This window comes from Pseudomonas sp. NFACC37-1, assembly GCF_900101575.1.
Classification (GTDB): Bacteria; Pseudomonadota; Gammaproteobacteria; order Pseudomonadales; family Pseudomonadaceae; genus Aquipseudomonas; species Aquipseudomonas fluorescens_AA.
In genome coordinates this window covers 55947-111790 of sequence record NZ_FMUZ01000010.1, presented here as the reverse complement: position 1 = coordinate 111790, position 55844 = coordinate 55947, and the positions used below count along the sequence as shown (strand labels likewise).

The 55844-nt window shown below is 60.1% G+C and carries 57 protein-coding genes, 1 tRNA gene and 1 pseudogene (2 of these 59 cut by a window edge); 12 read left to right on the top strand and 47 right to left on the bottom strand.

The features are described from left to right. Window positions 1–424, bottom strand: the 5' end (the start) of a protein-coding gene (locus BLP82_RS13765; RefSeq protein ID WP_092168617.1) for a PDZ domain-containing protein. 737 nt of this gene lie to the left of the window's left edge; 424 of the gene's 1161 nt are visible here — the first part of the coding sequence; the start codon lies at window positions 422–424; its stop codon lies beyond the left edge, outside the window. Between the two features lie 269 nt (window positions 425–693). Here BLP82_RS13765 and BLP82_RS13760 point away from each other — a divergent pair, with 269 nt between their 5' ends. Then, window positions 694–1749: a S1C family serine protease gene (locus BLP82_RS13760; RefSeq protein WP_092168614.1), complete on the top strand. Its 1056-nt coding sequence runs from the start codon at window positions 694–696 to the stop codon at window positions 1747–1749. A gap of 34 nt (window positions 1750–1783) precedes the next feature. Here the strand turns inward: BLP82_RS13760 and BLP82_RS13755 are convergent, their stop codons facing one another. The 5 genes and pseudogenes from BLP82_RS13755 to BLP82_RS13735 form a co-directional block, all read right to left on the bottom strand. Further along, window positions 1784–2344 carry a GNAT family N-acetyltransferase gene (locus BLP82_RS13755; RefSeq protein WP_092168611.1) on the bottom strand — a complete coding sequence of 187 codons (561 nt, stop codon included), beginning with the start codon at window positions 2342–2344 and terminating at the stop codon, window positions 1784–1786. 62 nt (window positions 2345–2406) lie between these two features. Beyond that, window positions 2407–3177, bottom strand: coding sequence for a class I SAM-dependent methyltransferase (locus BLP82_RS13750; RefSeq protein ID WP_092168608.1), 771 nt, complete (start codon window positions 3175–3177; stop codon window positions 2407–2409). Between the two features lie 69 nt (window positions 3178–3246). Further along, window positions 3247–3885: a helix-turn-helix domain-containing protein gene (locus BLP82_RS13745; RefSeq protein ID WP_092168605.1), complete on the bottom strand. Its 639-nt coding sequence runs from the start codon at window positions 3883–3885 to the stop codon at window positions 3247–3249. After that, window positions 3882–4214: a type II toxin-antitoxin system HigB family toxin gene (locus BLP82_RS13740; protein WP_092168602.1), complete on the bottom strand. Its 333-nt coding sequence runs from the start codon at window positions 4212–4214 to the stop codon at window positions 3882–3884. The genes BLP82_RS13745 and BLP82_RS13740 overlap by 4 nt, the downstream gene beginning before the upstream one ends. A 253-nt stretch (window positions 4215–4467) precedes the next feature. Continuing rightward, a pseudogene (locus tag BLP82_RS13735) lies at window positions 4468–5034 on the bottom strand (NAD(P)-dependent oxidoreductase); the annotation flags it as partial. Between the two features lie 186 nt (window positions 5035–5220). Here BLP82_RS13735 and BLP82_RS13730 point away from each other — a divergent pair. Continuing rightward, the gene (locus BLP82_RS13730) at window positions 5221–6036 is read left to right on the top strand and encodes a DUF1206 domain-containing protein (protein WP_092168599.1); all 816 of its coding nucleotides are present in this window, start codon (window positions 5221–5223) and stop codon (window positions 6034–6036) included. A gap of 3 nt (window positions 6037–6039) precedes the next feature. On the opposite strand, the gene BLP82_RS13725 is transcribed toward BLP82_RS13730, so the two are convergent. Both BLP82_RS13725 and BLP82_RS13720 read right to left on the bottom strand, forming a co-directional pair. Then, a complete protein-coding gene (locus BLP82_RS13725) occupies window positions 6040–6525 on the bottom strand; it encodes a nuclear transport factor 2 family protein (protein WP_092168753.1) in 486 nt (161 codons plus the stop codon). Window positions 6526–6745: 220 nt separating this feature from the next. After that, window positions 6746–6835, bottom strand: a tRNA-Ser gene (locus BLP82_RS13720). Window positions 6836–7143: 308 nt separating this feature from the next. Here BLP82_RS13720 and BLP82_RS13715 point away from each other — a divergent pair. The 3 genes from BLP82_RS13715 to BLP82_RS13705 all read left to right on the top strand — a co-directional run bounded on the left by BLP82_RS13715 (window position 7144) and on the right by BLP82_RS13705 (window position 9987). Beyond that, entirely contained in the window at window positions 7144–7833 is a 690-nt protein-coding gene (locus tag BLP82_RS13715; RefSeq protein ID WP_092168596.1) for a crotonase/enoyl-CoA hydratase family protein, read from the top strand. A 326-nt stretch (window positions 7834–8159) separates the two neighbouring features. Further along, the gene (locus BLP82_RS13710; RefSeq protein WP_092168593.1) at window positions 8160–8882 is read left to right on the top strand and encodes a 1-acylglycerol-3-phosphate O-acyltransferase; all 723 of its coding nucleotides are present in this window, start codon (window positions 8160–8162) and stop codon (window positions 8880–8882) included. A gap of 133 nt (window positions 8883–9015) precedes the next feature. Then, entirely contained in the window at window positions 9016–9987 is a 972-nt protein-coding gene (locus BLP82_RS13705; protein WP_060741271.1) for a magnesium and cobalt transport protein CorA, read from the top strand. 174 nt (window positions 9988–10161) lie between these two features. On the opposite strand, the gene BLP82_RS13700 is transcribed toward BLP82_RS13705, so the two are convergent. The 3 genes from BLP82_RS13700 to BLP82_RS13690 all read right to left on the bottom strand — a co-directional run bounded on the left by BLP82_RS13700 (window position 10162) and on the right by BLP82_RS13690 (window position 14361). Then, window positions 10162–10896, bottom strand: a complete 735-nt coding sequence (locus tag BLP82_RS13700) for an amidotransferase (protein ID WP_092168589.1) — start codon at window positions 10894–10896, stop codon at window positions 10162–10164. A gap of 89 nt (window positions 10897–10985) precedes the next feature. Next, window positions 10986–13130, bottom strand: coding sequence for a 3-hydroxyacyl-CoA dehydrogenase NAD-binding domain-containing protein (locus BLP82_RS13695; RefSeq protein WP_092168586.1), 2145 nt, complete (start codon window positions 13128–13130; stop codon window positions 10986–10988). 25 nt (window positions 13131–13155) lie between these two features. After that, entirely contained in the window at window positions 13156–14361 is a 1206-nt protein-coding gene (locus BLP82_RS13690) for an acetyl-CoA C-acetyltransferase (protein ID WP_092168583.1), read from the bottom strand. A 611-nt stretch (window positions 14362–14972) separates the two neighbouring features. On the opposite strand from BLP82_RS13690, the gene BLP82_RS13685 reads away from it, so the two are divergent. Then, entirely contained in the window at window positions 14973–15785 is an 813-nt protein-coding gene (locus tag BLP82_RS13685) for a c-type cytochrome (protein WP_092168750.1), read from the top strand. A 141-nt stretch (window positions 15786–15926) separates the two neighbouring features. Here the strand turns inward: BLP82_RS13685 and BLP82_RS13680 are convergent, their stop codons facing one another. The 12 genes from BLP82_RS13680 to BLP82_RS13625 all read right to left on the bottom strand — a co-directional run bounded on the left by BLP82_RS13680 (window position 15927) and on the right by BLP82_RS13625 (window position 25679). Beyond that, a complete protein-coding gene (locus BLP82_RS13680) occupies window positions 15927–16730 on the bottom strand; it encodes a transglutaminase family protein (protein WP_092168580.1) in 804 nt (267 codons plus the stop codon). Beyond that, window positions 16727–17677, bottom strand: coding sequence for an alpha-E domain-containing protein (locus BLP82_RS13675; protein ID WP_092168577.1), 951 nt, complete (start codon window positions 17675–17677; stop codon window positions 16727–16729). The genes BLP82_RS13680 and BLP82_RS13675 overlap by 4 nt, the downstream gene beginning before the upstream one ends. Before the next feature lie 9 nt (window positions 17678–17686). Then, window positions 17687–19096, bottom strand: coding sequence for a circularly permuted type 2 ATP-grasp protein (locus tag BLP82_RS13670; RefSeq protein ID WP_060741264.1), 1410 nt, complete (start codon window positions 19094–19096; stop codon window positions 17687–17689). 388 nt (window positions 19097–19484) lie between these two features. Further along, window positions 19485–19826, bottom strand: a complete 342-nt coding sequence (locus BLP82_RS13665) for a ribonuclease E inhibitor RraB (protein ID WP_003179463.1) — start codon at window positions 19824–19826, stop codon at window positions 19485–19487. Window positions 19827–20027: 201 nt separating this feature from the next. Further along, window positions 20028–20264 carry a hypothetical protein gene (locus BLP82_RS13660; RefSeq protein ID WP_072406264.1) on the bottom strand — a complete coding sequence of 79 codons (237 nt, stop codon included), beginning with the start codon at window positions 20262–20264 and terminating at the stop codon, window positions 20028–20030. A 140-nt stretch (window positions 20265–20404) separates the two neighbouring features. Beyond that, entirely contained in the window at window positions 20405–21013 is a 609-nt protein-coding gene (locus BLP82_RS13655) for an START domain-containing protein (protein WP_092168574.1), read from the bottom strand. 53 nt (window positions 21014–21066) lie between these two features. Continuing rightward, on the bottom strand, window positions 21067–21321 hold the full coding sequence (locus BLP82_RS13650; protein WP_060741261.1) for a YkgJ family cysteine cluster protein: 255 nt from the start codon (window positions 21319–21321) through the stop codon (window positions 21067–21069). Window positions 21322–21471: 150 nt separating this feature from the next. Beyond that, window positions 21472–21951: a translation initiation factor 2 gene (locus BLP82_RS13645; protein WP_092168747.1), complete on the bottom strand. Its 480-nt coding sequence runs from the start codon at window positions 21949–21951 to the stop codon at window positions 21472–21474. Window positions 21952–22036: 85 nt separating this feature from the next. After that, window positions 22037–23479, bottom strand: coding sequence for an aminotransferase-like domain-containing protein (locus BLP82_RS13640; protein ID WP_092168571.1), 1443 nt, complete (start codon window positions 23477–23479; stop codon window positions 22037–22039). 200 nt (window positions 23480–23679) lie between these two features. Further along, complete coding sequence (locus BLP82_RS13635) at window positions 23680–24489, bottom strand: OmpA family protein (RefSeq protein WP_014339473.1); 810 nt, start codon at window positions 24487–24489, stop codon at window positions 23680–23682. Next, window positions 24486–24845, bottom strand: a complete 360-nt coding sequence (locus BLP82_RS13630) for a DUF4398 domain-containing protein (RefSeq protein ID WP_072406275.1) — start codon at window positions 24843–24845, stop codon at window positions 24486–24488. The genes BLP82_RS13635 and BLP82_RS13630 overlap by 4 nt, the downstream gene beginning before the upstream one ends. A 9-nt stretch (window positions 24846–24854) precedes the next feature. Then, the gene (locus BLP82_RS13625) at window positions 24855–25679 is read right to left on the bottom strand and encodes a substrate-binding periplasmic protein (protein ID WP_092168568.1); all 825 of its coding nucleotides are present in this window, start codon (window positions 25677–25679) and stop codon (window positions 24855–24857) included. Between the two features lie 308 nt (window positions 25680–25987). Here BLP82_RS13625 and BLP82_RS13620 point away from each other — a divergent pair, with 308 nt between their 5' ends. Further along, window positions 25988–27946 (top strand): hypothetical protein, encoded by a 1959-nt coding sequence (locus BLP82_RS13620; protein ID WP_092168565.1) that lies wholly within the window; start codon window positions 25988–25990, stop codon window positions 27944–27946. 144 nt (window positions 27947–28090) lie between these two features. Here BLP82_RS13620 and BLP82_RS13615 read toward each other — a convergent pair whose 3' ends face one another. Continuing rightward, the gene (locus BLP82_RS13615; protein WP_072406279.1) at window positions 28091–29020 is read right to left on the bottom strand and encodes an electron transfer flavoprotein subunit alpha/FixB family protein; all 930 of its coding nucleotides are present in this window, start codon (window positions 29018–29020) and stop codon (window positions 28091–28093) included. Between the two features lie 2 nt (window positions 29021–29022). Then, on the bottom strand, window positions 29023–29772 hold the full coding sequence (locus BLP82_RS13610; RefSeq protein WP_014339477.1) for an electron transfer flavoprotein subunit beta/FixA family protein: 750 nt from the start codon (window positions 29770–29772) through the stop codon (window positions 29023–29025). Window positions 29773–30315: 543 nt separating this feature from the next. Here BLP82_RS13610 and BLP82_RS13605 point away from each other — a divergent pair. Then, the gene (locus BLP82_RS13605; protein WP_092168562.1) at window positions 30316–31980 is read left to right on the top strand and encodes an electron transfer flavoprotein-ubiquinone oxidoreductase; all 1665 of its coding nucleotides are present in this window, start codon (window positions 30316–30318) and stop codon (window positions 31978–31980) included. A 182-nt stretch (window positions 31981–32162) separates the two neighbouring features. Here the strand turns inward: BLP82_RS13605 and BLP82_RS13600 are convergent, their stop codons facing one another. Then, entirely contained in the window at window positions 32163–33053 is an 891-nt protein-coding gene (locus BLP82_RS13600) for an AraC family transcriptional regulator (protein WP_092168559.1), read from the bottom strand. Window positions 33054–33243: 190 nt separating this feature from the next. Between BLP82_RS13600 and BLP82_RS13595 the strand changes: the two genes are divergently transcribed. Further along, window positions 33244–34296 (top strand): NAD(P)-dependent alcohol dehydrogenase, encoded by a 1053-nt coding sequence (locus BLP82_RS13595; protein WP_092168556.1) that lies wholly within the window; start codon window positions 33244–33246, stop codon window positions 34294–34296. A 6-nt stretch (window positions 34297–34302) separates the two neighbouring features. Here BLP82_RS13595 and BLP82_RS13590 read toward each other — a convergent pair whose 3' ends face one another. From BLP82_RS13590 to BLP82_RS13570, 5 genes are all read right to left on the bottom strand, one after another. Then, window positions 34303–35106, bottom strand: a complete 804-nt coding sequence (locus tag BLP82_RS13590) for an IclR family transcriptional regulator (RefSeq protein ID WP_092168553.1) — start codon at window positions 35104–35106, stop codon at window positions 34303–34305. Between the two features lie 59 nt (window positions 35107–35165). Continuing rightward, the gene (locus BLP82_RS13585; protein ID WP_060741253.1) at window positions 35166–36476 is read right to left on the bottom strand and encodes an MFS transporter; all 1311 of its coding nucleotides are present in this window, start codon (window positions 36474–36476) and stop codon (window positions 35166–35168) included. 177 nt (window positions 36477–36653) lie between these two features. After that, a complete protein-coding gene (dgoD, locus tag BLP82_RS13580) occupies window positions 36654–37802 on the bottom strand; it encodes a galactonate dehydratase (RefSeq protein WP_003179439.1) in 1149 nt (382 codons plus the stop codon). 49 nt (window positions 37803–37851) lie between these two features. Continuing rightward, a complete protein-coding gene (locus BLP82_RS13575; protein ID WP_092168549.1) occupies window positions 37852–38472 on the bottom strand; it encodes a 2-dehydro-3-deoxy-6-phosphogalactonate aldolase in 621 nt (206 codons plus the stop codon). A gap of 19 nt (window positions 38473–38491) precedes the next feature. Then, window positions 38492–39472 carry a 2-dehydro-3-deoxygalactonokinase gene (locus BLP82_RS13570; RefSeq protein WP_092168546.1) on the bottom strand — a complete coding sequence of 327 codons (981 nt, stop codon included), beginning with the start codon at window positions 39470–39472 and terminating at the stop codon, window positions 38492–38494. Between the two features lie 189 nt (window positions 39473–39661). Between BLP82_RS13570 and BLP82_RS13565 the strand changes: the two genes are divergently transcribed. Further along, a complete protein-coding gene (locus tag BLP82_RS13565) occupies window positions 39662–40294 on the top strand; it encodes a glutathione S-transferase family protein (RefSeq protein WP_092168542.1) in 633 nt (210 codons plus the stop codon). Window positions 40295–40299: 5 nt separating this feature from the next. Here the strand turns inward: BLP82_RS13565 and BLP82_RS13560 are convergent, their stop codons facing one another. Then, window positions 40300–40782, bottom strand: a complete 483-nt coding sequence (locus BLP82_RS13560) for a GNAT family N-acetyltransferase (protein ID WP_060741250.1) — start codon at window positions 40780–40782, stop codon at window positions 40300–40302. A 189-nt stretch (window positions 40783–40971) separates the two neighbouring features. Between BLP82_RS13560 and BLP82_RS13555 the strand changes: the two genes are divergently transcribed. Together BLP82_RS13555 and BLP82_RS13550 are read left to right on the top strand one after the other, a co-directional pair. Then, window positions 40972–41316 (top strand): hypothetical protein, encoded by a 345-nt coding sequence (locus BLP82_RS13555; RefSeq protein WP_092168539.1) that lies wholly within the window; start codon window positions 40972–40974, stop codon window positions 41314–41316. Window positions 41317–41353: 37 nt separating this feature from the next. Continuing rightward, a complete protein-coding gene (locus BLP82_RS13550) occupies window positions 41354–41734 on the top strand; it encodes a Rho termination factor N-terminal domain-containing protein (protein ID WP_092168536.1) in 381 nt (126 codons plus the stop codon). A gap of 513 nt (window positions 41735–42247) precedes the next feature. Here the strand turns inward: BLP82_RS13550 and araH are convergent. The 15 genes from araH to mltG all read right to left on the bottom strand — a co-directional run. Further along, window positions 42248–43216: an L-arabinose ABC transporter permease AraH gene (gene araH / locus BLP82_RS13545; RefSeq protein WP_025214842.1), complete on the bottom strand. Its 969-nt coding sequence runs from the start codon at window positions 43214–43216 to the stop codon at window positions 42248–42250. Between the two features lie 10 nt (window positions 43217–43226). Beyond that, a complete protein-coding gene (gene araG, locus BLP82_RS13540) occupies window positions 43227–44771 on the bottom strand; it encodes an L-arabinose ABC transporter ATP-binding protein AraG (RefSeq protein WP_092168533.1) in 1545 nt (514 codons plus the stop codon). 75 nt (window positions 44772–44846) lie between these two features. Next, window positions 44847–45851, bottom strand: a complete 1005-nt coding sequence (locus BLP82_RS13535; RefSeq protein WP_060741245.1) for a substrate-binding domain-containing protein — start codon at window positions 45849–45851, stop codon at window positions 44847–44849. 174 nt (window positions 45852–46025) lie between these two features. Beyond that, complete coding sequence (locus BLP82_RS13530) at window positions 46026–46844, bottom strand: SDR family oxidoreductase (protein WP_092168530.1); 819 nt, start codon at window positions 46842–46844, stop codon at window positions 46026–46028. A gap of 236 nt (window positions 46845–47080) precedes the next feature. Then, window positions 47081–47956, bottom strand: a complete 876-nt coding sequence (locus BLP82_RS13525) for an SMP-30/gluconolactonase/LRE family protein (RefSeq protein ID WP_092168527.1) — start codon at window positions 47954–47956, stop codon at window positions 47081–47083. Further along, on the bottom strand, window positions 47953–48699 hold the full coding sequence (locus BLP82_RS13520) for a FadR/GntR family transcriptional regulator (protein ID WP_092168524.1): 747 nt from the start codon (window positions 48697–48699) through the stop codon (window positions 47953–47955). The genes BLP82_RS13525 and BLP82_RS13520 overlap by 4 nt, the downstream gene beginning before the upstream one ends. Before the next feature lie 292 nt (window positions 48700–48991). Further along, on the bottom strand, window positions 48992–49552 hold the full coding sequence (locus tag BLP82_RS13515; protein WP_092168522.1) for a DUF1285 domain-containing protein: 561 nt from the start codon (window positions 49550–49552) through the stop codon (window positions 48992–48994). A gap of 15 nt (window positions 49553–49567) precedes the next feature. After that, window positions 49568–50173 (bottom strand): DUF4823 domain-containing protein, encoded by a 606-nt coding sequence (locus BLP82_RS13510; RefSeq protein ID WP_072406309.1) that lies wholly within the window; start codon window positions 50171–50173, stop codon window positions 49568–49570. Between the two features lie 230 nt (window positions 50174–50403). Next, window positions 50404–51372, bottom strand: coding sequence for a GTP 3',8-cyclase MoaA (locus BLP82_RS13505; protein ID WP_072406311.1), 969 nt, complete (start codon window positions 51370–51372; stop codon window positions 50404–50406). A gap of 156 nt (window positions 51373–51528) precedes the next feature. After that, window positions 51529–52167 carry a TetR/AcrR family transcriptional regulator gene (locus BLP82_RS13500; RefSeq protein WP_060741238.1) on the bottom strand — a complete coding sequence of 213 codons (639 nt, stop codon included), beginning with the start codon at window positions 52165–52167 and terminating at the stop codon, window positions 51529–51531. Window positions 52168–52551: 384 nt separating this feature from the next. After that, window positions 52552–53346, bottom strand: coding sequence for a TatD family hydrolase (locus tag BLP82_RS13495; RefSeq protein ID WP_060741237.1), 795 nt, complete (start codon window positions 53344–53346; stop codon window positions 52552–52554). A gap of 11 nt (window positions 53347–53357) precedes the next feature. Continuing rightward, a complete protein-coding gene (locus BLP82_RS13490) occupies window positions 53358–53714 on the bottom strand; it encodes a PilZ domain-containing protein (RefSeq protein ID WP_060741236.1) in 357 nt (118 codons plus the stop codon). Between the two features lie 49 nt (window positions 53715–53763). Next, complete coding sequence (locus BLP82_RS13485) at window positions 53764–54750, bottom strand: DNA polymerase III subunit delta' (RefSeq protein WP_092168519.1); 987 nt, start codon at window positions 54748–54750, stop codon at window positions 53764–53766. Further along, a complete protein-coding gene (gene tmk, locus BLP82_RS13480; RefSeq protein WP_092168744.1) occupies window positions 54743–55375 on the bottom strand; it encodes a dTMP kinase in 633 nt (210 codons plus the stop codon). Before tmk ends, BLP82_RS13485 begins: the two co-directional genes overlap by 8 nt. A 20-nt stretch (window positions 55376–55395) precedes the next feature. Next, window positions 55396–55844, bottom strand: the 3' end of a protein-coding gene (gene mltG, locus BLP82_RS13475; protein WP_092168516.1) for an endolytic transglycosylase MltG. Its footprint extends 712 nt past the window's final position; the window shows 449 of its 1161 coding nt (coding positions 713–1161); its start codon lies off the right edge, out of view — the gene reads right to left on this strand; it ends in the stop codon at window positions 55396–55398.

Below are 55844 nucleotides of genomic sequence, written 5' to 3'. Positions count from 1 at the left end.
CCGCTTCTTTTCGAGCCGTGGCGACCTGCTTCATGACCGGCTCCGCGCTCGCCTGGTACATCGGCACTTCGCTGAGGGACATTTCGATGTACTCACAGGACTTGGAGCGATAGCGGTCGGGCGTTTCCCGGGTCACCAGTTTTTGCAGGTCAATGGGCGGCAGGCCTTGGGGCGCGGCAATGGTGGAGGTCGCCGGAGAGACGCTGGCAGAGTCCGCTGTCGCGACCGAGGAGACCACATAGGCGCCGGCCGCCAGGCCTACGGCACTGGTCATTACGCTGGTGTCCACTCCCCCCATGGGAAGCAGCATCGCACCGACTACCGCCGCCTCACCGAGACCACCATCAGAGGCACAGCCAGCCAAGGCAGTGAGCGAAAGTACAACGGCGAGCCTGGTGCTTGATTTGAAGGCAGGAGCAGACATTTCGCTTCTCAGTGATGGATTCGAATGGATCGTGCCGCATCATGGCAAAGTGCCTTTAAGTTGTATATCGAATGCATGTTCGCCCGGATGCCGCCCGTCTCAATCATCACGGCAACGAAGTGCTTGGTTTGAGGTTGGACAGGATGATGGCCAAATAGTACCTTGCCTGGACCCGCCTGAACGCCACGACCCCAGAGAAGCCCATGTCGACAAAATGCCTTGCTGCAATACTGGTGCTCTCCCCGCTCCTGGCGTCTTGCGTCAACCCCATGTACAGCGCCGCCGAGCGAGCCGAAACAGCGGAATACCTGCGCAAGGTCAGAGACCCGGCGACCTACTACGCCATGGATTGTGAAACGTTCCTGGCAACCAAACGGGGTTGGGAACAATACCCCAACATGGCCGCCGACCCCGTTAACCTCGTGATCCAACAGGTCGCCACACAACGCGACTGTTCAGCCGGCAGCGCCCCTGTGCCCAACGCGGCTATGGTGGCTCCGACATCCGTGACGCCAGCGGCAATGCCCGCCCCCGCGTCCAATCAGTCGGGAACCTTGGGCCTGCACATCACCCCTGTTACACCGACGGTGGCTCGGCAATTCGGCTTAGCCGCTGTCAGTGGCGTCTTGGTCTTGGGACCCGTACCAGGAAGTGGCGCTGAAAAGGCAGGCATGTTGGCCGGCGATATCGTTTTGCAAATTGCCGGGACTTCGGTCAATAGCCCGGCCGAGCTGACCGCTGTCGCCAGCCGTATTCGACCTGGTTTCGCGGCGCCGCTGAAGGTGTGGCGTTATCGGGCTCCCATCGATGTGCTGGTGGAAGTAGGCGACTCATCGGGCATGACGCCCTCGGTAGCACCTGCGCCTGCGGCAGTCGTCGCGCCGACGCCGAGCCTCCCCTTGGCCGCCCCCGTTGCATCGTCAGCGAGCAATAACGCGACAAATACTTCGTTCTGCTTTGCCCTGTTCGAGGCCAGGCAAGTCCAGGGGCTGAGCGACTATCCATCAAGGGGCCTTATCACCCCCGTCTGGCAAGGCCCGGCACTGAGCGGCACACCGGCTCGTCTTGCCATGCCGGAGTTCCAGGCATTCACTCGGGCCCAAGGCTACGACGTGAAAATGCAACCGATGTTCTGCCAACCCATCGGCGCCAGCGAGCAGTGCCAGGCGCTAGGGTCGGAGAGTTTCATGCTGACCACTCGCAGCTTTACCGCGATGGTCAATTGCACTGAAACCTTGCAGGGCGTAGAAACAACGCGCGGTCTGCTGCTCAAACAGTGGCCTTATCTGCAGACCACCGCGTGGCGTCCTTTGGCGGGTCAATAACGCGCTCGATGGATTGCTCTGGGCGGCGCGGGAATCAGGTGTTCGATAAAGCTTTCGCTTTAAACCACGCCTCACGCGTCATCTCCCAGACCTCTTTAAGCAGACGTCCACAGACAAAGTCCCCCTGCTGAGTCCCGATCATGCGCATGCCTTCGCGCTCCGAAACCCTGCGCGAAGCCAGGTTGCCCACCGCCTTGGGCACTTGCATGACCGGGCGTCCCAGGGTTTCAAACCAATGGGCGTTGATCGTCTCGCACGCTTCGCGCATGTAGCCCTTTCCCTGCCATTGCGGCGCCAGCCAGAAACCTCGGTTGTTGCCAGGCTGGTCGTACAGGCTGATGCTGCCGATGCGTTGTGGCGGATCGTCGGCAATCCGGATCATCCAGTGCCACTCGCATCCGGCGGCGACAGCGGGGAGCGCATGGTCGCGCACGTACGTCAGCGCGCCGTCATCGGGGTAGGGCCAAGGCACGCGACTGTCCAGGTAACGGACCACTTCCCAGTGTGGGAACAACTGTTGAATCGCCGGTGCGTCCGTCAGCTCAAGGGGTGTGAGGATGAGGCGGCGGGTTTGGAATGTGGGGATGGTTTGCATCATGAAAGTCCTTATTCAAACATCATGGTGTCCTTGAAAAACAACCCACTCCATCGCTGTCCTCAATCCAGACGGCGACACAGATAGGCTTGGGTTTGATAAGGGAAATCAATAGTTTCACGCCCCCTCAAGGAGGGATGCGTGTCGATAAGATGCTGCAACTGATCACTCACCGTGGCCTTTTCGGCGGCAGGCAAGGCGGCGATGAAACTCACCGACAGGAACCGGTCCATGATGACTTCCCTGGCGCTTCCGGAATGTGTGTATCGAAAGCAGGTCAGTTCAGGAGTCGAAAAGTAGTTTCCTGTGAAGGGTAACCGCCACGATCCGGTATGAAAACGCGGGGTATCGCCTTCGTATGGAGTGATGATATCAGTGATAGCAGCCACCCAGTCCACCGACTCATCACGTACGTTCCAGATCAGGCCCAATCGGCCATTCGCCCTGAGCACTCGGTAAATCTCGGCAAGTGCTTTTTCATTTGCAAACCAGTGGAAGGCCTGAGCACACACCACTGCTTGTGCCATTCCAGATTCGAACGGGATACTTTCTGCCGTCCCCTCCACAATCCTGACGTCCGGCAGGCTTTGGGCAAACTCGGCACGCATGGCCTCAACCGGTTCGACTGCAATGACATCGAGCGCCATGGACTTCAACAATCGAGTGAATTTTCCTGTACCGGCCCCTAGATCGATAACTGCCGATCCCGGAAGAAGATCCAATTCTTGTTTAAGCCAGGCACTGAGTTCACTCGGGTAGTTCGGGCGCCCCTTGGCATAAGTGTGGGCTTGCGATGAGTATCCAATCTGGGCGGCCTTCTGAATGTTTGCCATGAGCAACGACCCTCATTGTGAATGTTACATTAGCTGGGCTGCCCCTGGATGGAAGAGGAGAATGATTGCCTAGCCGTTTTCCGGATCTTCAACTGTCTTTCTGCGGCCTTTCGAAACCACCACTTTGTATGCACCGGTACGCACCTCTTTAACCGAATGTGCGGTCAAAGGGTCGCTACGAAAGCGGAAATGAGCTGAGGTTTTCTTGGCGGGAGGACGAACGGTTTGGATAGGCGTAGCCTTTGCCGGGGCTGGCGGCAAGAAAGCACTCGGCTCCATCGCAAAGCGTTCTGCCAGTGCGTACGCCATCTTGTGGCTGATGGGCCGATTCCCACTGAGCACCTTGGACACCGCTGTTTTATCACCGATTTCAGGAAGATCTGAACCGGTGAGCCCGAGCGTCTCCATCAAATCCCTGATCAGTTGCACAGGGGTGCATGTCGCCTCAAAAGCGGCATTCGATTCGCGAAACTGGTCGGAGTCGCGCTGGTAGGCCAGGATTTCATCCTCGAGTTCAATGAGAATTTTCTCCTCGGTCTTGCTCAGCTCACGCCCGTCGGTGAGTTCATCGAGCAAGTCGGTCGCACGCTCATAGTCGGCGGGGGTCTCGATGCCATGCACAAACTCGCCGCGCAAGCGCTCCAGCACCGCATGCAGGTCACCAAGCGTTGCGATCACGGTCTGGCAATCGTTCCGGTCTGCGCTCATCGTTTTACCCCTTTGTTCCTTGCATACCAGGCGTTGGCCACGTCGTAATCAGCATGCGTGTAGATGTGTTTGACGTAGAACTTCTGCCGGGTGTAGTTGACACCCCCTATCACCCTGAGATTATTTCCGCCTACCTCGATCACAACCCAATTCATTGCGGCTCTGGGCTTGAACAAATCGACACCGTGCGTACCGAAAAGCTTTTGCAGGTCCGCGAACGCCTTGGGGCGAGCCATCCTCAAAATGCGCAGGCAACGATCAAGTCCAGCCTTGTCGTTCGGATACAAAATTGCAGCGTCGTCAAAACGTGATGGCGTGAGTATATCCATAGGCTTCCTTGTCTTTGAGCCCATGGTACTCTGGTTGTGTTTTTTCACAACTTCGATGTGTTGGCAGCAGCGGGACTCACACCATGGCAAGTAGGCGACTTAAGCGGCAGCCGTGGGCTAAATGGGGAATCACCTACACATTCCGAGACAAAAGCATGAACCCAGACCATCACACCATCTGAGACCTTACCTGCGCCTCAACACAGCAAGTTCATCAATTTGATCGTCTCGCAACCGCCTTAAGCTCCACATCTCACCCCGTCACACACCCCTGCGGCACCTTCCCGGCAAAACTGTCCACCAGACTCGCCACCACCATCTCCCCCATCCGCGTGCGGGTCTGCAACGTCGCACTCGCCCGGTGCGGTTGCAGCACCACCTGCTCATTGCCAAACAACGCCTCGGGCACGTGCGGCTCATCGACAAACACATCCAGCGCCGCACCGGCGATTTCCCCGGCGGTCAGCGCCGCCACCAGGTCGGGCTCGTTGACCCGTTTGCCGCGGGCCACGTTGATCAGGTAACCGCCCTGGCCCAAGGCGCGCAACACCTCGGCATCGATGATGGCTTCAGCCTTGTCGGCGGCCGCCGCGAGGATCAAGGCGTCGCTGTCGCGAGCCAGTTGCTTGAGGTCGGCAATGAAGGTGTGGTTCACGTCCCTCATCGGTTGCAGATCGGTATAGCTGATCGGACAACCGAACGCGGCGGCGCGGGTTGCCACGGCGCGACCGACCCGGCCCATGCCGACGATGCCGATGCGCATGCCGGACACCTGCCGGGCCGATGACAACGGAGCCAGTGGCGTCGGGCTTTGGGGCCAGGTTATCTGTGTCGCCTTCCTATGAGTGCTTCGCACTCAAGCGGGAGCGAGCTCCCTCGCCACTGATTCACTGCCACTCTAAAAATCAGCGCAGGATCCACACCGCCGCTACCGCTATCACACTGATCGAACCCACTCGCCATGCCAGGGGTCTGCTCCTGTATGACCTCTTTGGAATCTGCTCCTATGTCTCCACACCAAAGCCTCGTTTTCCTGGCACGAGGTGGCTACGCCGCTCGAGGCGTTATTTACCTGATCATGGGCATCTTCGCCCTGCTGGCGGCTCGCGACTCAAGCAACCCGAAAGACAGCCACAGCAGCCTGGAAACGCTATTGAGCCAACCTTTCGGCCACGCCCTGGTGGGTCTGGTGGTGATGGGCCTGCTCGCCTTCGCCGGATGGCGCGTGTTGCAGGCCACTCGCGACGTCGATCATCACGGCAAGGCACTCGAGGGCCTGGTGATCCGCGCAGGCTTGCTGACGGGCGGGCTCATCAACGGCGCGCTCGCATTCTTCGCGTTGAGCCTGCTCGTCAGCGGGCTGAAAAGCTCCGGCGGCTCCGGTGGCGGACAGACCCAGGACCTGCTGGCACGCCTGCTGTCCTGGGACCATTCGAACCTGCTGATCTACCTCATCGCCCTGGTGCCCTTCGGGGTGGGCATCGCTCACATCATCAAGGGGTGGAAGGCGACGTTCGAGAAGTACTTTGAAGCAGACGAAGACGTCATGCGCTATGTGCGCCCGGTATCGCGCTTCGGTCTGATCGCCCGCGGGGTCGTCTTCATTGAAATCGCCCTGCTGCTGATCATCAGCGGCTCGACCTACAAGGCCATGGACCCACCCGGCATGAAAGACGCCCTCGACGCGCTGCAGAACCTGCCGGCTGGCGGTGTGCTCTTGATGGCGATGGCACTGGGTCTGATCGCTTTTTCGGTCTACAGCTTTGCCGAAGCGGCCTGGCGCAAGATCAATATGGATGTGCCCGGCGTTTCGCAAACGTAGCGCTTACTGCCCAGGTTTTATGCGATGCATAAGGTCGTTCAACGCGTAGGTGTCCAGAAAGGCCTGTACCTCGGTGACCTGGCCGTCCTTGAATGTCATATGCCATAAGTAGGTGTTGCGGTAAGGCTTGCGATCCAGGGCCGTTGCCTCACCGTTCCACAGCACCACAACGACATCGCCCTCGGCGATAATGCTTTGGACAGTAGGAGAAATGGGCGTCGCCAGCCGGGCACTGATCGGCCTTACGGCTTGCTCCATTAAATCGGCCTTGCTGTTATACACGCCTGAAACCGGGCTCGATCCGCTGACTGTCCATATGGCACCGGGCGCCAGCAAATCGAATACCGTGCCTTTGCCCTGCTGCCAGTTCATGAACGCTTGGCGCACCAGGTCCGTATTGGCATGAGTCGCTGTTTCCGATGCCCAGGCGGGGCTCGATGAAACGATCCAGGACAAAGCAACAGCCTGAAGGCTCAAAGCCAAACTCATCCGCGTAGTCATGATGTTTTTTCTCCAACAATGCAATCGATGAAGGGGAACCTTAACGGCATGCGCTTGGCGGCTGTTGCTCGATGCTGTTGCAGATTTGCCTGATGCTGTTTGGTGAAGGGACTGGGCGGATATTGTCGATATCGCTGTTTTTGCAGACAGCAGAAACCACAAAACCCCTGGTTTCTTGGGAAACCAGGGGTTTTGTGTATATCGAATGTGGCGGTGAAGGAGAGATTCGAACTCTCGATACAGTTTCCTGTATACACACTTTCCAGGCGTGCTCCTTAAGCCACTCGGACACTTCACCGTATCTCGGCAAACTGTTCAGTCTGTCGAGGCGCGCTAATGTAGTCGAAAGCTTTTCCGATGGCAAAGGTTTTTTTCAGAATTTTCATGCGGTTAAGCTTGGCTGGGCATTCAAAACCCGTCGGGGCAGGGCAAACCGGCCAATCTTCGGGGCTGTATAGGCAATGCTCTATAGATGAAGGCTTGGCGGGATGGGCGGGCCAGGCTGTTTACGGGGCTTGGGGCTGACCGGTGAGTCAGTCACGGTGCTTTACCTGGCCTGCGGCGGTGGGTAACGTCTGCGACACTTCTATTACAAGGAATAGCGTCATGAGCGACTTGATTGCCTACCATCTCGAAGACGGTATCGCGACCCTGACCTTGAACAACGGCAAGGTCAACGCCATCTCGCCGGCTGTGATTGCCGCGTTCAACGCTGCGCTGGACCAGGCGACGGCGGATCGGGCGGTGGTGATCATTACCGGGCAGCCGGGGATTCTGTCGGGTGGCTACGATCTGAAGGTAATGACCGCCGGTCCCAAGGAAGCAGTCAGCTTGGTCACGGCCGGCTCGACGCTGGCCCGTCGCCTGTTGTCGCACCCCTTCCCTGTCGTTGTCGCTTGCCCGGGGCATGCGGTGGCTAAAGGTGCGTTCCTGCTGTTGTCGGCAGATTACCGCATTGGTGTGGAAGGGCCGTTCAGCATTGGCCTGAACGAAGTACAGATCGGCATGACGATGCACCACGCCGGTATCGAGTTGGCTCGTGATCGCCTGCGCAAGTCGGCGTTTCACCGTTCGGTGATCAATGCCGAGATGTTCAATCCCCAGAGCGCTGTGGATGCGGGCTTCCTCGACAAGGTGGTGTCGGCCGAGGAACTGCAAGGCGCAGCTCTGGAAGCAGCGCGTCAGTTGAAGAAAATCAACATGTCCGCCCACAAGAACACCAAGCTGAAAGTTCGCAAGGCCCTGCTGGAGACACTGGACACTGCGATTTTGCTGGATCAGGAACATATGGGCTGACGCTTGTAGGAGCTGTCGAGCGGGGCGAGGCTGCGATCTTTCCATTACCAATTGAGTCCGGAGCGAAAGATCAAAAGATCGCAGCCTCGCTCCGCTCGTCAGCTCCTACGGGAGCAGCTCCCTCGCCACAGATGCCCCCTCCCCTAGAGCGGGGCTTTTTCCTACGCGCGCCGTTTAAAAGTCCACAACCGCTCTAGGCCGCTTCCCTCACGCAATGTGGAAACATGCGCTTAAACATCGTCCATTTCCGACCTCTATAGGGGCAATTGCCGAAAACAGTGCACATCCGTACACTGCGCCACCTTTTGTCCCGATGGGGCCTGTAGATGCTGTTTGTATTGCGTATGTTGTTGATGGGCCTGCACTTTGTCCTGGCGGGTGTGCTCGGGGTGATTCTGGGCCTGTGCAGACCGTTCAATCCGGACAACAGCCGTTTATGCGCAAGGCTGTACGCATTGCCGGCCATGTGCATCTTGCGCCTGCGGGTCCGGACGCAGGTCGACACGCTAGTGGACAAACCCAACGGCTGCGTGATCATCGCCAACCATCAATCCAACTATGACTTGTTCATGTTCGGCAACGTGGTGCCGCGCCGCACCGTGTGCATCGGCAAGAAGAGCCTGAAATGGGTGCCGCTGTTCGGGCAGTTGTTCTGGCTGGCGGGCAATGTGTTGATCGACCGTGGCAACGCGATCAAGGCACGACGGTCAATGCTGACCACCACCCATACGTTGCAGCACGAGGACACCTCGATCTGGGTTTTTCCGGAAGGCTCGCGCAATCTGGGCGAGGATCTGCTGCCTTTCAAGAAAGGCGCATTCCAGATGGCAATCGCCGCCGGAGTCCCGATTATTCCGGTGTGCGTCAGCAGCTACATCAAGCACATGCGCCTCAATCGCTGGCGCAGCGGTGACATCCTCATACGCTCGTTGCCGGCGATTCCGACGGCCGGATTGAGCATGGATGACATGCCCCGGCTCATCGCCCAATGCCGTGAGCAGATGCGCGAATGCATCGCGACAATGGACCAGCAGTTACAAGCCGCGTAATGGAAAACCCGCCCCTCGGCGGGTTTTCTTTTGCCGCCGAACTCCGCAGATTTTGCTGACTCTCATGCTACAGGGCGCGTTAAGCTGAACACTGCCTGCCACTGCCATTTCCAATAAGAAGTGAACCACCATTATGGGTAGAGTCGTTGCTGCTGCGGTTTACAGCGCCGGTAAGAAAATCACCAACATAACCCTCGACGAAGGCAGCGCCTGGGCTGCCAAGCCTGGTCATTTTGTATGGATCGGTCTCGAAGAGCCCAGTGCCCTGGAGCTGACCAACCTGCAGCGTCAATTCAACCTGCACGAATTGGCCATCGAAGACGCCATGGAGAAACACAGCCGGCCCAAGTTGGAGACCTTTGGCGATGCGCTGTTTATCGTCACGTATTCGCCGATACGCAAGGACGGCAAGCTGCAGTTCATCGAAACCCATATCTTTGCCGGCAAGGGCTACATCATCACCGCTCGCAACGGTCATTCAGCCTCCTACGCCCACGTCCGACAGCGCTGTGAGGCTCGTCCTATCCTGCTGGAGCACGGCGAAGATTTCGTGCTCTACGCCATCCTCGATTTCGTGATCGAAAACTACCAACCGGTGGGTGAAGCCATTCACGCCGAGATCGATGAGCTGGAGCGCAACGTGCTGTGCAGCGCCCTGAATGAGCGAGACATCCAGAACCTGCACAGCTTGCGCCGCGATGTATTGCGCCTGCGTCGTTACGCAGCGCCCATGGTAGAGATCAGCGAGGAGCTGCAGCGGCTGGACTTCCCCTTTATCGACAAGAACATGGGACCGTATTTCCGCGACGTGCAGATCCACGTCACGCGGCAAATGGAAGACTTGGCCACCTTGGCGGACATCGCCAGCCAGACCATTGAAATCGGGGTGCTGCTGGAAGCCTCACGCCAGAGCGTGGTGCAGCGAAAATTTGCAGCGTGGGCGGCGATTCTGGCATTCCCCACCGCGGTGGCCGGGATCTATGGGATGAACTTCGAGAACATGCCGGAGTTGACCTGGCACTACGGCTACTTTCTGGTACTCGGATTCATCGGGGTGGGATGTACGGCTTTGTGGGCGAGTTTCAAGCGGTCGGGATGGTTGTAGGCCCGCTCTCCTGGGGAACTGCGCGGCCTGCATCGCGAGCAGGCTCGCTTGCCACCGCTCATCCCCTGTGGGAGCGAGCTTGCTCGCGATGACAGCGGCACATCCGACATCAACGCCAAACTGATCCACCGCTATCGCGAGCAGGCTCGCTCCCACATTGGAGAGGGGTGATCGTTAGCCTTGGGTGGTTTCGGCCTGCGGCTTGTGTGCAACGAAACGCATCATCCACTCCGCCACCGTGGTGCCGTGATGCTCGTGGGCCAGGCTCGCCAAGCCCTGGCTGTAGATCTGCTCGCCGAGGTGTTGCTGACGAATCTCCAGCAAGGCCCGGGAATAATCGTGAATGAACTCCGGGTGGCCCTGGAAGCACAGTACCTGGTCGTTGATATGGTAGGCGGCGAACGGGCAGAAATCGCTGGAGGCGATGACGGTCGCGCTTTCGGGAAGTTCGGTGACCTGGTCCTGATGGCTGATCAGCAAGGTCAGCTCTTCCATCACCGGGCTCATCCACGGCGCCTTGGCGGCGAGTTTGTAGCGATGGGTGCCGACACCCCAGCCTTGGGTGGCGCGTTCGGTCTTGCCGCCCAGCAACAACGCCAAGAGCTGATGGCCAAAGCACACACCGAGCAATTTATCGCCCCGCTGGTAGCGCTCCAGCAGGTAGGTCTTGAGGGTTTGAATCCAAGGGTCGGTGCCGAAGGAGTCAGCCTTGCTGCCAGTCACCAGATAAGCGTCGAACACCTCGTCATCGCTGGGGTAATGCCCCTCCATCACGTTGTACACGATGAATTCGGCCGCGATGGGCTGCTGTGAAAACAGGCGCTGGAACATCTGCCCGTAACCCTGATATTGGTCGACCAGTTCCGGACGCAGGATATCGGTTTCCAGAATGCAGATGCGTAGCGACATAAAAAATACCTGACACGATGATGGGAATATTGCACACCCCAGAGCCTGCCCTGAAACATGGTTCCAAGGCAAGCCCCTTCCCTGGTCTGTCAGAACAGTTCGTGCCGGGCGGCTTTCTCCAACAACAAGGCCGGCGGTGAGAAGCGCTCGCCGTATTGCTCGGCCAGATACTGGGCGCGACCGACAAAGTCCTGCAGGCCGTATTGGTTGATGAACTGCAACGCACCGCCGGTCCAGGCCGCGAAACCAATGCCAAAGATCGAGCCGATGTTGGCGTCGGCCGTGGAAGTTAACACCCCCTCCTCCACGCAACGCACAGTCTCCAAGGCCTGGATGAACAGCAGGCGATCACGGATATCCTGGGGCGAAATCTGCCCATCGGCTTGCTCGAAGCGACTCTTCAGCTGCGGCCACAGGTGCTTTTGCCCGTTGGCCGGGTATTCATAAAAACCGGCGCCGGCGGCCTTTCCCGGCCGCTTGTATTCGTTGAGCAGCAAGTCAATCACGGCGAATGCCGGGTGCTCAATCGGCGTTTTCCCTTCTGCGCGCAGGTCCTTGGCGGTTTGCGCGCGGATATGGCTCATCAGGCTGAGGGAAACTTCGTCAGAGATCGCCAGGGGCCCGACCGGCATCCCGGCCTTGCGCGCTTCGGTCTCGATCATCGGTGCACTCACGCCCTCGCCGAGCATGGCGATGCCCTCCTTGGTAAAGGTACCGAACACCCGCGACGTGAAGAAACCGCGACTATCGTTGACCACAATCGGCGTCTTGTTGATCTGCAGGACAAAATCGAAACCCCGAGCCAGGGTGGCGTCACTGGTGCGCGCGCCCTTGATGATCTCCACCAGGGGCATTTTTTCCACCGGGCTGAAGAAGTGCAGGCCGATGAACTTCGTCGGGTCCGGAACGGCCATGGCCAGGCCGGTGATGGGCAAGGTCGAGGTGTTGGAGGCGATCACCGCATCGTCGCCCGCCACCGCCTGGGCCGCAGCCGACACGCTGGCTTTGAGGGCGCGATCTTCAAACACCGCTTCGATGATCAAGTCGCAACCGGCCAGGTCAGCATTGCTGTCGCTGGCTTGAATCCGCGCCAGCGTGGCGTCGCGCTGCTCAGCCGTGAGTTGGCCACGGACGACCTTTTTATCCAGCAACGCCGCCGAACGGGCCTTGCCCTTCTCGGCCGCCGCCAGATCGACATCCTTGAGTACCACCGCGATGCCGGCCACGGCGCTGACATAGGCGATACCCGCCCCCATCATGCCCGCGCCGAGCACGCCGACTTTTTTCGTCAGATAAGGCGCAAAACCCTGTGGGCGAGAACCACCGGCCTTGATCTCGTTGAGTTGGAACCAGAGGGTGCCGATCAGGTTCTTCGCCACTTGGCCGGTGGTCAGTTCGGTGAAGTAGCGGGTTTCGATCAGGTGCGCGGTATCGAAATCCACTTGGGCCCCCTCCACCGCCGCGCAGAGGATTTTCTCCGGTGCCGGCAGGCAGCCCTGGGTCTTGTTGCGCAGGATCGAGGGGGCGATCGCCAGCATTTGCGCGACTTTCGGGTCGGACGGCGTGCCGCCCGGAAGCCGATAGCCCTTTGCATCCCAGGGTTGCACGACGCTGGGGTTGGCCAGAATCCAGGCCCGGGACTTGGTCAGCAGTTCCTCACGATCCTTGGCCAGCTCATCGATCAATCCTGCCTGCAGCGCTTGTTGTGCACTGACCTTCTTACCTTCGAGCAGATACGGCAGGGCCTTTTCCAAACCGAGCAGGCGCACCATCCGCACCACCCCACCGCCCCCCGGCAGCAGCCCGAGAGTGACCTCCGGCAAGCCGAGCTGCACCGATGGCTGCTCCAGCGCCACGCGATGATGACAAGCCAGACAGATCTCCCAACCACCGCCGAGGGCCGCGCCATTGATGGCCGCCACCACGGGCTTGCCCAGGGTCTCCAAGGCTCGCAGTTGCGCTTTAAGCAGCAGCACCATGTCGTAGAACGCCTTGGCCTCGGGCTTGCCGACCTTGACCAGTTCATTGAGATCACCACCGGCGAAGAAGGTGTGCTTGGCCGAGGTGATGATCACACCGGCAATCGCGTCCTTTTCAGCCTTCAAACGGGTGACGCAAGCGGCCATGGCTTCGCGGTAGCGCGCATTCATGGTGTTGGCGCTCTGGCCCGGCATGTCCAGGGTCAGGACGACGATCCGGTCCTGGCCGGTTTCGTAACGGATGGCAGCGGTCATGAAAAATGTTCCTTGAAGTCTGGGCTCAGAGGCGTTCGATGACGGTGGCAATGCCCATGCCGCCGCCGACACAGAGGGTCGCCAGGCCATAGCGCAGGCGACGCGCCTCCAACTCGTCGAGCAACGTGCCAAGGATTGCGCAGCCGGTAGCCCCCAAGGGATGCCCCAGGGCGATGGAGCCACCGTTGACGTTGACCTTGGCGGGGTCGATGGCCATGTCCCGGATGAACTTGAGCACCACCGAGGCGAAGGCTTCGTTGACTTCGAACAAGTCGATATCCTCCACCCGCAGCCCGGCCTTGCCCAAGGCCTTGCGGGTGGCCGGCGCCGGGCCGGTAAGCATGATGGTCGGTTCGGTACTGGTGACGGCCGTGGCGACGATCCGGGCCCGGGGTTGCAGGCCCATGGCGCGTCCCTTGGCTTCGGAACCGATCAACATCAGCGCCGCGCCGTCGACGATGCCGGAACTGTTGCCCGGCGTGTGCACATGATGGATGCGTTCGACATGGCTGTAGACCCGCAGCGCCGTGCCGTCGAAGCCCATCTGGCCCATGGCTTCGAAGCTCGGCTTGAGCTTGCCCAGGCCTTCGAGGGTGGAGTCGGCGCGGATGAATTCGTCGTGGTCCAGCAACACGATGCCATTCTGGTCCCGCACGGCGACCAGGGATTTATCGAACGAACCGTCGGCCCGGGCACGTGCCGCTTTTTGCTGGGAGTGCAGTGCGTAGCGGTCGACGTCCTCGCGGCTGAAGCCTTCCAGGGTGGCGATCAGGTCGGCGCCGATGCCCTGGGGAATGAAGTGGCCCTGCAGGTTGGATTGCGGGTCCAGCGCCCACGCACCGCCATCGCTGCCCATGGGCACCCGGGACATGGATTCAACGCCGCCGGCCACCACCAGGTCTTCGAACCCGGAGCGCACCTTCATCGCCGCCAGGTTCACCGCTTCCAGTCCCGAGGCGCAAAAACGATTGAGTTGCACCCCGGCCACGCGGACATCCCAATTGGCCACCAACGCAGCAGTCTTGGCGATATCGGCACCCTGCTCACCCACGGGCGTCACGCAACCGAGCACGATGTCGTCGACCTGGCTGGTGTCCAAATCCATGCGCTGGCGCAAGGCACTGAGCAGGCCCCCCATCAGGTTCACCGGCTTGACGCTGTGCAGGGCGCCATCAGCCTTGCCCTTGCCACGAGGCGTGCGTAATGCGTCGAAAATCAAAGCTTGGGTCATGACATCCTCGAAACCACGGGGTAATGCGACGCCTCCAACCATAAGCCCAGCGGCGCCGGATTCAATGACCACAGCGCTCAATGGCGTTGACGGCCACGCTCAGACGAACGGTAGCGAGCTATCGGGTTAACCGATTCAGGAGGGCAAGCTGTCTAGCAAAAGGGCCGGCAGGAAGGTGGCAATAGGCCTCATGCTGTTTTAATAGCGATAAGTACCCAGTTGATACGAATTGGATCTAAGCCAAGGCGGCCGCGGCCCCTAATGTAATCCTTGTACAAGTTAGTCGTCGGGTTTTGCCGAGGCGCTTGTCGGAACAGGAAGTGCAACGCCAGCCATCATGGATATGCAGGCTGGTTTTCAGGACATAACAAAAAAGGCGGATCAGCCATGTTCAAACATTCGAAAGTTCGTCAAGCCGGACTCATTCTCTTTGCCACGACGCTGCTGTTGATTTTGCCGAATATCACCAAGGTGATTGGCTGAATCCTGCGCGGGGGCACCTGCTTCATCCAATACGTTGTGTCGCCAAAAAATGTGATGGGTTCACTGTTCGAGCTGCGATGGCTGTGCCAACCTTTGCGGCCACCCTCTCGACATGGAAGGCGATCGACTTGAAAGCTCTCATTGTGTTCGGGGCGTTGCTGCTCAGCACGCCCCTTTATGCCGCGCAACTGGTGCTGGAGTTGGGCGCGAGCACGCGTACCTGGCAAACCGAAGAACTGCTCAAGCATCCGGACGCTCAAACGGTCGAGATTGCTGAGGACGTTTCCTACAAGAAACCCATGAGTTATCGAGCCGTGCCGCTGACGTCACTGTTGGCGGGCATCCATCCGGACGACCACCTGCAGGCCGTTGCCCTGGACGGCTTCGCTGCCGAGATGCCCGCGGCGCCATTACTCAACAAGAGCGGGGCCCGGGCCTGGCTGGCGATCGAGGACCCGGCCAAGCCGTGGCCGTCGCTGGGGGAAGGCAAGTCCAGTGCCGGGCCTTTCTATCTGGTCTGGACCGACCCGCAGGCGGGTCGCATCAGCCCGGAACAATGGCCCTATGCGGTAGCGAGCATCAAGCGCCTGTCGGCGGTGGCTGAACGCTTCCCGGCCCTGCTGCCGGCGCCCAACCTGGCCAAGGACGACCCGATCAATAAAGGTTTCGCGCTGTTCCAGAAGAACTGCCTGGCGTGTCATCGGCTCAATGGCGCTGGCGATGCACAGTTCGGCCCTGACCTGAACATTCCTTTCAATCCCACCGAATACTTCTCCGGGGATTTCCTCAAGCGCTACATTCGCGACCCGCAAGGCCTGCGACGCTGGCCCCAGGGCAAGATGCCCGGGTTCTCGGCAGCGGTGTTGCCGGATGCGGAGCTGGATTTGCTGGTGGGTTACTTGAAGCATATGGCGGGACGCAAGCAGCCCCCAGCCCAATAATCCGCTACCACTGTGACGAGGTTGTCCCCTCAAGCCGTAGGAGCTGACGAGTACAACGAGGCTGCGATCTTTTCCCCGACGCTTGAGTTTCAAGCAAAAGATCAAAAGATCGCAGCCTTCGGCAGCTCCTACGGGGCAAGGTTATTGTTGTTGCACCGTGATCACCGGCGCCGGAGTCACGACCAGCCTGGCATGCATCTGCTCGCCACCACCGCCGCGGCGCATGCCACGCACAGGGCAGGCGTCCAGGTAATCCAGGCCCACGGCCAGTTTCAGGTGGCGCTCCGGGCGGGCGAGTTGGTTGGTCACGTCGAAGCTGTACCAGGCGTCGTCCAGCCAGGCCTCTGCCCAGGCATGGCTCGCCAGGTGCTCGCTCTCTCCGCTGAACAGATAACCCGACACATACCGTGCCGGCACCCCCAGGCTACGAGCGCAGGCCAGGAAGGCATGGGTATGGTCCTGGCACACCCCGCTACGACCGGCGAACGCCTGGGCTGCACTGGTCTCGACTGCCGTGGTGCCAGGGGTGTAGATCATGTGCTGATTCAACCCATGCATCAGGTCGATCAACGCTGTGCGGTCGCGACGCTGCTGGCACTGCTGCGCGGCGAAGGCTCGAAGGGCCTCGTCCGCCTCGGTCAGCCGGGTGAAGCGCAGGAATGGCAGCGCCGACTGGCTCTCGTGTTCGGCTTCGCGCAACGGATCGATATCCACCTGTCCGCGGGCGCCGATGATGACCGTTTCGTGGGGCTCATCCAGGGTCAGCACGTGCAGGATGTTGCCAAACGGATCCAGTTGCGCCCGCACCGGCCGTGGTAAATCAAGCTGCCAGCTCAGCACATGCTGGCGTTCGCTGTCGTGGGGCGTCAGGCGCAGGTACTGGATGCTGGCGCGAACCTGATCGTCATAGTGGTAGGCCGTTTCGTGGCTGATCGAGAGTCTCATATGACCTCCAGGTAGGAACTGTGAATGGTGTTGCCCAGTTCACGGACCAGTGGGATGAATTCGGTGAGCCAGGCATGCAGGCCCCCATCGAGGATTTCGCTGATGCCGGTGTAGCGCAGCCGTGCGTCCATTTCCGCCGCCAGCCGTTGTGCCTGCCGACCGTTGGTGCCCGGCAGGCTTGCGAGGATCTGGTCGATTTCTTCGGTACAGGCACGCAGCGAGCGCGGCACGTCGGCGCGCAACAGCAGCAACTCGGCTACATGGCGAGCGCCCGGGGCATCACGGTAGATCTCGGTGTAGGCCTCGAAGGACGACAAGGCCCGCAACAAGGCGCTCCATTGGTAGTAGGCGTGGGCCGTGCCATCGCTGACTGCATCGGCCTGGTCGCCGGCCATTTCGTAACGGGCATCGAGCAAGCGCAGCGTGTTGTCGGCCCTTTCGATAAAGGTCCCCAGGCGAATGAACCGAAACGCGTCATTACGCATGATGGTGCCGTAGGTCGCGCCACGAAACAGGTGCGAGCGCTCCTTGATCCACTCGCAGAAACGGCTCATGCCGTAGCGATTCAAGCCTTGCTCGCCGATACCGCGAATTTCCAGCCAGGTGGCGTTGATGTTTTCCCACATGTCGGCGGTGATTCGGCCACGTACCGCATGGGCACTGGCCCGCGCGGAACCGAGACAGCTGTAGATGCTGGCCGGGTTGGCCGCTTCCAGGGCAAAGAAATGCAGCAGGCGCTCGGCGTGCAGATCGCCGTGTCGCTCCCGGTAATCGTCCAGCGTGCCAGTGATCAGCAATGGCATGGCCAGTTCGTGCAGGCCGTCGCCACGCCCGTCCTGGGGCATCAGTGACAACGAATAACTGACGTCGAGCATCCGCGCGAGGTTTTCCGCCCGCTCCAGGTAGCGCGACATCCAGTACAGGTCCGAGGCGGTTCTACTCAGCATGGCAGCTCCTCAATCCTCGACCACCCAAGTGTCCTTGGTACCACCGCCCTGGGATGAGTTCACCACCAGGGAGCCTTCGCGCAGCGCCACCCGTGTCAGCCCACCAGGAACCACGCGAGTCTCGCGGCCGGCCAGCACAAACGGGCGCAAATCGATATGACGCGGGGCGATGCCGTTCTCGACAAAGGTCGGGCACGTCGAGAGCGACAGCGTCGGCTGGGCGATATAGGCGTGCGGCTTGGCCTTGATCCGCTCGCGAAAGGCATCGATTTGCGCCGTCGTCGCGGCCGGCCCCACCAGCATTCCATACCCGCCGGAGCCCTGGGTTTCCTTGACCACCAGGTCGGGAAGATTCGCCAGTACATGGGAAAGCTCTGCAGGATTACGGCACTGCCATGTAGGAACGTTCTTCAGGATCGGCTCTTCGTCCAGGTAAAAACGGATCATGTCGGTGACGAACGGGTACACCGACTTGTCGTCCGCCACCCCCGTGCCGATGGCATTGGCCAGCACCACGTTACCGGAACGGTAGGAGGACAACAGCCCCGGTACGCCGAGCATCGAATCCGGATTGAAGGCCAGTGGATCGAGGAACGCGTCGTCGAGGCGACGGTAGATCACATCCACCGCCTTCGGCCCGTCGGTGGTGCGCATGAACACTTTGTCATCCCGTACGAACAGGTCAGCGCCTTCCACCAACTCCACGCCCATCTCCCGGGCCAGGAATGCGTGTTCGAAAAATGCACTGTTGAAACGCCCCGGCGTCAGTACCACGACGCTGGGGTCGTCCAGCGGACTGGAGCTTTTCAGGGTGTCGAGCAGCAGATTCGGATAATGATCGATGGGGGCGATGCGCTGGGCGGCGAACAGCTCGGGAAACAGGCGCATCATCATCTTGCGGTCTTCGAGCATGTAGCTGACGCCGCTGGGCGTACGCAGATTGTCTTCGAGCACGTAGTAGGTGCCGTCACCGTCGCGTACCAGGTCGACACCGCAAATGTGCGCGTAGATGTCACGGTGCAGATCGAGCCCTTGCATCGCCAGTTGGTACTGCTCGTTGGCCAGCACCTGTTCGGCGGGGATGATGCCGGCCCGGATGATCCGCTGTTCGTGGTAGAGGTCGGCCAGGAACATGTTCAGCGCCTTGACCCGTTGAATGCAGCCACGTTCGACCACCCGCCATTCGCTGGCCGGGATGCTGCGCGGGATCGTGTCGAACGGGATCAGGCGTTCGGTGCCTTGCTCGTCCCCGTAGAGCGTGAACGTAATGCCGGCACGGTGAAACAACAGGTCGGCTTCGCGCCTGCGCTGCGCCAGAAGCTCGTCAGGCGTGTCGGCCAGCCAGCGGGCAAACGCCTGGTAGTGCGGGCGGACCTGGCCGTCGGCATCGTACATTTCATCAAAACCGCTGCGGATCATGCCGTGCTCCTTGTCACCCTGGCAGCAAGGCTTCGCAAGCCCCGTGCCATCGGCATAAACGCTTTATGATCAACGGGTTGGAATCTCCATTGAGAGGCCGCGCACTTTTATAGTGCGGCAAATGCCCCCAACCCGCTGCCCCCGCTTCATTGCGACGCAGGGGCGTCGCTTTCATGAGCATAGTCATGGAAAAACGAAGCGGCCTGGTCTGGATACAGTTAGGTACAAAACCTGGGGAAGTGATTGTGGTGTGTCAGCGGGTAAGATGTTGATCGTGCAGCCGCCATCGCGAGCAAGCTCGGCTCCCACAGGGACTCTCGGTTAGCTCACAGACATGAAAACGGCCGACACAAAGGTCAGCCGTTGCTGTGGTTGCGGTGAATGACTGTCAGGCCTGCAGGCGCCGGATCTCTTGCTTGACGCCCCAACCCTCGATAACCCCCCCCAAGGGTTCGACAACTGCCTCGAAGTCTTGCTCGAAGTCGCCAATATCATCGTAAGTGGCGTACATCACCCGGCTCAGTTCCAATGACCAAGCCCCGTCGTCCCGTGCACTGATCTGCGCGTTCAACGATTCGCCCCGAAAATGACCTGCCGCCCTGCGCGCCCGCTCCTCGTCCGGGAAAATGGCGTAGAACTCAATGGGATGGAATCGGGAAAAATCAAAACCGCCTTCTTTCATGCGGCGCAATACGCTGGTGCTGATGTCTTCTTGATAGGCTGTGCTCATGAAACGTCCTCCTAAAACCGATGGATAGACTTTCCGTCTTCCCGTGCGTGAAGCCTTCAGGCTGCAAGCGGTACGGCATCAAATGGCCGTCGGGACACAAGCATGTAGCTGACAAGACCGGACCTTGGCGATCCTTTCGCTGATCTCAATTGCAGAGTAGCCGCAAGTGGTGGCCACTGCCAAGCGAGACCAGGCAACGTTTCATGAAATCGGTGTAATGCTGAGGATTTCGATGCTGTTTTGGGACTTGAGGTTCTTGACTGTCGGGTCTTCGGTGCGGTCAACCAGGTCGTTGAGGTCCAACTGGCTGAGCACGGGTAGCAACCTTTCGCGGATCAGTTGGGCGGCCTGCTCCATGGTGGGCTTGTGGTCATAGTCGAACTGCTCGACGGTGGTTTCACCGTGATCGTCAATGAAAGTGATTTCCCACTTTTGCATCAGTGTCTCCTTGATCAATTCAGGGCAGGGCTTACCTTCATCTCGACATTGAGCGGCGGACAATCGTTCCGCTGGGTGCTTGGACGGCACACATGAAAAGACCGCCTCGGGGGCGGTCTGTTTTGTGCGGCCTTGGCCGATCACTTTTCGGCGCGTTCCTTCAGGGCTTTGAGGGTGTTGAACGGCGCATCCACCACGAACTTGTTCGCCAGCCAGGACGGCACGTCACCACCCGGTTCGGTGTGGACCTGATAAACGACTTCAATCTGGTCCGCGCCCTTTGGCGTGAACTTCCAGAAGCCGTCGACCTGGGCCACCCGTACGAAACCTTGCTCCTCAGGCAGGTATGTCGGCACACCCTTGAGCTTGCGGGTCAGGCTGCCGTCGGCCCCCTCCTCGGTGGTGACTTCCAGCACCGAGTCCCGTGGCGTCACCGGCCATGGCGTGTTGAACTGGGTATAAGTCCAGCTCTTGTCGCCTTCGTGCTTGAGCAGTTTCTGGCTCTTGCACTCATGAATCCAGGCGCAGGCGCCGGGAACGTCTTCCTGCAGGGCCCGCAGCTTGGCCATGGTGGTTTTCATCACCGTCACGCCGCGATAGGCCTTGTACTTGGAGCCCGCCACTTCACTGAGGGAAACCTTGATACCTTCCTTTTCCTTGGCAACCTGCCAGTCCTCTGCCTGGGCGGTGGCCGTCGCCAGCAACACGGTCAACCCACACAACACAGCCATACGATGCAGCGAACCCATAGTTTTTTCCTTATTGTCCAAGTTCGTTCATTTCGGATCTGTTCATTGACCCATTACGCTGCCGTGACTTGCTCCCACCAACCGATCAGGCGGATGGCCTCTTCACGGCTGCCGCCGCACACCTCAATGTCGGCTTCGAACGCCGAGCACACCGCCGGACGCTCGGGCTGGCCGAAGATCCGGCACAGGTTATCGACCGATAGTTGCACACAACGTTCTCCCGCCGGTTTGCCTTGGGGCATGCCAGGGATAGGTGAGCTGATGGAAGGGGCGATGCAACAGGCGCCACAGCCTTCACGGCACTTCATGACGGCAACAATCCTCGCGGCGGGTAATGATGAGTAACAGAAGACAGAGTAACGGCTAAAACACTCGTTTTAAATTACCGTCTGCGTGTTTTTTTGCCGTTGGCCAAATGACCGAACGGTCAGCGACGAGCTGCATGCCCTGTGGAAGGCTTACTGCTTGAATTCGAAATCCAGCGCTGCGCCTTCCACCTCGTTGCGCTCCTGATTGCGCAGCGGCAGTTGCATTTCATTGCTCAACAACCGGCCATTGAGCTGGAACGGTCCGGGTTTCTCTCCGAACATTGACGGCAAGAGCGGTTCGCGCTTGGGCGGCGCTACCTTACCTGGTGGCTGCAGCTCTTCGACCATGTCATGGGGCAGGCTCAGGTCCAGCTTGGCCGGAGGCAATGGCGTCTTGGCGACCTCACGGGCGGATTTGCTCTTGGAAGCAATGGGCGCACGCTTTTTTTTCTTCGCCGCAACCGCCTTTTTAGCGGACGGCTTCTTGGCCACTGAGGTTTTTTCCGGCGCATTCTTCGTGGCACTGACGACCGGTTTTTCCTGCGCCGGAGCCGCCAAGACGGCGCCTCCCATTTGGAAGGCACTGAACAGGCCGATCAAAACCCAGGCAACAGGAACATTGGCTCTCATAGACACAACGGCACTGACGGCAGAAAAGCCCATGCTCGCCTGATAATGAGGCGCTGACAAGCACATCAAGCTAAGCCGCTGATTTCTATAGAAACCCGTTGGCCGTTTCTTGGCACAATTGAGTCGCCAACAACCCCAGCGTCATCAAGGCCCGCTCTGCCTCACGGTTCCAGGGGGTACCGCAGTTCAAACGAATGCAGTGGTTGAACTGCTCGGTGTTACTGAAAATCAGCCCTGGCGCGATACTGATGCCTTGTTGCAATGCCCGCACATGCAACTCCTGGGTATTGACCCGTCCCGGCAGGCTGACCCACAGGATGAAACCGCCGTTGGGACGGCTCATTTGCGTGCCTTCGGGGAAGTGCTGTTGCACCGCCAGCTGAAAGGCGCTGAGGTTCTTGCGGTACTCCTGGCGGATATAGCGCAGGTGCCGGTCATAGCCGCCGTTTTCCAGGTAGGCGGCAATGCCCATCTGCGTAACGCTGCACGCCGAGTGAGTGCTGAAGGTCTGAAGCCGCTGGATTTCCTGCTGGAATTTCCCCGCGATCATCCAACCGATGCGCACACCCGGCGACAACGTCTTGGAAAAGCTCGAACAGTAGATGACCCGGTCCAGCCGATCGTAGGCCTTGAGGGCCTTGGTGCGCCCCTGCTCGAACATCAGCTCGCCATAGATATCGTCCTCGACGATCTGGATGTCGAAGTCCGACGCCAGGCGCAGCAGTTGCTTTTGCCGCTCCTCGGGCATGGTGCCGCCGAGGGGATTGCTCAGGCGCGTGGTCAGTACCAGCGCCTTGATCGACCACTGGTTGGCCGCCAACTGCAAGGCCTCCAGGCTCATGCCGGTGACCGGATCGCTGGGGATCTCGATGACCTTGAGGCCCAACAGATCCGCCAGTTGCAGCAAGCCGTAATAGGTCGGCGACTCGGCGGCGATCAAGTCCCCCGGCCGCGTCAACACCCGCAAGGACATCTGCAGCGCATCGACGCAACCGTGGGTGATCACCACCTCAGAAGGGTCCACCACGACACCGGCGTCACGCATGCGAATCGCCACTTGGCGCCGCAACGGCTCGAAGCCCGGGCTGAACATGTAGCTGAACGCCCGTGGGCTGTGGAAACGCGTGACCTTGGCCAATTGCTGATGCAGGGCCCGGACAGGCAGGTAGTCGACACTCGGCACCGCCGCGCCCAGGGGGAACACCCCTTCGCGGCGCGACTCGACCAATACCTGCTGGATGATGCTGCTGCGCGTCACCAGCCCCGGGCGCTCTACCCGGGCGATGTCCGGTGTCGGTGCCGTCAGGGCCGGTGTCTGGTGCACGTAGTAGCCCGATTGCGGCCGCGCGCGAATCAGCCCCTGATCTTCAAGGTTCGCGTAGGCCTGCAACACCGTGGCATGGCTGACGTTGAGCTGCGAACTCATCTTGCGCACCGAAGGCACGCGTTCACCGGGCTGATACACACCGCGCCGGATGTCTTCAGCCAGCTGTTGCGCAATACGTTGATAGAGCAGGAGGTTGGTCATGACGCAGCACTCGATTTCACGGGTATTTTATTCTTGTCGGAAACGATACCGGAACAGTTTAGAAGTGTACTGGGACAGTTGCCAGATTACTCGACAGTACAGTGGAGTGACAGCTCTAACTGTACTCATCCTGCATCGATTAAAGGGCTAAAAAAACCCGGCGCCTGCTACAGGGGCCGGGTTTTCCAGTGACGCAACCCTTAGCGGGCGGCGCCGAGCTGGCCTTTTTCGTCGGAGAACACAATTTCAACGCGACGGTTCTGGGCCCGGCCCCGCTCGGAAGCGTTGACGTCCACCGGGTACTCATCACCGTAGCCTTCGACCTGGATGCGCTTTTCATCAATCCCCAGGTCCACCAGCACATCCGCGACCGCTTGCGCGCGATCGCGAGAGAGCTTGAGGTTTTCCTGCTTACCGCCCGTGCTGTCGGTATACCCCTCGATACGCACCACGCGCTTGGGATTGAGCTGCAAGAACTGCACAATCTTGAGCACCACCCGGTTGGCCGAGTTCTTCAGTTCCGCTTCGCCGGTGTCGAACAGCACGTCGCCCAGGGTCATTACCAGGCCGCGATCGGTCTGGGTGGTCGCCATCGCCATGATCTGTTCTTCAAGCCATTTGCCTTGCTGCTGCACACTCAGCAACTTGGATTCGCGCAGGGCCAACTGCAGGCGCTGACGCTCCAGTTCAAGCTTCGCCGCGCGCTCTTCGTTGAGCACCTGATTGCTGTGCTCCCGGGCGATCGCACTGTAGCGCTGGCTCAGGTAGGCGTAATGTTGCACATCCTCGCCGCTGCCCCAGTAGCTGGACAAACGATCGGCACGGGCCAGGGACTCCCCGGCGCGGATCACATCCCGAGGCGCGGCACGCAATACGTTGGCGTCTTCCTTGACCTTCTGGAAATCGGTGCTGGCCTGCTCGAGCGCCGCTTCGCTGCGTTGGCCGGCGCAGCCATACAAGCTGGCCAGGCCGGCGAGGACCAGACCGCCCAATACGTGGGAGTGCTTCATTGGGCATCCTCCCTCAGCTGTTTGCGCAAGCGCTTGATGCGAGTGTCGAGCACGTTCAGTTGCTCCTGGCTCTTGAGGGTCAGCACCTTCGCTTCGGCCAGGCGGGCGTCGAGTTCAGCCTGTTCGGCCCGCATGCGCGCCTTCTTGTAGGATTCGTCGGCCATGTTGGATTTGGCTCGGGCGAATTTTTCTTCAGCCAGTTTCAATTCGGGCACTTCATCGGCGGTGGCGCCAACGGCCCGGGCTTGCTGCAGTGCCTGTTCGGTCAGGCGGATCTGTTCATTCGGCGCCGGATCGGCTGCGCAGCCCGCCAGAGCCAGAACGGCCAGGGCAGCGAAAAGAGGTCGAATAGTCACTAATGTTCCCTACTGTTTTGGGGCACTGACAGGCGGCTGCAACTGTGTTTTCCAGCGTTCGAGATTGCGCTGCAACACAGCCTCCGTCAGACCGGACGCGGCCAATTCTGTCATCTTTTGCGCCAGCTGTCCGCGTAACCATGGGTCATTGCAGGCGGAGTTATGGGAAACCGCGAGGAACAGCCCGGGTTTGTCCACCGGTTGCGGTGCGGCTTGCAGGTCGTTGGCCATGCCCAGTGTCTGCGCCATCGCCAGACCCGAATAGCGACCCGCCAGGATATATTCCACCTCTCCCAACAGCAATTTCTGAAAGGCCTGGGTCAGATTGGGCGTGCGCACCAGGGACAATTGCTGCTCGGCAAAAACGCCAAATCCCTGGGTCATTCGGGATTTTTCCGACAAGGCACCGGGGTGACCATGAAGGTCCCCGGGCTGGTTGATGACCAGCGTCGAGTCCTTGCGGGTCCAGACCAGGTAATCGTTTTCCAGCAAGGGCGGGTGGACGTAATCCAGCGCTTCAAGCCCCGTGCTGCTCAGTGGCGCGTCGGTGAGCAGGTCCATGCGCCCACTGCGCACTTCATCCAGTGCCTGGGCGCGCTTGCCAGCGTAAAGCAGCTCGATCTTGATCCCCAGTTCGCCTGCCACTTGTGCCAGCAGGTCTGCGCCAGCGCCGATCAGGTGCTTGGGGTCCTGAGGGTCTTGCCAGAGGTAAGGCGGTGCGTCCGGGCTGCCGGTGGCGATCAGGCGTTCACATTTGCCCAACGCCAAGACGTCCGAAGATACCGTGGACAAGCCTAACAGTAGCGACAGCGCAGCGATGTAAAACCTGTCCATCTTTAATTCCTGTGCAGATACCGGTTGGAAAGCGGATGTCGCTCCGACAGTTATGATCTCTGTTCCTAAAGGGAAATGTCACGGGTACGGGCAACTATCGAAAACTCGAGACCTCACCATAGGGTAAGACGCCAGTCAAATACAAAAATGAGTCGCTGCATCTCAGGGGCTAACCCGAAACTTAACGCAACACCGAAAACACCTCCACTAATTAACACTCATCTACCCTGTAGATTTACTGAGTGGTCAACCCGGATCACGACCGGTTCCGACGTACTGCAAACAACAAAAAACATGAGGAAAAGAAAATGAACAATTCCTACCTTGATGTTCGGGATTTCGGTGCTACTGGCGATGGCATCACTGACGATGCCCTCGCCTTTCAACGGTGCTCCGATGCAGCTTTCCTTGAGAACAAAACCATCTCGGCGACGGGCCGGTTTCTAATAAAACAGCAAGTCCTGATTTACACCAATCTAGATTTTGCCAACGCTCATTTGATCATGGACTCAGGCGGCCTGGCGATCATGGAACATCCGGAGCAACGCAAGCAGCGGAGTTTTTCTGTCGCCAAGGGTGACTTTGCTCCCACGCATCTGATTTATCTGGGCACAGATCTCAGCGGCACACTGCCCAGCGATATCATTGATGAATATGCCGAAAGTTTTGTCGTAGTGTCCAGTGACGATACTTATATTTTCCGCAATGGCGACAGAAATGCGCCTCAAAAGAAAAGTACGGTCACGCTCATGACCAAATACGGTCGATTGGTCTATCCGTTGAGCTTTGATTACTCCAGGTCTGCAACGGTAACGATTAAATTACGCAAGCTTCCGCAAAGCAGATTGCAGATCAAGGCTCCCTCCATAGAGGTCAAGGGACCGGTCACCTTCCCGATTTTTCAAATCAATCGAGACCTGGTAGACGTGATCGGCTTACGTTGTATCTGCAAGACTTTTGACGATACTTACTATGCGCTCACCCGTTGCAGCGACTGTTACGATGTCTCCTTTTACGGGGTCAATCTTCCTGGATACGGGTGGCCGGCTTATCAGCCAGGAATTTCCCCGAAAGCCATCTATGACGTGATTCTCAATGCATGTTTAAAAATGAGCTTCTCCAACATCTCCGGAAATACCGGCTGGAAAACGATTGACGGCAATAATGTTCGTAATGTCAGCGTCGTTGATTCCGAACTGGAAGCTTTCCACTGTCATTTCAATGCTCAAGACATTCAGGTCAGAAATTGCGTCTTTCATGGAAAAGGCTGCTCATTTGGAACAGGCAGCGATGACTCAGTCATCGAGATCCTCGATTGCAAGTTCATGACACGTTCCTGGAGCGCCCTGGGCATGCGCACCGACTATGGAGAACTACGAGGGACGCTGATCGTAGAGAACTGCACCTTTCAGTTCGTAGATAAAGCACAGACGCGAACAACGTGCATACTGGTCCTTGACGACAGCGCAATAAGACTGATGGATCAACCTGAAACCTACGCACTACCTTCGAATATTCTTATTAGAAATATAAAAATCTTCAGCAAACAGGCCTGCGAACTGATCAGTTTCCCCACTGAGGATCACTATAATAACCAACGCAAACTACTCCCTCCGAGAAATATCAATATCAGCGGCGTAGACGCCACGACAGCGCAAGGCGGTATCTCATTCGATTATGCCTTCCTTCCATTCAATGGTGCCGATTCCGACGTCGTCAATATCAGGCTTGAAAAAATAAGAATGCCACCATCGCGCGGTTTTATATTGCGCGTTGGCGCAGCGGACACTCGCCAGAGCAAAGTGCATTTTTGCCTGAAAGTGATCGATGTCGACGCAGTCTATGGCTTCTTGATGGGCAGCAGAAAATCGGAGATTCATATTCGCGACTCCAGCGCCAGCCGTCTCAGATGCTATTGGGGTGGGCACGCCCAGCTAAAAAGCTTGAGCCTCGAGAATGTGGTCGTGAAGTTTGGAAGCAACTACAACGATAACGATATTTCCCTGGACACCCCTCAAGTGGGATTCGTCAGTGTCGTTGACTGCGTCTTCGACGCGTCTGCCTATAAAGCGGCCACAGGGAACACCTTGAGCCTGGGTAGCTCAACCGCTCATCGATCGAGCAACAACGTTGCGATCGAATGCTACGGCAGCCATGACAATGAGAACTTCAATAGCCTCGGAAGAAAGCCAATTATCCCTGGCCTGGGACGCCCGTCGAACTACACGGTTGGGCCCGACGGTCTCCTGGTCAGAAACTGGCCCTGAGATCCACTACACGCCCCGTTGAACAGGCATAAAAAATCCAATGCCACGATCTGGCATCGGATTTTTCAGGGAGCCCAGCGTCTACTTGGACAAGCAGTAGCAAAGGCAAAAAACCGGGCTCCTTCCTGAAGTGAAGAGGCCGGATTAGACCAGCTTCTCCAGCTCAGGGATGGCTTCGAACAGGTCCGCTACCAAGCCATAGTCAGCCACCTGGAAGATCGGCGCTTCTTCGTCCTTGTTGATCGCAACGATCACCTTGGAGTCCTTCATGCCGGCCAGGTGCTGGATCGCGCCGGAGATACCGACAGCGATGTACAGCTGTGGCGCAACGATCTTGCCGGTCTGGCCGACCTGCATGTCGTTGGGTACGAAACCTGCGTCGACCGCCGCGCGGGAAGCGCCGACAGCAGCACCCAGCTTGTCGGCCAGGGCGTACAGATGCTTGAAGTTGTCACCGTTCTGCATGCCACGGCCGCCGGAAACGACGATCTTGGCAGCGGTCAGTTCAGGACGATCGGACTTGGCCAGTTCTTCGTTGACGAAGCTGGAGATGCCAGCGTCGTGGGCAGCGCCTACGGCTTCGATGGCAGCCGAGCCACCTTCGGCGGCCACCGGGTCGAAACCGGTGGCGCGGACGGTGATGACCTTGACCGATGCGTTCGATTGCACGGTGGCAATGGCGTTACCGGCGTAGATCGGACGCTTGAAGGTGTCGGCGCTTTCTACCGAGATGATCTCGGAGATCTGGTCGACGTCCAGCGCAGCGGCAACGCGCGGCAGGATGTTTTTGCCGTTGGAAGTGGCGGCTGCCAGGATGTGGCTGTAGCCCTTGCCCAACTCGGCTACCAGCGGTGCGATGTTCTCCGGCAACTGGTGTGCATAGGCGGCGTTGTCGGCCGACAGCACTTTTGCCACGCCAGCGATTTTCGCAGCGGCTTCGGCAACGGCGCTTGCGCCCTGCCCGGCCACCAGGACGTGCACATCGCCACCGATTTTGGCGGCAGCAGCAACGGTGTTCAGCGTGGCCGGAGCCAGCACCTTGTTATCGTGTTCGGCGATTACCAAGATAGTCATGTTTAGATTACCTTCGCTTCGTTTTTCAGTTTCTCGACCAGTTCAGCCACCGACTTGACCTTGATGCCCGCGCTGCGTGCAGCCGGCGCTTCGACTTTGAGGGTCTTGTTGGTGGAGGCGGTGGAAACGCCCAAAGCGTCAGGCGTCAGCACTTCAAGCGGCTTCTTCTTGGCTTTCATGATATTTGGCAGGGACGCGTAGCGCGGCTCGTTCAAACGCAGGTCAGTGGTGACGATGGCCGGCAGTTTCAGGGAAACGGTCTGCGCGCCGCCGTCGATCTCGCGCGTCACGGCAACGCTGTCGCCGGACACTTCGACTTTGGACGCGAAGGTGCCCTGACCGTAGCCGCTCAATGCCGCGAGCATCTGGCCGGTCTGGTTGTTGTCGCTGTCGATGGCTTGCTTGCCGAGGATCACCAGCGATGGCTGTTCCTTGTCGACAACGGCCTTGAGCAGCTTGGCCACGGCCAGGGAAGTCAGGTCTTCGGCGGATTCGACGAGGATGGCGCGATCGGCACCCAATGCCAGCGCGGTGCGCAGTTGTTCCTGGGCGGTGGTCGGGCCGATGGAGACGACGACGATTTCCGTTGCCACGCCCTTCTCTTTCAGGCGTACGGCTTCTTCCACGGCGATTTCGCAGAAAGGGTTCATCGACATCTTGACGTTGGCGAGGTCGACGCCGGAGTTGTCCGCCTTGACGCGAACCTTGACGTTATAGTCGACCACTCGTTTGACAGCTACAAGAACCTTCATGGATTCCTCGTTACTCTCCGGTGAAAAAAAGTCGCCTAGGCGAACCTGGCGGTTGATGCTCATGGGCGCAAGGGCACCTCTAAAAACGCCGGCATGAACCACACATGACCCTGCTCACGGAGTGAAGACCATTCGTCAGTGATGACCGATGAGTCATTCATTATCGCGGCGTGTAAACTGCGCCTCGGAACCGCGCAATACGTCACTTTGTGCTGCCTTCGCCCTGTCTTTAGAGGTGCTCTTGAAACCAACAGTCAGCCTACGGCGAGCGCAAAACCGCCCGTATCTTGACCGGAACACCTATTCCGGTCAATACGGCAAAATGGCCAGTCATAAGCCGTACGTCAGTGATTTATCTGGGCTGCGGCAATTTCAAACAAACGTTTGTATTGGACCCTGAGAGTGGTGTAGATATAATGCGCCGCTTAAGAGAGACCCGCGGTTCATCCATTGTCGCTTTCGTCGCTTTTCGCGAAGGAAACAACGGATGCAACGCCAAACCTCCAATTAGAAAAACTGTGAGCCTTGAGTAGGAGATAGCCTGTGGAACGCGAATACATGGAATTCGACGTGGTCATCGTCGGTGCCGGCCCCGCTGGCCTGTCTGCCGCTTGCCGACTGAAACAGAAGGCCGCCGAAGCCGGTAAGGAAATCAGCGTCTGCGTGGTCGAAAAAGGTTCCGAAGTCGGTGCGCACATCCTCTCCGGCGCGGTGTTCGAGCCCCGCGCCCTGAACGAACTGTTCCCGGACTGGAAAGAACTCGGCGCACCGCTGAATACGCCTGTCAAACGCGATGACATTTATGTCCTGAGAAACGCCGAGGCCGCGAGCAAAATCCCTGACTTCTTCGTGCCCAAGACCATGCACAACGAAGGCAATTATATTATTTCCCTGGGCAACCTGTGCCGCTGGCTGGCCCAGCAGGCCGAGAACCTGGGCGTGGAAATCTACCCGGGCTTCGCCGCCCAGGAAGCGCTGTTCGACGAAAACGGCGTGGTGCGCGGGATCATCACCGGCGACCTGGGTGTCGACCGTGAAGGTCACCCGAAGGAAGGCCTCTACACCCCCGGCATGGAGTTGCGTGGCAAATACACGCTGTTCGCCGAAGGCTGCCGTGGTCACATCGGCAAGCAGCTGATCAAGCGTTTCAACCTGGACAGCGAAGCCGATGCCCAGCACTACGGCATCGGCCTGAAGGAAATCTGGGAAATCGACCCGGCCAAGCATCAACCCGGCCTGGTGGTGCACACCGCTGGTTGGCCGCTGGACATCATGGGCACCGAGAACACCGGCGGCTCCTTCCTCTATCACCTGGAAAACAACCAGGTGGTGGTCGGCCTGATTATCGACCTGTCCTACAGCAACACCTTCCTTTCGCCGTTCGACGAGTTCCAGCGCCTCAAGCATCACCCGGTGCTCAAGCAGTACCTGGAAGGCGGCAAGCGCGTCAGCTACGGCGCCCGTGCCATCTGCAAGGGCGGCCTGAACTCGTTGCCGAAAATGGTCTTCAAGGGCGGCGCGCTGATCGGTTGCGACCTCGGCACCCTGAACTTCGCCAAGATCAAGGGCAGCCACACCGCCATGAAATCCGGCATGCTCGCCGCCGAGGCCGTGGCCGATCGCCTGTTCGCCGAGTCCGAAGGCGGTGATGAACTGACCGCCTACGTCGACAATTTCAAGAACAGTTGGCTGTACGAAGAACTGTTCGCCAGCCGCAACTTCGGTGCAGCGATCCACAAGTACGGCGCGATCGTCGGCGGTGGTTTCAACTGGCTCGACCAGAACATCTTCGGCGGAAAAATACCGTTCACCCTGCACGACAACAAGCCGGACTATGCCTGCCTCAAGCTGGCGGCCGATTGCAAGAAGATCGACTACCCGAAACCGGACGGCAAGCTCAGCTTCGACAAACTCAGCTCGGTGTTCATCTCCGGTACCAACCATGAAGAAGAACAACCCTGCCACCTGAAGCTGACCGACCCGAGCATCCCGATCGGCAAGAACCTGCCGCTGTACGACGAACCAGCCCAGCGCTACTGCCCGGCTGGCGTGTACGAAGTGGTGACCAAGGAAGACGGCGAGAAGCGCTTCCAGATCAACGCCCAGAACTGTGTGCACTGCAAGACCTGTGACATCAAGGATCCTGCGCAGAACATCACCTGGGTATCCCCGGAAGGCGCTGGCGGGCCGACTTACCCGAACATGTAAGCCGACACGCTGAACATCGAGGCTCCCGCAATGGGGGCCTTTTTGTTGCCTGCCATCCAAGGAACACCGCAACCCAATATGGGAGCGGGCTTGCTCGCGATGACGGCAGCCCATTCAACCTTGATGCAAGCTGAACCGCCGCTATCGCGAGCAAGCTCGCTCCCACAGAGAACATCGCAGGATCAGGCGGCGCGCTCTTCTCCGGGGTTGCGCTCGAAGTAGCGCTTGTACTCCCGACTGAACTGCGACGGGCTCTGATACCCCACGTGATGCGCCACCTGGGCCACACCCATGCCGTCGATGAGCAGCAGCCGCTGGGCCTTGAGCAAACGCAAGCGCTTGAGGTACTGCACTGGCGAGAGCAAGGTGCTGCGCTTGAAATGTTCATGAAAGGTCGATGCGCTCATGTTCGCGCAACTGGCCAGTGTCTCGACGTTCAGCGGCTCGGTGAAATGCGCATGCAGATGGCTCAGCGCCGCGGCAATCCGAGCGAATTGCCCATGCTGCTCCACCAGCGCCCGCAATACGTCGGCCTGAGGCCCGCGCAACGCGACGAACAGCAATTCCCGCAGCCGCGCCTGGCCCATGACCTGGCACTCCAACGGATCGTGCAAGCAGTGCAACAGTCGCTCGACACACCCTCGCATAGCACCATCGAGCGCGGCGCTGGTCATGGATTCAGGCGTCTGCGCCGCCAGGCTTCGCCCCGGCGCCAGCCCCATGGCCAGCACCAATTCCCCCAACATCGCCCGATCGATCGCCACGGAAATCCCGAGCAACGGAGCATCGGGCATGGCATAGGTTTCGCACTCGAACGGCACCGGCAGCGCCTGGATCAGGTAGTGCCCGGCGCCGTACTCCAGCGTGCGCGGTCCCAGGTAAGCCAGCTTGCTGCCTTGGGCAATGATCACCAGGCTTGGCTCGTAGAGCTGCGGACCACGGGCGATGTCCTCGCTGCACCGCAGAACTTGTACCCCAGGCAGCGAGGTCGGGATAAAACCGTCACGGGTCGCCAGAGGTTCGATCAGCGAAACCAGCGCCGCGTTGGCATCGAGATGGCGGGTCAACAACATGATGAAAACTTCACGAAATAAGGGATGGGAACATCATCGCAGGTCTGGCGTCACATAGAACCAATTCACGGCCAAGGTCGGAGGATTAGGCATGACACCCGTAGGAATCGTCATCGCCGAATATCGCCATGGCTACCAGAATAGATCGCCTCACCACCGTTCACTGCTTCACTGCTTAGCGAGGTCCATTATGTACACCGCCATCGGATATGCCGCTCAATCACCCACCGCCCCCCTCGCCCCCATGAAGTTCGAGCGCCGCAGCCCGCGAGCCGACGATGTGGCGATCGACATTCTCTACTGCGGCGTCTGTCACTCCGACATCCATCAGGCCCGCAATGAATGGGGCATCGCCGTTTACCCGCTGATGCCCGGCCATGAAATCATCGGCAAAGTCACCGCCGTCGGCGCGGACGTCACCCGCTATAAAGTCGGCGATCTGGTGGGCGTTGGCTGCATGGTCGACTCCTGCCGCGAGTGCGAAGCGTGTCACGCCGACCTGGAGCAATACTGCTACCAAGGCATGACCCAGACCTACGCCAGCCCGGATCGCATCAGCGGCGGCCACACCATGGGCGGTTACTCCAACAGCATCGTGGTCAAGGAGCACTTTGTGCTGCGCATCCCGGCAGCACTCGACCCGGCCAGTGCCGCGCCGATTCTCTGCGCGGGCATCACCACCTACTCGCCGCTCAAGCACTACGGCGTGAAGGCCGGCGACAAGGTCGGCGTGCTGGGCATGGGCGGACTCGGCCACATGGGCATCAAGTTCGCCAAGGCCATGGGCGCAGAAGTGACGCTGTTCACCCGCTCGGCCAGCAAGGCCGAAGAAGCCCGTCGCCAGGGCGCCGACCATGTGATCGTGTCCACTGACGCCGAGCAGATGGCCGCTGCGGCCGGACGTTTCCACTTCCTGCTGGACACCATTCCGGTGCAGCACGACCTGAACCCCTACCTCGGTACACTGCGGTTCGACGGTGTACACATCCTGGTGGGCCTGGTCGAGCCGATCGATCCGCCAGTCCATGCGGCCAACTTGATCATGGGCCGTCGCGTCCTGGCCGGCTCGTTGATCGGCGGTATCGCCGAAACCCAGGAAGTGCTGGACTTCTGCGCTGAACACAACATCAGCTGCGACATTGAAATGCTCGACATCCGCCAGATCAACGAGGCCTACAGCCGCATGATCGCCGGGGACGTGAAGTACCGCTTCGTCATCGACATGGCGACGCTCAAGGCCTGACGTTCGTCAGACCTTGGCGCCCAGCTCCGCCGACAGCCGGGCTGTGACCCCTTTGACCAGGGGAATCAGCTCGGCCATTTTTTCCAGCGGCATGTACGGCACGGTGCTGGCGATGCTGATACCGGCGACGATACGCTTGCCGGCGTCACGGATCGGCGCCGCCACACAGCGAATCGACGGTTCGTTGTCTTCCAGGTCGAAGGCATAGCCCCCCCCTACGTATTCCAGCATCCGTTGCTGGAACTGTTCCCAGGATTGCTCCTGATGCTGGGGCCAGAACTGATGCTTCCCACCCGCCGGCAGGCTGATTTCATACAGCCGCTTCCATTGTTCCTGAGTGTCATCAAGCATCAGCGCCTTGCCGATCCCGGTGCGTGCCAACGGCATGCGATGGCCCACGCGCGAGCGCATTTCCGGGCCGTTACGCCCCGGATTCTTCAGCAGGTACAAGACTTCGTCGCCCTCGCGAATCGCCAGGTGAACGGTGTCCCCGGTCAACGCCGACAGCTCGTCCAGGTACGGTCCCGCCAGGCTCACCAGTGGCAGTTCTTCCCGGGCCTGGAAGCCCAGCTCGATCAACTTCGGCCCCAGCAGGTAACCCACTTGCGGCACCACGCGCAGGTAACGTTCGTCCACCAGGCAACTGGCCAAGCGATGGGTGGTGCTGCGGGTAGTGCCGATCAGCCGGGCGATTTCCTTCAAGTCACGGGCGCCGCTGGCGACCGCCTGGACGACGCCCAGACCACGCAGCAATGTCTGCGTGCCTGTCGGCGCGGCGTCCTTGGTGATTTTTGGATCGTCTTGCTGCATAGCCGGCCTTCAACAGTGAGCGGGGAACGGGCGGCATTATGGTCGCCCGCCCCGTCGGACTACAACTCGATGCGCTCGACCTTCCCGACCAGCAGGATGTAGGACAGCGCGCCAGCCAATGCCAGGACAGAGATATAGGTAATGGCCGGGGCGAACGAATCGCCGCTGGCGAGGAAGCCAATCACGATCGGCGTGGCGATGGCCGCCAGGTTACCGATGAAGTTGAACACCCCGCCGGTCAACCCGAGCAATCGTGCCGGCGCCAGGGTCGACACCAGCGACCAGGTGATCGACGCCAGGCCATTGCCAAAGAACGCCAGGGCCAGGAAAGCGATCACCAGCGGCGTCGACTCGACAAAGTTGGCACCGATGATCGAGGTGGAAATCAGCAGCCCGCCAATGATCGGCAGCTTGCGCGCGAACCCCACGGTGGCGCCGCGACGAATCAACCAGTCGGAGAAGAACCCGGAGCACAGCACGCCGACAAACGCCGCGAGGAACGGCAACGACGCCAGCAAGCCGGACTTGATGAAGTCCATGCCGCGATACTTCACCAGATAGGTGGGGAACCACGTCAGGAAAAACCACAGCGTGGAGTTGAGGCAGAACTGCCCCAGGTAGATGCCCCACAACTTGCGTTGCGTCAGGACGATGCCCAGGTCGGACCAACTGAATTTCGCCTTGACCTTGGCGGTATCGGCCTGGATATCCACCAGCCCGCCGCCCTCGCGGATCAGCTCGATTTCAGCGGCGTTGGCGCCTTTGAAATCCCGGGGCTCGCGATACACCGCGTACCAGATCACCGCCCAGAGAATACCCACCGCGCCCGTGGCCACAAACACCATGTGCCAGCCGAAGGCGTGTTGCAGCCAGGCCAATACCGGCGTCAGGAAGGCCAGCCCGACAAACTGCCCGGAGGTGTAGAAACCGATGGCCGTGGCCCGCTCGCGCTCGGGAAACCAGGTGGTCACCACACGGCTGTTGATCGGATAAGCCGGTGCTTCCAGGGCTCCGACCGCCATGCGCAGTACGAACAAGGCAATGAAGCTGGCGGCGAACCCCAGCATCACCGTGGCCACCGACCACAACAGCAATGCCACGCTATAGAGAATGCGCGGCGGCACCCGATCCACCAGCCAGCCACCGGGAATCTGCATGGCGGCGTAGGTCCAGCCGAACGCCGAGAAAATCAGCCCGACGTGGATCGGGTCGATGCCCAGGTCACTGGTCAGCGCAGGAGCGGCAATGGACAGGTTGCTGCGATCCAGGTAATTGATCACCACGGTGATGAACAGCAGGACCATGATGAAAAAACGCTTGCGGCTGGGCGTCACCAACGACGCTTGCGCGCTCAGGGTGTGCGCTTGCATGTGAGGTGCCTCTTTTTATGTTTATTGAGGAGTCGAGCACGTCCGATCGTTCCCACGCTCTGCGTGGAAACGCCTCTACGGACGCTCTGCGTTCGGCTCTTGAGGGACGCGGAGCGTCCCGGACTGCGTTCCCACGCAGAGCGTGGGAACGATCAAACCGCGTGAGTCAGGCGTGACTCACCACTCGGCAAAACTGCCATCGGCATGGCGCCAGATCGGGTTGCGCCAGCGGTGGCCGATGGCCGCGCGTTCGATGACGTATTCCTCGTTGATCTCGATGCCCAGGCCCGGGCCGTTGGGAATTTTCACGAAGCCTTTGTCGTAGTCGAACACCTGTGGATCCTTGATGTAATCCAGCAGGTCGTTGCTCTCGTTGTAGTGGATGCCCAGGCTTTGCTCCTGGATGAACGCGTTGTAGCAGACCGCATCCAGTTGCAGGCACGCCGCCAGGGCGATGGGCCCCAGCGGGCAGTGCAGCGCCAGCGCCACGTCGTAGGCCTCGGCCATGTTGGCGATCTTGCGGGTTTCGGTGATGCCGCCGGCGTGGGATGCATCGGGCTGGATGATGTCCACGTAGCCCTCGCTGAGCACCCGCTTGAAGTCCCAGCGGGAAAACAACCGCTCGCCCAGGGCAATCGGGGTGCTGGTCAGCGGCGCCAGTTCCTTGAGGGCTTCATAGTTTTCGCTGAGCACCGGCTCTTCGATGAACATCAACTTATAGGGGTCGAGTTCCTTCATCAGCACCTTGGCCATCGGCTTGTGCACCCGGCCATGGAAGTCCACGCCAATACCGACGTTCGGCCCGACCGCATCGCGCACTGCCGCCACATTGGCCAGGGCCAGGTCGACTTTCTCGAAGGTGTCGAGGAACTGCAGCTCTTCGGTGCCGTTCATCTTCACTGCGGTGAAGCCCCGCGCCACCGCCTCTTTCGCCGCGCGAGCGGTGTCCGCCGGCCGGTCGCCGCCGATCCACGAATACACACGGATCTTGTCCCGCACCTGGCCGCCCAGCAGGTCGCTGACCGACACGCCCAGGGCCTTGCCCTTGATGTCCCACAGCGCCTGGTCGATGCCGGCCAGGGCGCTCATGTGAATGGCCCCGCCGCGGTAGAAGCCGCCGCGATAGAGCACGGTCCAGATGTCTTCGATGTTGCGGGGGTCTTTGCCGATCAGGTAGTCGGACAACTCCTCGACGGCAGCCGCCACCGTGTGAGCACGGCCTTCGACCACGGGCTCGCCCCAACCGGTCACGCCCTCGTCGGTCTCGACCTTGAGGAAGCACCAGCGCGGCGGAACGATAAACGTGGTCAGCTTGGTGATTTTCATCTTGTTGTCTCTCTTGTCAGATGCAGCGCACAGGGCGCTGGAAAAGTCTTCAGTTCAAGGCGCTCCATGCGGCCACGTAGGCCTTGGCGCGCACCGCCACTTCATCCGCTGTCAGGCCCGGCTTGAACAATCCGGAACCGAGGCCGAAACCCTTGACGCCGGCTTCGACGAACACCGCCATGTTGTCTGGTGTAATCCCGCCCACCGGCACCAGCACGGTCCCGGCCGGCAGCACCGCGAGCCAGGCCTTGACCACCGCCGGACCCATTTGCTCGGCGGGAAACATCTTCAGCACATGGGCGCCTTCGGCCAGTGCGGCAAAGGCTTCGGTGGGCGTGGCGACGCCTGGCGACAGGTACAAGCCCGCCGCTTTCGCCGCACGCAGCACATTCGGATCGCTGTGGGGCATGACGATCACCTGGCCACCGGCGGCTTTCACCTGTCCCACCTGTTCCGGCGTCAGCACGGTGCCGGCACCGATCAGGCAATCGGCGGGCAAAGTACTGCGCAGGATGCGAATACTTTCGTACGGCTCAGGGGAATTGAGCGGTACTTCGATGACACGAAATCCGGCGCTGTACAGGACCTCGCCAATGGCCGCCGCCTCTTCGGGACGCAGGCCACGCAGGATCGCGATCAGCCCGTTGTGCGCCAGTGCTTGTGTGAGCATGTCAGACCTCCAGTCAGGTTCAGGGGGCGGTGGAGTCGAGCAACCCGGCCGCCACTGCCAGTTGCCACAAACCGCGTTCGGTGGCCTGTTCGGCCAGGACCACCCGGGCGAAGCCGCAGGCGTCGAGGGCCCGTTGATAACGGACACAGAGTTGGGAATTGCCAATCAGCACCACCGTTGGCAGGTGCAGGCTGTCGCGGCGTCGGCGTTGTACTTGGGCCAGCGCCGTCAGCTCATGGCCGATCAACAGGCCCGAGAGGTAGTCCGCTTGGGCGCTGGCGCCCAACTCGCCGGTCAAGCCCAGGCTGCGGGCGCTGAACACGGTGGACAACGGGCCGATCTGGCCGTCCACCGACAACGCCACTTGCACGCCGCGATCAAAGGCCGCGCCATCGAAGGTCGCACTCCGTCGCTGGGTGCGGCCGAGAATGCTGTGGTCACTGAGCACGGCAAAGATCTCGCCGGTCATGAAGGTATCGAAATGCACGATGCAGCCATCGGTCACTTCCACCCATTTCGAGTGGCTACCGGGCAGGCCGATCAGCACCGCTTCGTCCGGCAGGCTGTGCAAGGCACCGAGCACTTGGGTTTCTTCGCCGCGCATGACATTGGGCAAGCGCGAACGCTGAATCACGCCTGGCACGATGTGCACATCGACACCGCGAAGGCTGCGAACGGTTTGTAGGGAATGTCCGAGATTGGCGACGTTGGCGGGGGTGTCGCAGTACGGCGCTTCACGCCAGCCCTGAGCGCTGCCGACCATGCCGCAAGCAATGACAGGCAAGCCCGGTTGGGCATCGAGCCAGTCCCCGCAGGCCTCGTCGAAGGCCAATTCAAAACCGTCGATGCACGCCCGGCCAGCCACGTCTCGCGGCCCGGCTGGCAACTGCATGATCCCCGACGACAGCGAACGCTGCTCGAGCACCTCGCCACCGGCTGCGAGTTTGTAAGCCCGTAATGAGGTGGTCCCCCAATCGAGCGCGATCAATTGCGCCTGCATCCGCTTCACCTGTTTTGTTTTTTGGCAGTGAGTGAGACGGACTATAAACCTGGGGGCAATTAAATCTCAATATATAAATATCACTCCCATATATTGGGACGAAAATGCATCACCTATAAAGCTAATCGCCATCCGCCCAAGACCCTGCTACGTTTTCTGACCGGACGCCAAACAACTAGGGAAAAAGTGATGGGACAACCGCTGAAAATCCTCGGCCGAACGTCTTCGATCAACGTCAGAAAAGTGCTGTGGACCTGCCAGGAACTGGACATCGCCTACGAGCGCGAAGATTGGGGCATCGGTTTTGCCTCGACCCAGGACCCGGCGTTCCTGGCCTTGAATCCCAATGCCCAGGTGCCGGTGATCATTGATGAGAACGGCGTGTTCTGGGAATCCAATACCATTTGCCGCTACCTGGTGGGCAAACATGGGCCCAGCGACCTGCTACCTGTCGAGCCTGCCGCCCGGGCGCGAATCGAACAGTGGATGGACTGGCAAGCCACAGAGCTCAACCCGTCCTGGGGCTACGCCTTCCACGCCCTGGTGCGCAAGAATCCGGACTTCCAGGACCCGCAGCGCATCGCCGCCGGCATCAAGGGCTGGAACGAGAAGATGGGGTTGCTGGAGCAGCAGTTGAACCGCACCGGCGCCTACGTGGCCGGTACGGCGTTTTCCCTGGCGGACGTGCTCATCGGCCTGTCCGTACACCGTTGGCGCCAGGCGCCCATGGAGCGTCCCGAATATCCGGCCGTGGCGGCCTACTGCAAACGCCTAGAGCAACGATCGGGGTTTGCCGAGTACGCGTCTGCCGCACACTCATGAAGTGCTCAGTGGCCGTTAGCGAAATCCCGTAGCACCTTGCCGTCCATTCGGTAGCGCACCCATTCTTCCTGGGGTTGCGCGCCGAGGGATTTGTAGAACTCGATGGCCGGCGTGTTCCAGTCCAGCACGCTCCATTCGAAGCGACCGCAATCGTTGTCGCAGGCGATCTTCGCCAGGTGGCGCAACAGCGTCTTGCCCGCCCCGCCACCGCGCTGCTCAGGCGTGATGTACAGGTCTTCGAGGTACAAGCAGTTACTGCCCAGCCAAGTGGAATAACTGAAGAAAAACACCGCGAAACCAATCGGCACGCCATCACGCAGGCAGATCAGCCCGTGGGCGGTCGCGCCTTCGCTGAACAGGCTGCGCTCGATGTCGGCCACACTGGCGATGACTTCGTGGCGGGCCTTTTCGTAATCGGCCAACTCGGTGATGAAGGCAAGGATTTGAGGCGCATCGCTGGGTTGCGCAGGACGGATCTCGATCGACATGAACAGGCCTTGTAGCCAATTGAAAGCGCCATACTAAGCCGCTGCGCGGCGCTCGTCACATATCGATCCAACTATTTGATTGCGGACGCGAGCTTCTTTCAAAAGTGCCATTCGTCGCGCCCAAGGCACCAACTCCAAACCACCACGGCCCAAGATCAGGCAAGCATTCTGAAAAATGGAGGCGACACCATGATCACTTCAAGGCTGACTGCATTCACACTCGCCACGCTGCTGTCTTCGGTGGCTTTCGCGGCGTCCACTTCCGGCACCGGCCCCACCGACCCGGTACAGGCGCCCAATTCTCCAGCCACGCAAGGCCTGCCCAAGTTGAATACCGACGGCACCGGCGGCGCCCTGAACAATGGCCAGCCACCTGCCACCGGCACCGATCCCCGCGTGCAGGGTAATGACATGGGGCGCCAGGGCGGCATGAATACACCTGACTCCACCGCTCCAGACAACGCCGAGACCGGCGTGGGTTCGAAAACCACGACCGGTGGCTCAGGCTCCGAAGGTGGCGCTGCCAGCCAGTAACCAGCCTCTGCTCAGACACTTGAGGAGGAAAAATCCCATGCCTCGTGGAAGCAAAGACAAATACACCGCCGAGCAAAAACGCAAAGCCGAGCACATTGAAAAGAGTTACGAGAAAAAAGGCGTGTCGGAGAACGAAGCCGAGGCACGGGCCTGGGCGACGGTGAACAAGCAGTCCGGTGGCGGCGAACGTTCCGGTGGTTCGGGGAAGACTAAACCGGCTGTGGAAAAGAAAACCGACCGCAAGGAATCGGCCCGACGCGCCGCCAAGACCCGCGAAGGCCACCCGCGTAGCAGCAAGGCCTCCCATGGGACCCAGACGGTGGACAGCCTGATGAAGGAGGCCCGGGCGAAAAACATTCCCGGACGGTCGAAGATGCGCAAGCAGGAGTTGGTCGAAGCGTTGCGTAAAGCGGGATGATCGTTGGCGTCAGGGAGGACGCCATCGCGAGCAAGCTCGCTCCCACATAGGATCGGCGGTGTGTCGCGATGTTGTGCCGGACACAAAAACCTGTGGGAGCGGGCTTGCTCGCGAACGCGCTGGGTCAGCTTGCTTCAATGCCGAATGCACCACCGCCTTCGCGGGCAAGCCCGCTCCCACATAGGTTCGGCGCTGTGTTGCGGTGTTGTGCCGAACACAAAAACCTGTGGGAGCGGGCTTGCTCGCGAACGCGGTGGGTCAGCTTGCATCAATGCCGAATGTGCCACCGCCTTCGCGGGCAAGCCCGCTCCCACATAGGTTCGGCGCTGTGCCGCGATGTTGTGCCGGACACAAAAACCTGTGGGAGCGAGCTTGCTCGCGAACGCGCTGGGTCAGCTTGCATCAATGCCGAATGCACCACCGCCTTCGCGGGCAAGCCCGCTCCCACATTGTTGGGTCTGCATCAGGTCAAAAAAACGGGCTTGCCCGTGCGCAGCCCGGCCGACGCAAGCTTCAGCGCTGCTTCAACCGGTCGATCACCACCGCCAGCAACAGGATCGAGCCGCGGATGACGTATTGATAGAAGGTGTCGATGTTCTTCAGGTTCATCGCGTTTTCGATGATCGCCAGAATCAGCACGCCCGCAATGACATGGCGAATCATGCCGATGCCACCGCTCAACGACACCCCACCCAGCACGCACGCCGAGATCACGGTCAATTCGAAGCCCTGGCCGATCATCGGCTGGCCCGAGGTCATGCGCGACGCCAGGATGACCCCGGCCAAGGCGCCGATCAAGCCATGTACGGCGAAGATGATGATCTTGGTGCGATCAACGTTCACCCCTGCCAACAACGCCGCTTCCTGGTTGCCACCGATGGCCATGGTGTTGCGCCCGTAGGTGGTGTAGTTCAGCAGCCAGCCGAAAAACAGGAAGCAGACGATGGTGATCAGGATCGGCACCGGCACGCCGAACAATTGGCCGTTGCCGAACACGAAGAACGATTCCTGCGAGACACCCACCGCCTTGCCGTTGGCAAAGATGTAGGCCAGGCCACGGACGATCTGCATCGTCGCCAGGGTGGTGATCAAGGCGTTGACCCGTAGCTTGGCGATGACGATGCCGTTGATCAGGCCGACGATCAGCCCCATCGCCAGCGCCGCGCTGACGCCGAGGAACACGCTGTTGGTGTCGCGCATCACCACCGCCGCGACCACGCCGGCACAGGCAATCACCGAACCGACCGACAAGTCGAAGTGCCCGGACGCCAGGCAATACAACATGGTGCACGCGGCGATGCCGGTGGTGGAAATCGCCAGGCCCAGGCCGCGCATGTTCAACGGCGACAGGAAGTTGTCGATCATCAAGGTGCAGAGCACGAAGATACCGATGGCCGCCAGCAGCATGACCCAGTCATCCAGGAAACGGCGCAAGTCCAGGGGTTTGCGTGCCGTTGGCAGTGCATTGTTTTGAATGGTCATGATTTACCTCTCAGTTCGCCGCGTCGGCAACGCGTTGGCGCGGCAGCGCCAGTTGCAGCAAGTTGGATTCGTTGGCCTGGTCACGCGACAGCTCGCCGCGCATGGCCCCTTCGCAAAGCACCAGGATTCGGTCGGAAATGCCCATCACTTCCATCAGGTCGCTGGACACCACAATCACCGCGATGCCATCGGCCGCCAGGTTGTGGATAATCTGGTAGATCTCCGCCTTGGCGCCGATATCGATGCCACGGGTCGGTTCGTCCAGCAGCAGGACTTTCATCGGCATCGACAGCCAGCGACCGAGAATCGCCTTCTGCTGATTGCCGCCGGACAGGTACATGATTTTCTGGCTGGCCGCCGGGGTCTTCACCTTCAGCGACTTGATCTGCTTGTCGGCATTGCCCCGCTCCCAGTCGCCGCGCAGCAGGCAGCCGAGCGCGGAATGAGCCGGACGGGCACTGATGTTGATGTTCTCACCCACGCTGCCCAGCGGGATGATGCCTTCCTTCTTGCGATCCTCCGGGCACAGCAGCACGCCAGCGGCGATGGCATCCCGGGGCGAACGCAGCTTCAATTCCTTGCCGTGCAGCACGAGACTTCCCTCGCTCTGGCGCTCCAGGCCACTGAGCATGCGAAACAGCTCGGTACGACCGGCACCGACCAGCCCGAACAATCCAAGGATTTCACCCTTGTGCACCTGGAAACTCACCGGCTCGCGCAAGCCCGGCCCCAGCAGGCCCTTCACCTGCAGCGCCACATCGCCGCGCGCCCGAGGGCGGTAATCATAGATGTCCTGGATATCGCGACCGACCATGCACGTGACCAACTGATCGTGGGTCAGCTCATTCATGTTTTCGAAGGTCCGGACATAACGACCGTCCTTGAATACTGTCACCGCGTTACAGATACGGAACACTTCTTCCATGCGGTGGCTGACGTACAGCACCACTTTGCCCTCGTCGCGCAAGCGAGCGATGATCGCCATCAAACGGTCGATTTCCCGAGCCGACAGGCTACTGGTGGGTTCGTCGAAGGCAATGACGTGGGCGCCACGGGACAAGGCCTTGGCGATTTCCACCAATTGGCGCTGGCCGAGGGACAGGCGACCGACTTTTTCCTGTGGGTCGATTTCGTCGGCCAGGCCTTTGAGCAGCGTCAGCGCCTGCTGGCGCAGCACGCCACGGTTGACCAGGCCGAAACGCGCCGGCAAATGACCGAGAAACAGGTTTTCAGCGACGGTCATTTCCGGCACCAGGTGCAGCTCCTGGTGAATCACCGCCACTCCGCTGGCGATGCTGTCGGCGGTGCCTTTGAAGGCTATCGTCTGTTCGCCGATCTGCAGGTCGCCGCTGCTCGGGATGTAGGCACCACCGAGGATCTTCAGCAACGTGGACTTGCCCGCGCCGTTCTCGCCCATCAAGGCATGCACCTGCCCCGGATGCGCGACGAAACTGATATTGGCCAGCGCCTGCACGCCGGGAAAGGATTTGCCGATCCCGTTGAACCGCAAGCTGCCGCCGATGTTGTGTTGCCGTGTCGCTGTTTGCGCTTGCATAACCACCTCGAACTTACAGAGATCAAGCGACCCCGCCACTCATGTGGCCAGGGCCGCTTTTGAATCAACCGACCGTCAGTTCCACAGGCCGATTTTTTCCAGCTCTTGCTTGAAGTTCTCCCGGGTGATCAGCGTCACCTCGTCCATAGCGGTGTACTTCGGCGGTTCCTTGCCGGTGGTGATCCACTCGTACATCATTTCGGCGGTCTTGTAGCCTTCGATGTGCGGGCTTGGCAGCATCGAGCCGAAGAAGCCGCTGTCGGGCTTCTTCAATTCACCGATGGCGTCGGTGCCGTTGATACCGATGCCGATCACATTGGCCGCCTTGAACCCGGCCGCTTCGGTGGCGCGCACGCCGCCCAGCACGGTGTTGTCGTTCATGCCGCCGATGATCAGGTTTTTCGCGGCGCTTGGCAGCTTCACCAACGCCGAGTTGGTGGAGTCCATGCTACCGGGTACGTCGAGGGTCTTGAGCGCCGAATAAAGGATGTGGTCTGCCGGCATCCCGGCCTTCTTCAGGGCATCGACCGAACCGTCGGTGCGCTTCTTGCCGGTGTCCAGCTCGTTGAAGGTGTTGATCACCGCGTAGGTATCTTTCCACTCCCAGTTGCGCTTTTTCGCTTCAGCGGCCATGGCGGCGCCCTGCTTCTGGCCCACCTCGAACGCGGCCATGCCCAGGTACGGCACGTCCTCCATGAATTTGCCGTTGGCATCGACGAACCGGTCGTCCACGGCAATCACCTTGAGATCGTTGAGCTTGGCCTTGGCCATGATGGCCGGGCCGAGGGACACGTCCGGCGGGCAGATCACAAAGCCCTTGGCACCGTTGGCGGCCAGGCTGTCGATGGCCGAGAGGGTCTTCTCGCCGTCAGGCACGGCGATCTTGATCAACTCGAAGCCTTTGTCCTTGCTCGCCTTCTCGGCGAACGCCCATTCGGTCTGGAACCAAGGTTCCTCGGCCTGCTTGACCAGGAAACCGATTTTTACGGGATCGGCCGCCAGCAAGCTGCTGCTGAGGCTGACCGCGGTGACCGCCAGGGCGGCGCGACACAGGGAACGGATCCCACGACGATGATTCATAGTTGACTCCTTGTTTTTTTTATTGAAAGCCAAACGTCCAGGGTCTGCTCCACCGACGGTGGAAGTGCGCAGGCTGGGCGGTTACATCAAGTTGCTACACAGCATAGGCCTAAATAGTCATATCGTATGATGATTGGATTGCAGGCGAAGTTTCACACCGCAATCCAGGAATATTCAGTCGTGGTACATGACCGAACGTCCTCCATCGATGGTGATGCATGAGGCATTGATAAACGGTGCTTCGTCACTGGCCAGGAACACGGCCGTCATTGCCACTTCGATCGGTTGCCCGACACGGCGTGGCGGGTGCAGATCCAGCGCACGCTGGCGTTCGGCATGGGGATCGGCAAAACCGTTCCAGTAGTCGACGTTCAGTTGGGTTTCGATGTAACCCGGGGCGATGGCGTTGACGCGTACCCCTTTGGGCGCGTATTCGATGCCCAGGGCGCGGGTCAGGCCGAGCAGGCCGTGCTTGGCCACCGGGTAAGGGAAACAGCCGGGAATGATGTGGGACGAATGGACAGAGGCAATGTTGATGATACTGCCCACGCCCTGCTCGATCATCTGTGGCAGCACCGCCTTGCAACCGTACCAGGCGCCATCCAGGTCGATGGCGAAGCAGCGGCGCCAGTCCTCTTCGGTCATTTCCAATGGGTCACGGAAGACATTGACGCCGGCGCAGTTGACCAACACATCGATGCGGCCGTGCAACTCGACGGCACGACGGGCCATGGCCTGCAAGTCCTGCTGCTTCGACACATCGGCCTGTACTGCTTGCACATCGGCGCCGCGTTCACGCCAATGGGCGGCCACCGCCTCGACCTTCTGCGCCTGGATATCACTGATCACCAGCCGAGCCTGTTGCGAAGCGAATGCCGCGACGATGGCTTCGCCAATACCTTGGGCGGCGCCGGTCAACAGCACCACCTTGTCCTTCAGGCGTTCGCCCTTGGGTGGCTCCGGCACGGGTGGCAAGACCAAGGGCTCAGCCATGGTTCAAGGCTCCTGTGCCCAGGCACGACGAAAACCGGGCATCCACGGATGACCGGCACGAAGGCGCTTGGAAGAACAGTGGCCGACGTACGCCGTCGGGGCGTACGGGGAAAGATCGTTGCATCACTTCACCTGTTTTGTTTTTTTAATGTGAGTGCGTATTGCCGATGGAGCCGACTATAAACCCGACCGCCAAATAATCTCAATATATATATTTACATCCCATATTTTGGGATTCAGCCAGCAAACCTTGTACAGGCCACGCCAGGCACGTCGACACGCATCGACAGCACGGCACCGTCCAGCGGATGAGCCAATGGGCTCGCCGCGCTGGTGATGTACAACGTCTTGAGGTCCTCGCCGCCGAATACACAACTGGTCGGGCGGCTGACGGGCAATTCGATCACCCGATCAACCTGCCCGTCCGGGGTCAGCCGCAACAGGCAACTGCCGTCCCAGCGGGCGTTCCAGATATGCCCTTGGGTATCCATCGCCGAACCATCCGGACCGCCACGGGGGTGCGGGCCGAACCAGACCTCGGCAGGCGCCAGGTTACCTTCCGGGTAAATAAAGTGCCGATACACCGTGCCATCCAGGCTGTCGCCGAAATACACCGTGGTGCCATCGGGGCTCCAGAGCAAGGTGTTCGGGATGCCCAGCCCGCGCAGCAAGGGCAAGACCCGGCCATCACTCCCGACGCGAAACAGGCCGCCGGACCGATGTTCGATCGGCAAGTCCTCGCCTTCGGCACCGATGTTGTTCTGCATCGTGCCAAGCCAGAGTTGACCCAGGGGGTCGCAACGGGCCTCGTTGGCACGATTGCCTGGCTGGGGGTCGGCCATGCACAGCAATGTCAGGCGCGGTTCCAGGCCCGGCGAATCAAGATCGAGGCGATAGACGCCACTGCTCAGGGTCACCAGCGCGTCGCCACTTTGGGTCGGGATAAAGGCGGAGACATGCTCGGGCATCTGCCAGATCTCCACATTGGCGCCGATCAGCCGCAGGGCCTGCTTGCCGGCGATATCGACCCAATACAACGCTTGGGTCGGCGCATCCCAGAACGGCCCTTCGCCCAATTTCGCCCGGTGTTCCGTCACAGCCGTCCACTTCATTGAAACCTCCGGTTCCCGACTTGCCCGGCGGCGTCTGTTCGACCCGCCATGACATTGGGGTAAAAGCGTTTGATCGCCAGGTCGGCGTTATCGATCAGGGTCATGCAGGCCCAGACGCCTCGCGCCGCGTCACGGGCGGCGATGGCGTCGGCGATGTCCTTGTGGATGGGCAAGGTACGGCGCAGCTCATCCGGGTCGGCCGCCGACACCTCGAATGACACCGCCAGCAGCGCCCCCAGGGCCGGGACCATTTGTTCGATGAATTGATTATGGCTGGCGGCCAGAATGCACTCGTGGAAAAACTGGTCCGCGCGGTTGTAATCGGCGCCGCTGTCCACCGCCCGTTCCAGCGCATGGTAGGCCAGGCGGATCGCCTGCACCTGATCGGCCGTGGCCCGCTCGCAGGCCCAGCGCACCGCCATCGGCTCGATGGTACGGCGCAGGTCCAGCAAGTCATCGACGAAGTTTTCCGGCAGGCCGCTGCGTGACAGCCAGCCCACCACTTGGGGGTCGAACAGGTTCCAGCGGCGCACCGGCAACACCCGGGTACCGACTTTCGGCCCGACTTCCAGCATCCCCTTGGCCACCAGGGTCTTGATCGCCTCGCGAATCACCGTGCGACTGACGCCCAGTTGCTCGCCCAAGTCCGCTTCGACTTTGATGGTTTGCCCAGGCTTGACCTGGCCGGCGGCTATCCAGCCCCCCAGCCAATCAACGGTCGATGCATGAAAACTGCTGGACATGAAAACCCCGCGGGCCACTCTTATTGGAGGCCCACGCTAATCATCATATGATTGGGTGTCAATTCGAATTTCACTTGGCCCCTGTGGGAGCGGGCTTGCTCGCGAAAGCGGTGGGTCAGTCAAGAAGATGCTGGATGTGCCGACGCCTTCGCGAGCAAGCTCGCTCCCACAGGGTCTGGTGGCGCACACAAATATTGCAGCCCCCCCAAATTCACTGTGGGAGCGAGCTTGCTCGCGATAGCGGACGTCCAGTCAACACAGATATTGGATCAACCATCGCTCCCACAAGGGCTCAGGGTTCCAGGCCGATCGGGAAGAACACGCCACCACTCCACACGCCCAACCACCGCTGCCCATCGATCTCGCGACTGACCGCCAGCTCCACCAGTTGGTAGAACACATTGCGATGGACCAGCGCTTCGAGATTGCTGCGCACATGCACGTAGGGCGCCGGTTCCTGGGTCTGGGGTTCGATCACCACCCGCAACGGGTGCTCGGCGCCAGCCTCAGTGGTTTCCTCGACATTGGTGGTGAAGCGCAACAACTGCCCTTCGCCCTGCCCTTCAACCTCAAGGGTCACGGCCACGAACGGCGCGTCATCGACCTTGATGCCGACTTTTTCCACAGGGGTAATCAGGAAGTAATCATCGCCGTCGCGGCGGATGATGGTGGAGAACAGCTTGACCATCGGCTTTCGCCCGATGGGCGTGCCCAAGTAGTACCAGGTACCGTCCCGGGCGATGCGCATGTCGATGTCGCCGCAAAAATCCGGGTTCCACAAGTGGACCGGCGGCAGGCCTTTGGTCTTGGGGATCTGCCCCAGCAAGTCATTGGCTTTTTGCGGTCCGCTCATGGTGACTCCTTGTGATTACTCGTCGCTCATCCCCAGCAGGCTGCGGGCATACTCACGCAACGGCGTGGCGATGAGGTCCTGGGGCTGTTTGTCGTGCAACGTCAGTAAACCGCCACGACTCTTGATCCGCGCAGTATCAATCAAATACTGGGTACTGGTCTCGATCAACATGATTTGAATCACGCTGGTATCGACACCGAGGCGATCCACGGCTTCTTCATCCAGCCATTCGTCGGAGTTGCCGATGCGGTTATCGGCCTTGGCGAAGCGGGTGTACAACAGGTAATGGGCACCTGCGGCACGGGCTTCACCCATGGCCTGGTCGAGGCCTTCGGGAACACGGGCGCGACGGACCATGGGGAAATATTCGATGAAACCATTGAAGGCTTCTTCGGCCACCACGTTGGGACGCGGATAGGCACTGCCCGGCGGAGCGAAGGCGCCCTGGGCGATGTAGATGAACGAGTCAGGCTGAATACGCAGGTTGTTCACACGACGGCTGTCGCTATGGTCCAGCAGGCCGGCGTCGCTCATGTGATAACGAACGCCCTCTCCCATGTCGCTGACATTCATGCAACCGCCAAGCACCAAAACGGCCAGCAGCAAAACCAGGCTACGCATCCTACCCTCCAGAAACCGGTGTCGGAAAACCGGCGAATGGTCGTGGGATGCAGCTTTTGCGCCAGCTTGATGGGGGGGACGATTCGTTCCTGTGGCGAGGGGATTTATCCCCGCTGGGTTGCGCAGCAACCCCCAAGAACTATCGCCTCGGAGCATCAGGTCGAATATTTCTATCCTTTGGGGCGCTTCGCACCCAGCGGGGATAAATCCCCTCGCCACAAAAGCCTTATTCAGCCGCCGATGATCTTCATGATGGTCGCACCACCGGAGAACGCCACTTCCTGCTTGTCTCCCAAGGCTTTGACCAGCAATCGCTGAAGAGCGGGCAACGCCTGGTGACGCGGCTTGTCCAGGAGATCGCCGACAAAGTGACGGTTACTGGAGGACAGGCAGCCATGCAACCACCCCGTAGAGGACAGCCGCAGGCGCGAGCAGGTCCGGCAGAAAGGTACGCTTTCATTGGCGATCACGCCGAAATACCCCAACCCCGGGATTTCATAGCGCACCGCCGTGGCATCCACCGGCGCGTCGGCTTGCAGGTATTCGTACTGATCGCCGATCAGGCTGAGCAGTTGCTGGAGGCTGACGAACTGCTGCAGGAAGGCGTTGGAGTCGCTCGCCAGGTGGCCCATGCGCATCAATTCGATGAAACGCAACTCATAACCACGTTCCAGGCAGTACTCGAGCAACGGCATCACCTGGTCCAGGTTCTGTCCGCGCAACGGCACCATGTTGACCTTGATCTTCAACCCGGCGGCCCGAGCCTGTTCCATGCCGTCGAGCACGGTCGCCAGGTCCCCGCCACGGGCGATGCTGCGAAACGCAACGGGGTCCAGGGTGTCGAGGGAAACGTTGATGCGACGAATACCGGCGTCCACCAGCAAAGGCAGCTTTTTCGCCAGCAACTGGCCATTGGTGGTCAGGCTGATGTCTTCCAGCCCCATCTGCCCTACAGCCGTCATGAAACGTTCGAGCTTGGGGCTGACCAGCGGCTCGCCCCCCGTGATGCGCAGCCGTTCGATACCGGCGGCCTCGATCAAATAGGCCACACCGCGTGCCATGGCATCGGCCGACAATTCATCCTGCGCAGCCACCAACCGCTTGCCATCAGGCACGCAATAAGTACAGGCGTAATTGCAGGCTGAGGTCAGGCTGATCCGCAAATTACGGAAACGCCTGCCTTGACGGTCAACGATCATGGATCACTCCGGCACAAGAAAAATCGGACTCGCGATAATTGACCTGGAAATCAAGATTTCGCAAGACCCAAGCCTGAGTATATTACTGGGGCACTGCGCCATGTAAGCGGACATGGCGCAATAAGGCAGCTGAATGTCTTGTTGCCTTGCGGCCAGTCAGTTGCTCGGGACGTCGGTATCGCGCTTGCGCTTGTTGCCCATGCGCACGCCGATGTCCATCAGGAACTGGAAGAAACCTTCCTGGTCTTCCAGCACGTTGCTCCAGAACGGCGAGTGATACAGCGCCACCGCGCCATGCACCAACGCCCAGGCAGCGCAATAGTGGAAATAAGGCGGCACGTCCTCGAGTTTGCCCTCGCTGATCCGGCCCTTGATCAGCAGGGTCAGGCGTTCGAAGTTCGAGGCGCGGATCTTGTGCAGCTCCTCGACCATCTCCGGCACCTGGTTGCCCTTGACCACCTTCTCTTCCAAACGGTCGAACAAGCGGTAGCGCTGCGGGTCGCGCATGCGGAACTCGAAGTAGGCCCGGGACAGGGCTTCCTTGTCCTTGTCCACATCGGCCGAATGCAACAGCTCGTTCAAATCGCGCTCGTAGTCGAGCATCAGGCGCAGGTAGATCTCCGCCTTGGATTTGAAATGTTTATAAATCGTGCCTTTGCCGATACCCACGGCATCCGCAATCATCTCGACGGTGACACTGTCTTCACCCTGGTCGAGGAACAACTTGAGCGCGGTGTCGAGAATTTCCTGCTCGCGGCGGCGAAACTCACGGACCTTACGGGGTTCTTTGTGCATAAGAAAAAGGTCTGAAGGGTCAAAATTCGAAGCCGGGTATTATGCCTAACTTACGCAAAAATGCACGGATCATCCGTTCTCGGCCACTGTTCTTCACAAAACCGTACACACCCGGCTCGTCACTTCCCGCAGCCATGCGCCGTGCCGGCGAGCTTTGGCGGCAGTGAGAACTTATCCGAAGCGAGCGTATTCCAAATTTGTTTAAAAACCGCCCCGGCCAGACTGGACGCGTTGGCATACTGATCAATACTTGAACTGTCGGCGCGACATCTCCCCCAAGTGACGCGCTGATAAAGGTACCAACGGACCGCGTGCCTTTGTTTTACTCCTAATGGTCTTAACCCGGATTCACCCCCCAGAACCCGGGTTTTTTTTGCATGAAATTCAGGCATCCACCGAACGGACATGAGCCAGCGGAAACAATTGCTTAAAGTTTTCCGTCGTCTGCTCGGCAAACCGTTCGTAGGACTCACCGCGCAACATCGCCAGAAACTCCGCCACTTCCCGTACGTATTGCGGAAGGTTCGGCTTGCCGCGATACGGAATCGGCGCCAGGTAAGGCGAGTCGGTTTCCACCAACAGTCGATCAGCCGGCACTTTGCTCGCAACGTCGCGCAAGGCATCGGCATTGCGGAACGTGACAATCCCGGACAAGGAAATGTAATAGCCCATGTCCAGGGCGGCCTTGGCCATGTCCCAGTCTTCGGTGAAGCAATGCAGCACACCGGCCTGGGGCAGCGCGGCGTCACGCAGCAGGGCCAGGGTGTCGGCCCGGGCGCCACGGGTGTGGATGATCACCGGCTTGCCGGTCTGCCGGGCGGCCTCCAGGTGCAGCCGGAACGAGGCTTGCTGCACGTCGGCGGCTTCTGGCTCGTAGTGATAGTCCAGGCCGGTTTCGCCAATGGCGACCACCCGTGGATGATCGAGCTCACGCAACAGCCAATCGAGCGCCGGCGCGGCGTCGGGCTGGACATCCAAGGGATGGATACCGACCGAACAATCGACATCGGCATAACGCTCGGCCAAGGCCTTGACGTCGGCGGCATTGTCGGCGCTGACGCCGATGCACAGGAAGTGCCCCACACCCCGTTCACGGGCCGCGTCCAGCGCAGCATCCAAGGAACCGCCATGGGCAGCGAGGTCGAGACGGTCGAGGTGACAATGGGAGTCTACAAGCATAAAAGGCCAGGCTACATCGTATGGGTGGGACGGTCGGACTTCAGGGAGCCGGCCAAGTGGGTTTCGATCTGATTGCGGGCAGAATTGTCGCCGTCGTTGAACTGCACGCCTACGCCGGCGGCCCGATTGCCCTGGGCGCCCTTGGGGGTCAGCCAGATTACCTTGCCGGCGACCGGGATTTTCTCCGCTTCGTCCATCAGGCTCAAGAGCATGAACACTTCATCGCCCAAGCGATAATGCTTGTTGGTCGGAATGAACAGGCCGCCGTTCTTGATGAAGGGCATGTAGGCGGCGTAAAGCACCGACTTGTCCTTGATCGTCAGGGACAGGATGCCGTTGCGTGGACCGGGACTGACAGGTTCGTTCATGCTGATCTCCGCTGCGGTTGAGCTGAGTTTAGTAGCTAGGCCGTGCCTGTCAGTTTCGACCAGGCAAACTTGCCCACTGCACCAACAGCGCCTCGAGCAACAGCACCCGATTGAGGTTCGCCTTGCTCAGCACCTTCTGCCGTTGGGCAAGAATCCAGTCCTGGATGTTCAAGATTTTATCCTGGCTGCTTTTTTGCGCCAGGTACTGGATCACCTTGCGCATGTCCGCCAGCCCCAGGCCCGCCTCGTCTTCGGTCAACTGGTAACGCAGGATCAGGCTCGACCAGTCGCAGAACCAGTCAAACAGCAGGAGTAGCGGGATGGCGTTCCAACCCTCGGCCAGTTGCGTGGGGGATTGCTGCTGCTTGAGCAGTTTCTTCACCCCGTCCACCACCAGGGCCCGCTGTTCACGCACGCCTTGGGCCTGAAGGCTGACAGCCGCCAGCGGCGAACCGGCCGCGAGGGTCAGTAGCTCGATACGTTCTTCATCAGTGTTGTCAGGCAGGGCCTGGGCCAACCATTGCAAGCTCATCGCTTCGCTCGGCAACGGACAGGCCTGCTGCACGCAGCGACTCTTGATGGTCGGCAACAAGCGACTCGGCTGGTGGCTGACCAGTAGCAGCACGGTATCGCCGGAGGGTTCTTCGAGGCTCTTGAGCAAGGCGTTGGCGGCATTGATGTTCATCGACTCGACCGGCTCGATCAGCACCACTTTGCGCCCGCCCATCTGCGAGGTCTGAACCACGAAGCTGACCAGGTCCCGGACCTGGTCGACCTTGATCGCCTTGTCCGCCTCTTCCGGTTCCAGCACGTAATTGTCGGGATGGCTGCCGGCCTTGAGCAGCAGGCAGGACTTGCATTCACCACAGGCGTTCGAAGCCCCCGGACGCAGGCACAGCAGGCTGGCCATCAGGCGTTCGGCCAGTGCCCGCTTGCCAATGCCGACCGGGCCGTGCAGCAGATAGGCGTGGGCATGCTGGGCACGACCGGCCAGTTGCTGCCAGAGACCGTCTTGCCAGGGATAGGCTTCAGCCACAGACACGCTCCAGCAAACGCGGCAGCAAGCCGTCCAGGGATTGCTGGACCTGGGTCAGCGGCTGTGCGGCATCGATCAGCAGGTAACGCGCCGGATCGGCCTTGGCGCGCCCCAGGAAGGCATTGCGCACGGCATTGAAGAAATCCTGCCCCTCAAGCTCGAAACGATCCAGCCGGCCACGGGCGCTGGCGCGGGCCAGGCCAATTTCCACCGGCAGGTCGAACACCAGGGTAAGGTCTGGTCGCAGGTCACCCTGGACGAAGGTTTCCAGCGCGGCGATACGCTCCACGGACAAGCCCCGGCCGCCGCCCTGGTAGGCGTAGGTCGAATCGGTAAAACGATCGCAGAGCACCACGGCACCACGGGCCAGCGCCGGGCGAATCACCTCGGCCAGATGCTGTGCCCGGGCAGCGAACACCAGCAGCAGCTCAGTGTCAGGGTTCATGACCTCTTCAAGAGGGGCCAGCAGTACCTCGCGAATACGCTCGGCCAGCGGCGTACCGCCCGGCTCACGGGTCAATACCACCTCGATGCCGGCGGCCCGCAGGCGTTCGGCCAGGTATTCGCGGTTGGTACTCTTGCCGGCGCCTTCCGGGCCTTCCAGCGTTATAAACAAGCCAGTCACGGGGCGATCCTTAATCAAAGTCATTGCGGGCTCGGTGGCTCGCTGGCGTCCGGTTCGGGAGCCGGCACCTGGGGCGGCACCTGGGGCACCGCTTCGGGGGCAGTGTCGGGCGAAGCCGCCGGGATCGGCGCTTGCTCGTACGGCGCTGCCGGGGCCGGGCTGGAGCGGTAGTCGGCACGGCGCTTGAGCTGGAACTCGCGCACCGCGTTGTTGTGGGACTCCAGGTCATCGGAAAACACGTGGCTGCCATCGCCACGGGCGACAAAGTAAAGGCTGTTGCCCGGCGCCGGGTTCAACGCGGCGTGAATCGCTTCACGTCCCACCATCGCGATCGGCGTCGGCGGCAAGCCCGGAATCAGGTAGGTGTTATAGGGGTTTTCTTCTTTCAGATGGGCGCGGGTGAGTTTGCCCGTGTAACGCTCGCCCAAGCCATAGATCACCGTGGGATCGGTCTGCAGCAGCATGCCCA

Excerpts from the sequence above, each read along its gene's own strand:
- BLP82_RS13760 (WP_092168614.1), top strand. The coding sequence starts at position 694 with ATGTACAGCGCCGCCGAGCGAGCCGAAACAGCGGAATACCTGCGCAAG.
- BLP82_RS13755 (WP_092168611.1), bottom strand. The coding sequence starts at position 2,344 with ATGCAAACCATCCCCACATTCCAAACCCGCCGCCTCATCCTCACACCC.
- BLP82_RS13750 (WP_092168608.1), bottom strand. The coding sequence starts at position 3,177 with ATGGCAAACATTCAGAAGGCCGCCCAGATTGGATACTCATCGCAAGCC.
- BLP82_RS13745 (WP_092168605.1), bottom strand. The coding sequence starts at position 3,885 with ATGAGCGCAGACCGGAACGATTGCCAGACCGTGATCGCAACGCTTGGT.
- BLP82_RS13740 (WP_092168602.1), bottom strand. The coding sequence starts at position 4,214 with ATGGATATACTCACGCCATCACGTTTTGACGACGCTGCAATTTTGTAT.
- BLP82_RS13730 (WP_092168599.1), top strand. The coding sequence starts at position 5,221 with ATGTCTCCACACCAAAGCCTCGTTTTCCTGGCACGAGGTGGCTACGCC.
- BLP82_RS13725 (WP_092168753.1), bottom strand. The coding sequence starts at position 6,525 with ATGAGTTTGGCTTTGAGCCTTCAGGCTGTTGCTTTGTCCTGGATCGTT.
- BLP82_RS13715 (WP_092168596.1), top strand. The coding sequence starts at position 7,144 with ATGAGCGACTTGATTGCCTACCATCTCGAAGACGGTATCGCGACCCTG.
- BLP82_RS13710 (WP_092168593.1), top strand. The coding sequence starts at position 8,160 with ATGCTGTTTGTATTGCGTATGTTGTTGATGGGCCTGCACTTTGTCCTG.
- BLP82_RS13705 (WP_060741271.1), top strand. The coding sequence starts at position 9,016 with ATGGGTAGAGTCGTTGCTGCTGCGGTTTACAGCGCCGGTAAGAAAATC.
- BLP82_RS13700 (WP_092168589.1), bottom strand. The coding sequence starts at position 10,896 with ATGTCGCTACGCATCTGCATTCTGGAAACCGATATCCTGCGTCCGGAA.
- BLP82_RS13695 (WP_092168586.1), bottom strand. The coding sequence starts at position 13,130 with ATGACCGCTGCCATCCGTTACGAAACCGGCCAGGACCGGATCGTCGTC.
- BLP82_RS13690 (WP_092168583.1), bottom strand. The coding sequence starts at position 14,361 with ATGACCCAAGCTTTGATTTTCGACGCATTACGCACGCCTCGTGGCAAG.
- BLP82_RS13680 (WP_092168580.1), bottom strand. The coding sequence starts at position 16,730 with ATGAGACTCTCGATCAGCCACGAAACGGCCTACCACTATGACGATCAG.
- BLP82_RS13675 (WP_092168577.1), bottom strand. The coding sequence starts at position 17,677 with ATGCTGAGTAGAACCGCCTCGGACCTGTACTGGATGTCGCGCTACCTG.
- BLP82_RS13670 (WP_060741264.1), bottom strand. The coding sequence starts at position 19,096 with ATGATCCGCAGCGGTTTTGATGAAATGTACGATGCCGACGGCCAGGTC.
- BLP82_RS13665 (WP_003179463.1), bottom strand. The coding sequence starts at position 19,826 with ATGAGCACAGCCTATCAAGAAGACATCAGCACCAGCGTATTGCGCCGC.
- BLP82_RS13660 (WP_072406264.1), bottom strand. The coding sequence starts at position 20,264 with ATGCAAAAGTGGGAAATCACTTTCATTGACGATCACGGTGAAACCACC.
- BLP82_RS13655 (WP_092168574.1), bottom strand. The coding sequence starts at position 21,013 with ATGGGTTCGCTGCATCGTATGGCTGTGTTGTGTGGGTTGACCGTGTTG.
- BLP82_RS13650 (WP_060741261.1), bottom strand. The coding sequence starts at position 21,321 with ATGAAGTGCCGTGAAGGCTGTGGCGCCTGTTGCATCGCCCCTTCCATC.
- BLP82_RS13645 (WP_092168747.1), bottom strand. The coding sequence starts at position 21,951 with ATGAGAGCCAATGTTCCTGTTGCCTGGGTTTTGATCGGCCTGTTCAGT.
- BLP82_RS13640 (WP_092168571.1), bottom strand. The coding sequence starts at position 23,479 with ATGACCAACCTCCTGCTCTATCAACGTATTGCGCAACAGCTGGCTGAA.
- BLP82_RS13635 (WP_014339473.1), bottom strand. The coding sequence starts at position 24,489 with ATGAAGCACTCCCACGTATTGGGCGGTCTGGTCCTCGCCGGCCTGGCC.
- BLP82_RS13625 (WP_092168568.1), bottom strand. The coding sequence starts at position 25,679 with ATGGACAGGTTTTACATCGCTGCGCTGTCGCTACTGTTAGGCTTGTCC.
- BLP82_RS13620 (WP_092168565.1), top strand. The coding sequence starts at position 25,988 with ATGAACAATTCCTACCTTGATGTTCGGGATTTCGGTGCTACTGGCGAT.
- BLP82_RS13615 (WP_072406279.1), bottom strand. The coding sequence starts at position 29,020 with ATGACTATCTTGGTAATCGCCGAACACGATAACAAGGTGCTGGCTCCG.
- BLP82_RS13610 (WP_014339477.1), bottom strand. The coding sequence starts at position 29,772 with ATGAAGGTTCTTGTAGCTGTCAAACGAGTGGTCGACTATAACGTCAAG.
- BLP82_RS13600 (WP_092168559.1), bottom strand. The coding sequence starts at position 33,053 with ATGTTGTTGACCCGCCATCTCGATGCCAACGCGGCGCTGGTTTCGCTG.
- BLP82_RS13595 (WP_092168556.1), top strand. The coding sequence starts at position 33,244 with ATGTACACCGCCATCGGATATGCCGCTCAATCACCCACCGCCCCCCTC.
- BLP82_RS13590 (WP_092168553.1), bottom strand. The coding sequence starts at position 35,106 with ATGCAGCAAGACGATCCAAAAATCACCAAGGACGCCGCGCCGACAGGC.
- BLP82_RS13585 (WP_060741253.1), bottom strand. The coding sequence starts at position 36,476 with ATGCAAGCGCACACCCTGAGCGCGCAAGCGTCGTTGGTGACGCCCAGC.
- dgoD (WP_003179439.1), bottom strand. The coding sequence starts at position 37,802 with ATGAAAATCACCAAGCTGACCACGTTTATCGTTCCGCCGCGCTGGTGC.
- BLP82_RS13575 (WP_092168549.1), bottom strand. The coding sequence starts at position 38,472 with ATGCTCACACAAGCACTGGCGCACAACGGGCTGATCGCGATCCTGCGT.
- BLP82_RS13570 (WP_092168546.1), bottom strand. The coding sequence starts at position 39,472 with ATGCAGGCGCAATTGATCGCGCTCGATTGGGGGACCACCTCATTACGG.
- BLP82_RS13565 (WP_092168542.1), top strand. The coding sequence starts at position 39,662 with ATGGGACAACCGCTGAAAATCCTCGGCCGAACGTCTTCGATCAACGTC.
- BLP82_RS13560 (WP_060741250.1), bottom strand. The coding sequence starts at position 40,782 with ATGTCGATCGAGATCCGTCCTGCGCAACCCAGCGATGCGCCTCAAATC.
- BLP82_RS13555 (WP_092168539.1), top strand. The coding sequence starts at position 40,972 with ATGATCACTTCAAGGCTGACTGCATTCACACTCGCCACGCTGCTGTCT.
- BLP82_RS13550 (WP_092168536.1), top strand. The coding sequence starts at position 41,354 with ATGCCTCGTGGAAGCAAAGACAAATACACCGCCGAGCAAAAACGCAAA.
- araH (WP_025214842.1), bottom strand. The coding sequence starts at position 43,216 with ATGACCATTCAAAACAATGCACTGCCAACGGCACGCAAACCCCTGGAC.
- araG (WP_092168533.1), bottom strand. The coding sequence starts at position 44,771 with ATGCAAGCGCAAACAGCGACACGGCAACACAACATCGGCGGCAGCTTG.
- BLP82_RS13535 (WP_060741245.1), bottom strand. The coding sequence starts at position 45,851 with ATGAATCATCGTCGTGGGATCCGTTCCCTGTGTCGCGCCGCCCTGGCG.
- BLP82_RS13530 (WP_092168530.1), bottom strand. The coding sequence starts at position 46,844 with ATGGCTGAGCCCTTGGTCTTGCCACCCGTGCCGGAGCCACCCAAGGGC.
- BLP82_RS13525 (WP_092168527.1), bottom strand. The coding sequence starts at position 47,956 with ATGAAGTGGACGGCTGTGACGGAACACCGGGCGAAATTGGGCGAAGGG.
- BLP82_RS13520 (WP_092168524.1), bottom strand. The coding sequence starts at position 48,699 with ATGTCCAGCAGTTTTCATGCATCGACCGTTGATTGGCTGGGGGGCTGG.
- BLP82_RS13515 (WP_092168522.1), bottom strand. The coding sequence starts at position 49,552 with ATGAGCGGACCGCAAAAAGCCAATGACTTGCTGGGGCAGATCCCCAAG.
- BLP82_RS13510 (WP_072406309.1), bottom strand. The coding sequence starts at position 50,173 with ATGCGTAGCCTGGTTTTGCTGCTGGCCGTTTTGGTGCTTGGCGGTTGC.
- BLP82_RS13505 (WP_072406311.1), bottom strand. The coding sequence starts at position 51,372 with ATGATCGTTGACCGTCAAGGCAGGCGTTTCCGTAATTTGCGGATCAGC.
- BLP82_RS13500 (WP_060741238.1), bottom strand. The coding sequence starts at position 52,167 with ATGCACAAAGAACCCCGTAAGGTCCGTGAGTTTCGCCGCCGCGAGCAG.
- BLP82_RS13495 (WP_060741237.1), bottom strand. The coding sequence starts at position 53,346 with ATGCTTGTAGACTCCCATTGTCACCTCGACCGTCTCGACCTCGCTGCC.
- BLP82_RS13490 (WP_060741236.1), bottom strand. The coding sequence starts at position 53,714 with ATGAACGAACCTGTCAGTCCCGGTCCACGCAACGGCATCCTGTCCCTG.